The organism is Chryseobacterium sp. CBo1, assembly GCF_001693475.1.
Taxonomy (GTDB): Bacteria; Bacteroidota; Bacteroidia; order Flavobacteriales; family Weeksellaceae; genus Chryseobacterium; species Chryseobacterium formosense.
The window spans coordinates 57,672-115,342 of the sequence record NZ_MAUH01000012.1 but is presented as its reverse complement, the minus strand read 5'-3'; the positions used below and the strand labels follow the sequence as shown (position 1 = coordinate 115,342).

Sequence of the window (57,671 nt, the reverse complement as noted above, 5' to 3'; positions counted from 1 at the left end):
AATCATGATGATAAACTGTCCTAAAAACCCGTAGAAGAAGCGCAATTTTATTTTACTTTCGTTATCTGCCCAGACGTTATAACAGAAAGCGTCATTTTCGGGAGTGGGATGGAGGAGTTTTTCACAATATTTTTGATCAATAAGTTGTTTTCCTTCCCAGTTTCCGTTTTGTAGAATCAGCTGTCCGATTTTAGCAAAATCTCTTGGGATGGCATGAATGCAGCAGAAAGCTTTTTCCATACCTTTTTCATCAGTGCTCCATTTGGCAACTGATTCCATTCCTAAAGGCTGCCAAATTTTTTCTGAAAGATAATCGGCAAGACTTTTTCCGGTGACTTTTTTCAAAGCTAAACCTAAAAGTTGTGGAGCTACACTTTGATATTGGTATTTCTCACCGGGCATTTCTTTTATTTCTGTTTTAAAAGTTTGTTCTGCAAGATCATCCACAAAATATTGTTTTGAATTTTCGGCAAAAGGATGGTTGTATTCTTCTTCCCAGTCAAATCCTGCCTGCATCGTCATAAGATGTTTGAAAGTAAGATATTTACCATATTTGCTCTCGGAATATTGTGGAAATACGGATGAGAACAATTGATCTTCAGAATCCAGATAACCGTCATCAATGGCAAAGCCTGTAAGAACGGAAAGGATACCTTTTGCCATCGAGAAAGAGTTCATTAGTGATGATGGATCGTGATCTTTCCAATATTTTTCGTGGATAATTTTATTGTTTTTTATAACGACAAGTGAAGAAGTACTGGTTTTTTCAAGCTCCTCAAGCAGTGTTGAAGAAAGTTGCTTTTTATTATAATCACTATGTTTTTGCCAAGATTTTTGTTTAAAGTTTGAAACCGGATTAGAAGGAAATTTTTCTTCATCATCAGTAGAGGGTGTAAGAGATCCTTTTTTGAGATTAATGCGTAATGCTTTAAAAATATAGCCATATCCGCAAATGCAGATCGTTGCAGCGACTGCTGTTGTTCCCGCTAAAAATCCGATTAAAACTTTTTTAGTATTCAAATTATATTCTTTAAACCAAAGCTTTTATGTTGTCTGTAAGCTTCAGATTTTGTTTATATTAAATTTTTAACTTCAAATTTTATACCTGTATGACCAACTTGTGCAACTTGGATAATTTATTGTAGCTTTACAAAAAAATTAATGAACTTCAAACTGCGTTCTACAAAAGAAGGTCTCATTTACATAAGACAATCTATTATCCTTAATCTTAAACGACCCAATGCTCTGGAAGGAGCTAAAGTATTGGGAAAACCGGTCATCATCAATGTTAATCATATCGGGTTTTTGAGTCATAATATGGATGGAAATGTCACTTTCTTTATGGCAAACGGTTTCGAGATTTCCATGAATGTATTTCATAACGAGGCAGAAGAAGTCTTCAACTGTGCAAAAGCAGGTCTTGAGAAAGAGGTTCTGTAATATTTTCTTATTTATTCAGCTTTTTCAAGCTCAAAAAATGTTTTGCTGCCGTCAATATTGGTATATTCAAGTTTTACAAAGCCAAACTGTTCATTAAAGTATGAGGTAAGCTCCGTTTCACCAATTCTGCTTTTTGCTTTTCCATATACTATATAGCATTCTAAATTTCCAAGTTTGGTGTTGATATTTTTCTTTTCTCTAATTTCATATTCGTATTTATTTTCAATACCACCTTCCCATTTCAGCCATCTCTCATCCGACCAGTGATCGCCAATTTCAAGCCCCCATTTCCATTTTGTTCCGATTTTGTAAGGAGCTTTTATATAAGGAAAAGGATTTAGTTCTAATATTTCAAAATAGATATTTCTTGGCGGATGAATCCATACATTCATGTCATTTTCAATAGCACCTGTGGTTTCCATGGAAAAGAAATCATTGTTTTTCATTACATATTTATATTCTATGGCAGTTTGATTGTAGCCGGGATCAACACCTGCAAAAGCATTTCCCGGATGTGGCTCGATAGTAATGTAGTTTACGGTTTCATCATTCTGTTTTTCAAATTCCACAAATTCCCATCCTGCAACACTGAATCCTTCGGGCTGCATTTCCAGATTTCCTTTTTTTATCAGATACTTTTGATTGTTTTTGACAATAGAGTAAGAATAAGTAAGCTTTTTGCCGGGCTTATAAATCTTATTGTCTTCGTTGTAGTTGGCATCGTAAGATTTGTTTTTGTCCGGTTTTTCTACGGTAACATCCAGATCATCATAGATAAATTTGCTGTGATCTGTTTGTGAAAAATAAACAGTGGGAAGCAGTAGAAATACAAGATATTGGGTCGGTTTCATTTTGTGATCGTTTGGTTATCAAATATATTACAAATATTGAATATTCGAGTCGTAGCAAAGGCACAGATATTGATTAGCCTACATAAAAAATCACCATCATGAATATTAAACGAATCTTTGGAGCAGTGCTTACAATTTTGGGTATTATCGGTCTTATTTATACCGGAAGTCAGCTAATCAATAAAAGTGAAGGCTACACCACACTTATTGTAGTTGGAGTGATCGGGCTTATTTTCTTCTTTTCGGGAATAGGTCTTGTAAAAAATACAAAAGACGAAGCCTGATTCTTTTTTAGAAACAAAATTCTTATCAACAACTTATTTGTTCTAAAGTAAAAATTTAAAATCCACAGCAAAACTTGCTGTGGATTTTATTCATATTATATTTTGTAGTGATGGTACACATGTATATTCAAACGCTATGCCATGAATAAGAAAAGGGGCTGTTTTTTTATGAATTTTTGTTAAAATATCAGGTTATGAATTTTAGATTAAAATAAAGCTGGTTTTTCTTTCGGAAACACTTCCGTGGCACAAATTCTGTAATACAGAAACAAGCAAAATAAAGTCTATGGAAAAAATCAACATTATGGTAGCTTTTTGCCAAGAATGTGGCGGTTATCATTCAGCAGCTCCTGCTGATCCCAATCAGATCGATCATCCGGAAATAGTAGATCACTTTTTTTATCACGGTGAGCCTTGGTTTACATTAAATCAGGAAACTTTCAAAAAAGCTGCAATGCTTGAAGCTACGGAGGTAAGAACAGTATCTTTGAATCATCACCGAGAATACGATTATATGTATTGTAAATGCAGCAAAAAAGTAAAAACAGCAACCAAAACACCGGTTTATCAGTTTTCAGGTTCAAATGTTGCAGTGCCGGTTCAGCAAAAGGCAGAAGCAGAAACAGATATTTATTTCAGAGATGTTTACAGTTTGTGTTACAATTTTCATTAATTCTGTTCAATGATGTTCCACATACATTTTTACTTCAGCAATAAGTTCAGACTTAAAAAAACCGTAATCATTAAATTTGATTACGGTTTTTAGTTATATAATTCTTAATTAAATAATATTTATTCTAAGATCATTATTATTTTCTTCCACATTAAGATCAATAATGGGTGTGTTGGAATTGCTCAATGCTTCAGCGATCTTTTCTGCAGCAGTGTCGCAAAAATCTAATCCGGAATAATCCGGATTCAGCCCGCCAATGAAAGGAACGGCCATTATGAAAAGATTATCTGTAGCTTCACCATAAACATTCAGAGCCTGAAAATAATCGTTGATCCCGAGTCCGGGAACTTTCAGATAGTAATTGTTGTTGTGACCCTCAACTACATTTTCAGTATTCTTTTCGAACATTTCTTTTCCATTTTCGTATTCTTTAAAGCCAAGATATGCCGAACTTGTGATATTCTCATCTTTCAACCCTTCGAAAGGAAGATCCTGCAGATTCATCTGTTGCTGACCAATGGCATCAATATACATTTTGTAATGATCCTTTATTTCTTTTCCGTCTTCGGTTTTACAGCAATAAATTCCGCCTGATTCCGGATGAGGTTCTACCGTACTTTCTTTATCTACTTGAATCAGATCAATCAAACCTGCATCATGAAGCGCCATCATTTCCCGATAGGAAGATTGAGGAAGTGAAGCAATTATTACGGAGATCAAAGGCATTAAAACAGATTTCAGTCGAAGCATATCTTCAGCAGAAAAATGTTTGGCAGGATAATTCATTGAATAGCTGAATGCCGCAAGTTTCTCTTTCCAGGTGATTGATTGTCTTTTTTCTATCGATTTTTCGGCTTCCCTGTATTCGGCTTTAAAAAGATCGAAACTGTCAGATTTTTCTCTTAAGCTAAGCATTTTTTCAGCAAACTCTTCTAAACTTAAATCTTTTATAACATCATAAAATTCAGGATCTTTCTGTTTGATGGGAAGTTTAAAATTAATCTTAAAAACATAATCCAGATCTACAAAACCACCATTTTTCTTTTTGTAATCATAAATTTCCTGAAGCGACATCGTCCACTCCGATGAATAGGAGTCATCTTCCGAATGAAATCTTAGTGCAGGTAAAAAACCTCCCGTCGAAAACATATGAATTTTAAAGTTTTCTGAATTTTTGTTGAGTTGATATTCTATTTTTCCGCTTTCTGTTTCCACAAATTTACCGTTGAGCCTTGCAATGGTTTTCACTGCATCAATTGCGGTAAGGGATGTTCCGCGAACAGCAACAGGAAAATCACTGCCGTTTTTGAATTTTGAAGGCGGGTAAGGTGAATCGAACCAGCCATTTGTTTTTTCTTCGTGAATTTTAGGCCAGGTATGTCCGGTGCAGATAATAACTTTGTTGACAAGTATTTCTTCATCCCGATCTGTTTTTATTTTAAACTGATCTTCCTTATCGGCAGACTTTATAATATCAGTAACGGCTGTTTTATTTTTTGCAAAAACCTTGATACCTTCTTTTTTAGCCAGTTTAATATATTGTTTAAACTGATCTTCCAGAAAATCTCCCAACAGCAATCTGGGAATAACCTGATAAGGATTAAATTTTTCAGCATCGCTGAAATCAGGAAAATTTTTTGGCGGATTTTGTTGAAGATATTGTTGAAAAGTATCAGCAAGCTCAGGCAATTCGTTTGCCGAGACATTGGCAACGTGTTCTTTTAATGAACCCAAATTTCCATAAGGCATTCCGGCTCCAAAACGCTCGTTTTTTTCGAAAATATAGATGGTTTTGGGACAAACCGATTTTTTTAAAATATGCTTTAAAGTCATCAGCGCAGCGGGACCTCCGCCAACAATAGCAATGACATTTGGTGATTGATTATCCATAAAATATAAATGGTTTAGCTTTTTAGATTCAAAATATGTTCCTAATCTTATCGCTTATAGCCAAAAAATAATTAGTGGGGTTATGTTTTCGGTCATAAAATCACTTTCTTCTGAAAAAATAAGTCAAGCCCTTTTTCGTTTTCTATGCAATATAAAAAACTGATTTACTAAGATTTTTTCGACGTGTTTATGGTAACTCACAGCTAAAAAGTACCACATATGGGCAATTTCGCAAACGCAATGCCTTTGCTGGTATGGCAGTTGTAAGAAATATAGCACACTAAAAATATTATTATGAACAACGAAAGAACAGTATCAGTATTAAACGATTTGTTAAACATCACAAACGACAGAATTCAGGGATTTTCTAAAGTTGAAGACAAAGTTTGGGATACCTACACTCCTTTAAAGGCTGATTACGATCAGATGGTAAGTCAATCGCAGACAATGAAATCAGAATTGAATAATCTTATTCTTGAAAGAGGAGGAGAGCCTGATAATACAGGAAGTACAGCAGGAGCAATTCACAGAACATGGATTGATGTGAAAAATTCTTTTTCGGGAGATAAAGCAGAATCTACATTAGAAAATGTAGTATATGGAGAGGAAGCGGCAATTAATGCTTATCAGGATGCGCTGGACAGCGGAGATCTTTGTCCTGAAAGTTCCAGAGTGGTGAGTGATCAGCTACATCACCTCAAATCATCATACAATAAATTCAGTAACTTAAACGAAATGAAAAATTAAATCGTTTACCGGGATTAGTCTTTTATTTTGGAATATTTAATCCATCATAGTGTTACAATTTTCAATCCTAAGAAAGCAATTTTTTTAGGATTGTTTTTTAATATTAAAACTGAACAAAATATATATGGAAATTACAGCTGATCTGAAAAACGAATTTCTTACAAATTCCAAAGCTATCGAAAAGGTAGAAGTGCTCTACAAAAAGAAGCAAAAATTCAGTGGCGAACTTCAAATGGTAAGAGAAGATCCTTTCGAGATTAGAATTTTTGATCAAGATCAGGATGAAGATGAAGCCGAACATATTGTTTTTTTTGGAAGAGCTGTAGAGATTACCTTGAATTACTTTGACGGAACCGTAAAGGTTTTTAAAGATATGGTTTAAAACCCTGATAATACTCATTCTCTTCTAAACTCAGATTGTTGTAATCTGAGTTTTTTTGTTAAAATTATTCACTTTTTACCTCAATGAATAATGAAATTTGATTGCGTGGCATAGCGATTGATAAAGGGAAAGTGTATCAATCAGAAAATGAAAATGAATCTCAGTTTAAACAATAATTGGATGAAAAATGACGAGGTAACTGTAATGCTTGCTCTGTTGGATAAAGACCTACAAGAAATGATGCTGCACTGCGTAAAGCATAAGTGGAGATTTGAAATGATAAGTTCGAACAATCTTCAGTTATACATTCCGAAAGATTCTCTGCATCTGCTTTTTTATCTTGGTCATCAGGTTTTATCCGGAGGGAAATCATCGGATGTTGAAGCTTAAAAGTGATATGATTAATATTATTTCGTTTTATGGTGAAAAAACACTTTGTTGAAATTGTTTTTAATGAAATCATGTTATTTTATTAATTAAAAATAAAAAATTAGTGAAAATATTATTTCAAATTTTAATAATTTAATTTTCAGTGTTTTAGAATTAAAATAGAGGTCGGAAAAATAGAAAATCCTTTTTTGGTACAGTAATTGAATAAATTATGCCACATCGGAAAAATAAAGCAGTGATCAATGTTTTAATGATTCTGATGTCTTATATAAGTAGTACATATTATTGCTTAATATCTTTTAGAAATCAATTAATATATTTTATATGAAATCAAAACTAGCAGTCTTATCGCTTGCCATGGCGATGCCCATGTGTGTATTTGCACAAGATTCACTTCAGGTAATGAACAATGGAGAATATCCGAATACTTTTTCTTCGGGATCAGCTAATGTACAGCCATTTACACAATCTTCAAAAAGATTTAATGACTGGTCGATCTCTTTCGGGGGCGGGGTTCCGCTAATGCAGTCGGCAGATCTTACATCCATTAAGAACGGAGGTGGCAAAAACCTTATCGGATATTCGGCTTACTTCAGTGTTGATAAAGCAATAACACATGCTTTCGGTTTAAAATTGCAGTATGACCGTGGTGAAACAAGACAGGGTTGGTTTAATACAAAAGATGCCGCACCTGCAAATGCTGCTGCTAATATGCAAGTAGGAGCAAGAACACAATATGATGCGATCTCCATTTTAGGAGACATTAATTTCTCTAATCTGATGAGAAGGGTAGACAACAAATCTCCTTACAGATGGGCTCTTCACGGTTATGCCGGTGTAGGAACTCTGGCGTACAGAGCGTACCAGAAAGATGAGTTTGGGCAAAGATTAATGACAGAGGTAAAACCATTTAAATTTAATTCATTCTTTGGACAGGCAGGAGCTGGTCTGAAGTATAAATTATCAAACAGATTAGACCTGGAAGGTAGAGTAATGTATGTCGTAACAACCGATGATGAATTTGACGGAGGTGGAGCACATACAAGTGCCATCAACAATATATCTGAGCAGACTTCGGATAATTTCTTTAATACAACTTTAGGTCTTACCGTTAATTTAGGAAAGCACGAGTCACACTTAATGTGGCACGATCCGATGCAGGAGATTTATTACAGAACAGAAGTTTTGGAATCTAAAGTAAATGATATTGAAGTATGTAAAGCCGGTGATGTTGATAACGACGGCGTTTGTGATGACTGGGACAGACAGCTTGATACTCCTGCAGGAGCAAGAGTTGACGGAGCAGGTGTAGCTTTGGATGTAGATATGGATGGGGTAATCGATCTTTACGATAAATGTGTTACAGTTCCGGGACCTGTAGAAAACAACGGTTGTCCGGTAGAGAATCAAAACTCTGGAACTGTTGCCGAAACAGAAACAAAATTGGACGGAATTGAATTTGAACTTAATTCGGACAGAATTTTGCCTAATAATACACCGATATTAAATAATGCGGTAGGCTATATTAATTCTTCCAACGGTTCATATACCGTTGTAGGAGCTGCCGACACAAGAGGAAGTGAAGCCTACAACCAAAAACTCTCTGAAAAAAGAGCGAATAATGTGAAGGAATATTTGATCAAAAATGGAGTAGAATCTACCAAGCTTGATGCGCAAGGAAATGGTAAAAAAGATTTGAAATATCCGGAATGTGATCCTGCATCAAAATGTCCTGAATGGAAAAACAAAGCCAATAGAAGAGTGTATTTTAAAGCAAAATAAAAATAATAACTTCTAATGTAAAGTCTGTCTCAATCACGAGACAGACTTTTTTGTTTTACAAATAATCGATCGATTTTAAATGATATTTTAGAATATAGAATCTTTATTCAGAATCGTAGTTTTACGACAATTTTTTATTTAATGTGGAATTTAATTTTACATATCGTAAAAGTTATTTAATTTTACAAAGCATTCAAAACACAAATAAGATGAAAAGCATTTCCACAAATGCGGAAAAAATTTCGCAGAATCATATTGCAGGCGTACAGCGTGTAGTACATCTTGAGATCATCATTGATGGCAAAATCATCAGTCACTTCAAACATTTCCGGCTTCATCAAAGCGTCAGAAAACATCACAACTTTGAACTTACTTTAGCATACGATTCTTTAGCAGAAAGACAAAATCATGAGCTGCAGGATGCTCATCATTTTCTCGGTAAACGATTAACTGTTGTATTCAAATATAAAGATGCAATTGATGAAAGCCCGGAAAGAACATTTGTCGGAATTATTACAAAAGTAGCCTACAGCCAGGAAAAAATGAGCCTTGGTAATGTTATTCTGAAAGGTTTCAGCCCGACTATTTTGATGGATTCTGCTCCTCACACCCAAAGTTTCGGTGGCGATCAGTCCGTAAATACTTCAATCATTGCAGAGAGAATTTTCAAGGAAACCATAGATTCAGGAAAATTTGATTATAAAATTGATGCCCAGAACCAGAGCTATATCAATTACAGTGCTCAATATAAAGAAACGCATTACAACTATCTTTCTAGACTTGCAGAAGCGTATGGCGAACAGTTTTATTATGACGGAGAAATTTTATATTTCGGTAAACTGCCTCCCAATGAAAAAGCAATCCGTCTGATTTATGGAAGTAATGTCAATGACATTGGTGTAGAATTAAAAGCTGTTCATATCAAACCTCAGTTTTTTGGCTACAACAGCAGCGACCATGCAAAAATGCAAAGTTCTAGCGCTGAGATCAGACATTTAGGACAATTGGCGGAAAAAGCATATCAAATCAATCAGGATATTTACAAAACCGCTTCATTGGTTTCTTCACCTGTGAATGCCAATATGCCTTTAGATTTGGATGATGCTCAAAAAAGTGCAGCAGGAAGTGCAGCTGTGGAAGTGTTTTCGGTTTCGGGGGTAACATCAGTTCCATTTTTATATCCGGGTTGTGTTGCAGACATTGAAATGAGGAAACCGGACAGCAATCAGACTTCTTATTTTACAAAGCTGATGATTACTGAAGTTTCTCATGAAGTAGATACCAAAGGTTTTTACACAGGGTCATTTGAAGCAATTGCCGAAGGAACCGGTTTTTTGCCTAAACCTGAATTTACAATCCCGTCTGCAGAACCACAGATTGCAACCGTTATTTCCAATACTGATCCTCTGAATCAAGGACGTGTACAGGTGAGATTTGACTGGCAATTGAATGATACGACTCATTTTATTCGAATAATGAGTCCGGATGCGGGAGGAACTGATGCGGTTACACAAAACAGAGGTTTTGTCGCCGTTCCGGAAGTTGGAGATCAGGTTATGGTTGGTTTTGAATATCATCATCCCGATTTTCCGTTTGCCATGGGCGGAATGTTTCATGGGCAGGTTGCACTTGGAGGTGGCATTAACAATCACATGCGATCCATTCAGACAAAAAGCGGAATAAAAGTTTTGATGAATGATGATGAAAAAAGCGTCACCATCTCAGATCCGAGCGGCAATACCTATTTCATGGACGGAAATGGTAATATCTCCGTGACTGCGCCTAAAAATATTACTTTTACGGCTGGGGAAAACATCAATATGACGGCAAATATGAACATCACTTCTTCTGCAGGAATGAATATTTCTGAAAATGCAGGTTTAAATCACAGCAGTTTTGCCGGTGCAATGATGATACAAAATGCTGTTGCAGATTATTCCCTAATGGCTGCGAATATTATGGAAGTTGCACAAGGCGAAAGAAAATCTAAGGCAAAAGAAGTAACCGATCAATCTTCTAATAAAAAAATAATTTCCGCAAATAAAAATGAGATTCACACCAAAGGTACTTTTGATAATAATAGCGGAGAGAATTCAAAAATGCATTGATTATGGCAGGAGGAAAAATTACAAGAATTGTAGGGGGAAATAACAGTATAGAGTGCGAGCAATGGAGCGTTTATACTGAAAAATTTTCAGCCTATGCAGAGAATGGAAGCTATTTTACAGCAGATAAAGGAACAAATATCGGAGAGCCAAAAGATCCGCCTTCTTCAGGAAACTATTTCAAAAAAGCTTGGTGGAGTTCAGATTATGAAGGAACTAAACAAATTACAAAAGCTAAAGTTGGAGATGTTGTTTATTTTCAAGTGGAAATGACTGAGAAATTTCCACAAAACAATCTTTCTAAAAATCAACAAGAAAAAATCTCTTTTAAATTATATGAATTTAATGGTCATGATTATAGTTTGGGTTATATGTATATTTTTGCCCCCAGAATTTATTTGGATAAACAACCAAAAAAAGATAAGGAGGTAAAATATTTGATTTGGGAAGATGCGAACGAAAACAAAAAAGTAGATTTGGAAGAAGAGTATAGTAAGAAGTTTTATAATGAAGAAAAAGTTAATGGAAAAAAAGCGATTATAGCATTTCAATTGAGTGATGGTTTATCAGAGTATTTTAATGAATTTGCTGAACTAAAATTGTTTATGTCTCTTTCTTATGATTGGGAAACGATAGAGTTACCTGAAACAGAAAATTTATACTTAGATGTTGAACCTAAACCGCCATTAATAAAAGAAATTTATGTAAGATTGTTGAATTATCAAGTTTCTCAATCATCAATTAACCACTTGGATAAAGTTAATGGAAGTATACAATATTTAGAAGGTAATGATAATATTATGAGTGAAAAAGTAAACATGGATTACTTTTCTGTTAAAATTGATGAATTACCTAAGTTTGCTAATGACAATATTATACTTTTATATAAAAAAATTAGAGAAAACTTCTTAACTCTTTCTAAGGGTAATGTTTCATTTGATTCTCATTCTGAACCTTTTCACAGTAATGTCAATGGAAGATGGGAGTTTAAACCATATTCTATAGAACAAGATCCTAAGTTTGAAAAAGAACAATTAAGAAGATGGAGGAATGAGCTAGGTAGTACTATTCTTTTTATTGAAGCTGGTGGTGGGTTTATAGAAGACAAGATAGGTGATTCTGGTGCAGTCTTAGAGAGTGAAACTAATCCTTATGATATGTGTTGGATATTTACTACTATTGTTACCCAAAAAAGTGAGACTCAACCATTTTCAGGACATAGGCAATTTGGAATTCATAAAGATGAAGATGGATGTTATAGATTTTATGCGCGTGCAATTGATAGAATTTGGCCCACTCCCACAATAGTGAATTTAAGTATGGGTAGAAAAGATTTTGCAATAAAAGATTATTTAACTATAGCAGATTCAACTTGGAATAATTTAATAAATAATGTCTCAAAGTTTATTATTAAAAATGGAGGTAAAACTACTATAGTGAAACCAGAAATTGTAAGAACAGATTTTAATAAATTTAGAGATAAATATAAAAAAACTCCTGTTAATTTTATTGGAAATATTCCTCAATATAAAGAAATTCAAGAAGATGAAATCTAAATTAGTATAATATTATGAATAATATAAAAAATCATTCAACGTATTCGATTGCTATATATATATTAAAATTATGGCTGTTAACAAGTTTAGTATCAATAGTTATATTTAAGTTAATAGAAATATCAAGTATTGGTATCTCTCACTTTTGGGATAGATTAATAACGTATTTAATTTATGGATCAGTTCTTGGTTTAGTAAACTCACTTCCTGCATTTATTGTATTGGGATTAATAATAAAATTTTGGACGAAAAATAAACTAAAATTAATCATTATTGCAATTCCACTATCTTTTGTTTCTTTCTATTTTTTTCATTGGCCATTCGAAATTGATCAGCCTAAAATATTTGTATTTCCTATTACATACTCTATTGTTATTTCATTTTTGATTTTGATTTTAAAATTAAAAAACTCTACAAAAAACGAGATTAATTCTTGATGTAAATATGAACTTGCTTGAATTGAAACTATTTTCCTCTAATTGGAGAATTAGAGAATCTACATTCATTAGGTATTGCGGGTAATCCTCTAAAGTTTTTACCATGGCTCAATATTTCAGTCACTCAATTAACACAATTTTCACTTGAAATTTTAAACGCCTCAAAACTAGAAACTATTCATGCAAAAGATCTAAAACTCAAAAACTACAAAGAAATAAAATCTATTTGTGAAGAAACATTACTTTTTATTATGATGAATAGAAATATGTAAGTTAAAAAATCTCTTATAACAATAATTATATGAAATTCTTTTTTTTATTACTATTCTTTTTGGGAATATGTTTGTTAATTTTCATAGAAGAAAATATTAAAATTCTATATGTGATAGTCATATTGTTACTTCCTTATATTTTTATTGTTATTTACGGATATTTTAGAGATGAAGTCAAACAAAAGCAGAATAGTCATTATGACGAAATTTTTATTCAAAAACTTTTAAAAACAGGTGTTCCTCTAATCATTAATTTTGAAAGTGCAGTGAATAATATTGAAGAAAAAATTAAACCATGCAACGAAGATGTTGATTATCTAAAACAGTTTTTTTTATTTAATATGTTTTTAAATAATCAAATAGATGAAGTTTTTACTTTAGTAGAACTAAAATATAAAATAGGAAAAAAAGTATTTTTAAAAAAAATATTCTTCCCATTTTCGAAACAAAGCACAGAGTCCATATTGAAAATGCAAAAAAAAACTACTTTATATTACAATCCAAAATCGCCTCAAGAATCTATTGTTGATTTACAATTTATTAATAATTATATTTAACTCAATAAAATTTATTATAGCTGACCCAAATTATGATGTTTATTCAAAAAATATATAAGATTTGAGAGAGCTATTTGTGAGAAGAAGATAATTTAACAGATTTATTTTCATCCTATATCATCGATTGAGTCGATGCGACAACTCAACGATCAGAATTTAAATTTGTAGTGATTTAAAAATGAAAAAGGTGAACCCAAATAGATTCACCTCTTCATCATATATATTCGTCTGTTACGACTGTATAAACTCCAAGAGATCTTTATTAATCGTTTCGTGCTCCGTAGTCGGCATTCCGTGAGGAAAACCAGGGTACGTAATCAATTTTCCGTTTTTCAGTAATTTTGCAGATTTTATTGCAGAATTTTCGATAGGAACAATCTGATCATCCTCACCGTGAAGAACCAAAACAGGAATTTCAACTGCCTTCAGATCTTCTGTAAAATCAGTCTCAGAAAACGCTTTGATTCCGTCATAGTGAGCGACAATTCCACCCATCATTCCCTGTCTCCACCAATTTCTTTGTACACCTTCTTTTATTTTAGCACCTTCTCTGTTGTAACCGTAGAAAGGGAAAGTCAAATCGATATAAAACTGGTTTCTGTTATTCAGAGTCTGTTCTCTGATTCCATCAAAAACTTCCATTGGAACACCGTCAGGATTGTTTTCACTTTTCACCATTATCGGCGGAACTGCACTGATTAAAACGGCTTTTTTTGCTCTTCCGTTAGCATATTTGTTAACGTAACGGATCACTTCACCACCACCTGTAGAGTGACCAATGTGAACTACGTCTTTCAAGTCAAGGAATTCTACCAATTCCGCTGCATCAGAAGCATATTGTTCAATCGTGTGATTATAAATATTTTGGCTGGAACGACCGTGACCTCTTCTGTCGTGCGAAATCACTCTGTAACCTCTTTGTAAGAAGAAAATTACCTGTGCATCCCAATCATCAGAAGATAAAGGCCATCCGTGGTGAAACATCAAGACTGGTCCTTCTCCTTGGTCTTTGTAAAAAATCTCTGTTCCGTCTTTTAATTTAAGTGTGCTCATAATACTTGTTTTTTAATGTTAATTTATTATTTGAATCTTGTTGTCTTAATTCTTTAGCAAATGTAGGGTGGCTAAATTCAATTCATCTTAACCTAAGTTAAAATCGTTCATTTGAAATAATTTTTTTCCAGTTTAAAACTTCGTTAGCAAGTATTGTAAGTTCTCCAATTTTTAGTCGCTTCAATCTTTTTTCTTTATCGAATTATTTTTATTCATTAAAACAGATAGCTCATGTTATAAAAATTCACATCACTTTATTAAAATTATTGATAAATAAATATTTTTAAAAATTTAATAATAATATTTATTTATTTTTAAATAATTTAGTCGCTATTATGTTAAAGTATATCATCCCTGACAATGAGATCGGAAGATTGAAAAAATTAGAATTTTTTGATCTTTTAAATATAGGCAAAGACCCTCAATTTGATGTTTTTGCAGAAACGGCATGCTTAATTGCAGATTGCCCTTCCTCTTTAATAGCGATCATGGAAAGCGAAACGCAGACCATCCAAAGCTGTATAGGTCTTGAGATCGATTCTGTAGACCGCGAAAATACGGTTTGCCAATATTCAATTGCGAGCGGGGAAGTTGTTATTATTAATGATACGCTTTTAGACGACAGATCGCGTCACAATCCGTTGATTTTAGCAGGCGGCATTCGTTTTTACGTTGGTGTACCCTTTGTAGATGATGAAGGTTTTGCACTGGGAACGATCTGTTTGATCGATTACAAACCCCGAACGATTACAGAAAGTCAGATTACTGCTCTCAAAAAACTTGCAGATGTTATCTCTAAGCTACTTACCTCAAAGAGAAAAACAATTTATGCAGAATATTTTCAGCAGATTTTTAATATTTCGAATAATCTGATCTGTGTATTGGATGAAAAATTAGAGTTTAAAGATTTCAACCCTGTCTTTGAAAAAATATTCTCTTTAAAAAAAGAAGAAGCTGTCGGCCTTAATTTTATCCAAGTTTTAGGGAAAGATAATCATTCGCTTTCGAAGCTTAATAATTTTCCGGAGAACGTAGATGAGGTATCTTTTACTACGTCTACAATTACTAACGATGGCAGTTCTGTCATCATTGAGTGGCTGTTGAAACCCAATCAGGATCTCTCTGAGATTTTCTGTTTCGGAATCAATATTACCGCACAAACCGAGGAAAAACGTCAGCTTGAAAGCTCAGAAAGACGTTTCAGAAGCTTTTTTGAAAATGCAATCGGTTTGATGAGTATGCACGATATGGAAGGAAACATTCTTGCTGTGAATGAAAAAGGAAGAGAAACCTTGCATTATTCTGTGGATGAAGTGAAAGATCTTAATCTGAGAGATCTTGTTCCTGAACAGAATTGGATGGCTCTGAAACAATATCTTGAGCGCATTAATCAAAATGAAGAAGATTTCGGAACGATGATTCTGAAAACTAAGGAAGGTGAAGAATTGATCTGGATGTATCATAATCTTGTTGAAATTAATGAAGAAGGAAAACCTTATGTAGTAAGTACAGCTCTGAACGTCACTGAAAGAATGAGTTTGGAGAAAGATCTCATTTATACAAAAAAAATGCTGGAACAGACCAGCTCGGTAGCCCAGGTAGGTGGATGGGAAGTAAATCTTGTGACCAATACCGTATTTTGGTCTCAGAGTACCAAAGAAATTCATAAAATAAAAAATAATTTTCAGCCTGACTTCGAAAACGCCATAGGTTTTTATAAAGAAGACAGCAGGGAAAGAGTAAAATTCTTATTCAACAGAGCAGTGACAGAAGGAATTCCTTATGATGAAGAATTTCAGCTTGTCCGTAACGATGGTGTTACAATCTGGGTGAGGGTAAAAGGAATTCCCGAGTTTGAAAATGGAGTTTGCAACAGGGTATTCGGAATTATTCAGGATATTGATGTCTTCAAAAAAATGTTCCTTGAAATTACCAGAAAAGAGGCCATGATGCAGTCGTTTGTTACCTATGCTCCCGTTGCAGTAGCTATGTTTGATAAAGATCTTAATTTTATTTCTGTGAGCAGCGTATGGAGAGATGAGTTTAATATGCATGATGCCGAAATTATAGGTAAGAATCTTTTTTCTGTTTCGCCAAATGTTCCTGAAGAAAGAAAAGAAATCTACCGTGCTGCATTACGGGGGAAAACCTACATCAACGAAGATTTTGCAGTTAATGTTGATGGTAAAGAAGAAACGCAGCATTATGATCTCAAAGTAGGACCTTGGTATCTTTCAGATAATGAAATAGGAGGTGTTATTGTATCTGTACAGAATATTACAAATGCTGTTCAGATCAACGAAGAGCTGAAAAATGCAAAAAAAATGGCTGAAATTGCAAGCAAGGCAAAATCAGAATTTCTGGCAAATATGAGTCATGAGATCCGTACTCCTTTGAACGGGGTGATCGGATTTTCCGATTTGCTTTTAAGAACCCCACTCAATGAGATTCAGACACAATACCTTAATTATATTAATGAATCCGGGGAAAATCTCCTGAACATTATTAATGATATTCTTGATTTTTCTAAAATAGAATCCGGAAAAATGGAACTTCTGATAGAGAAAAGTGATGTGTATGATATGGTAAGCCAGGTGATTAATGTCATTCTGTATCAGTCTCAAAAGAAAAATATTGAGCTTCTTCTGAATATTGAACCGGGACTTCCAAAAACACTCTTACTTGATGAATCGAGGTTAAAGCAAATTTTGATTAATCTTTTAGGAAATGCCGTAAAGTTTACCGAGCAGGGTGAAATCGAGCTGAAGGTAGAAAAATTACGCATGGACGATACAAATATTGTTTTACGCTTTTCTGTACGAGACACCGGTATCGGTATTCCTATCGGAAAGCAGAAGCATATTTTTGATGCATTTACCCAGGAAAACAGTTCCATCAGCAAGCGTTATGGCGGAACCGGTCTTGGGCTTACCATTTCAAACAATATTTTGGGGTATATGGGAAGCCATTTATCATTGATCAGCACGCCGGAAAAAGGCTCTGTGTTTTTCTTCGATATTGCAATTCCTTATGAAATGACTGATTTGAAAGAAGATGAAGATTTGACTATACAGAAAGTGCTTGTTGTAGATGATAATGAAGCCAACAGAATCATTCTGCAGCATATGCTTGCTTATAAAAACATAGAATCCACATTGGCAGCCAACGGAATGGAAGCCCTGCAAATATTACTGAAAGGTGAACGTTTTGATGTGATATTGATGGATTATCACATGCCCGTAATTTCAGGTTTGGAAACAATTGATAAAATCAGAGAATTGTTTAATCAGCGAAAAGAGATTTCACCATTGGTTGTTCTTCATACTTCTTCAGAAGAACACGATGTTATCAACAATTTCCGTAAAGAAGATAATTCTTATTTCCTTTTGAAACCTATTAAATCCGATGATCTTTACAAAACGCTCAGACGTGTGGCTCAAAATAATGTGATTGAAATCTCAGGTCAGGAAAATTCACAAAAAGATCAGTTTTCCTTCATGAAAGAGCTTGAAGTTCTTTTGGTAGACGATAATCCGGTGAATATGGTTCTGAACAATAAGATGATGAAATCACTTACACCCGATGCAAAATTAACAGAAGCGGTGAACGGTCTTGAGGCTTTGGAAGAATGTAAGAAAAAGAACTTTTCACTTATTCTCATGGATGTACAAATGCCGGTAATGAACGGTATTGAAGCTACACAACAAATCCGTCTTTTACAAGGATATGAAAATGTACCTATCATCGGTGTAACAGCCGGAAACGTTTTGGGAGAAAAAGAAAAATGTCTGGAATCCGGGATGAACGATTTCCTGCCAAAACCTTTAAGACAAGCAGATCTTCTTGAAATGCTCAAAAAATATATTGCCATTAAAAATGATGATGATAATGATGTGGATAATCATACAAATGTTGAAATATTGACTGAAAAATACATCAATATGGATATGCTGAATGAGCAGATCGGTGGCGATGATGATTTTAAAGAAATATTTTTAAATCTTGTGATCAACGAGCTTACCCAGACAGAGAATAATATTGATACTGCTGCAGCCGTGAAAAATACGGGCGATGCTAAAATGATTCTTCATAAGCTTAAAGGAACTGCGGGAACTGCAGGTCTTTTCAGTCTTTCAGAATGTGCTTTGAAATGGGAGAAGAAAGCAGACGACAACATGGATTTTTCTGCCATGAAAAAAGAGATCATTGAAGAGATAACAATAGGATTAGATATCATAAAAAGTTTAATAAAATAAAATCAAAAGCTATGTTAATTTTGATCGCCGAAGACGACGAACTGATTCTCAAAACAATTGAGCATAAATTATTAAAAGAAGGACACGAAGTTATTTTAACCCGAAACGGTAAAGAAGCCATCGAAACCTTAAAAGAAAATAATGTAGATCTGGCAATCACCGATATTATGATGCCATTTGCTTCAGGAATAGAAATACTTTCAGCAATACAATCGATGGGAAAACAGATTCCGGTAATCATGCTTTCCAGTATGGGGCAGGAAGAAGTGGTGCTGAATGCTTTTGATCTCGGAGCTTCGGATTTTATCGTAAAACCGTTCAGCCCCAGTGAATTGATGTTGAGAATTAAAAGATATATCCCAAAATAGAATATGCTAATTGCATCTGTACATTTTCTTTTTATCAATTTTATTGTGATGTTGTCACTGATAATTACTCAATACATCTGCTGTTGAGGTGTATAAAAGTAAATGCCGCCCAGGCTCTTTATTCATTAGAATACCACAAAATTTATCAGAGCTTTCCGAAAGAGAAGATTTGTCTGGAGAATCAGTTCAAATAATAAAATACGCATTGCAGGAAAAAGTATGCTCAGTTATCCTGCCTGTTATTTCTTTTAAGTTCTCTTTCAACCTCATCAATTTCCTGAAGCGGAAGATGATAGCTTTCATCGATATAATCAAGCAGACTTTGAGTGGTTTTCTGACTTACTTTCCTGATAAAAAGATGGTTGCCGGATTTCAGAGCTGTTATTAGGGTATTTATGTTCTGATCTTTGTTAAAAAAGTTTTTTTCAATAACCGCTCTTTTATCATCGTTGACGATAATATCACTAAAAGTAGTGTTCATCAAAACTGTCTGGAAAAAAGATTCAGCAGGTAAAAATGTATGAAGATAATAATCTTCAAAATTCATAACGTCCTTATTGTTTGTTAAAAAACTACAGGTTTCCCTAGTGAGAATAAACCATTTTCCACCAATGTAAGGAATTACGCCTTCCATAAATTCTCTTTTATAGATGTAAGATGATATTTTGTGGGTCAGTTCTGTAAAGTGGTTTTGTATTCTTTTGAGTGTATCAGGTCGAAAAAATTTTTGGTCGTAATAAAAAAGATAGTTTCTGCCATTCTGGGCTGTAAGAAACCGGCGAATGATCTCCTGAGATTTCAGCGGAAAGTCTTCTCCGCTTAAATTAATGAAGTAATCCCAGTCGTGATTCACATTTAAAAGGTATTCCATCGCATTAAGCTCAGCCTGAATCATGCTAAATCCTCCGGAAACAATATTCATGCTTTCTAAAAGGTATACGTTGGGAAACTGAATGATATACATTTGTATCTCTTCTATTACCTCTGGCTTAGCTTTGCGGTCTAAATGAATGAGGTAAAACTGATCTCTTGTATAAATTTTCTGAAACATTTCCCTGAAAACATCAGGTTTATGATGCGCCATAATAAAGTATGCGATTCGTACCTGTTTAGAAGAATTAGAAGATAAGGTTTGAGATTGCGTGCGCTCGGCTGTCAGGTAAGGTTGCATAAAATTGAGGATTAAAAAATTATCCGCCTTTGCAAACAATTCTGTTTATGTGCGAAATTTACGAATAAATTTTTGATAATCAATCAATTAAATAAATTAATGTTCATTTGTTTTGTTGTATGTTTGCAAAAGCATTTATAAAACAGGTTTCTGCCTTTGCTATTCTGTAACAGTTTAAGATCACAATTTTTCTTTCAGTTTTGCTTTTCAGCTCCCCGTTTCGAAATAATTTCTTTATAATGTATTTGTCGCAATATTGTCAAATACAAAAAATATGATAAGTTTCCGAAAATTAAAATTAATCAATCCCATAATTCGCGCCGTAACGGAAGCAGGATATTCAAAACCGACTGAAATACAGAGTAGGGTCATCCCAATGATACTGGCCGGGAAAGACATCATTGCATCCGCACCAACCGGAAGTGGTAAAAAAGCAGCATTCGTATTGCCAACATTGCAGATACTTAAAAAAAGCTCTCCGGAACACAAAAAGATCCGGGCTTTAATTGTAGCTCCTACTATTGAAACAGCTGCAAATATTGAAGAGAATTTCAGACTTTGTTGTAAATATTCTTCTGTTGTGGTAGTTAATATTTCGGATAATGTTTCAATTGATAACGGATTTAATACTTTGCAGACAAGGGTTGATGTTTTAATTACGACGCCGGAAAAACTGCTTGAAAGGCTAAACAGGAAGCTTACAGATCTTTCAAAATTAGAAATATTGGCTTTGTATGAAGCAGATAAATTATATGTAAAGAACTTGTTACAAGACATAAAAAACATTTTTAAGCTTTTTCCGAAAAATGTTCAGACTCTTTTTTTAGGTACAGAGATTCCGGATTATCTGAAAAAAATATCGGCAAAATTTCAGAATAATCCTTGCGAAATTATATTAAATGCAGGATCTGAATTACTCAATACCATAGAACAGTCTGTATATTTTGTTGAAACAAGGGACAAACCAGAGCTCTTGATTGATCTTTTCAACAATAATTCTATCAAACGCTTACTGGTCTTTACAGATACAAAGCATATTGCAAACCATTTGGTAGAACATTTGGAAATTGCCGGCATACGTACAGCTGCAATCCATGCAAAACTATCTCAGACAGAAAGATCTGATAACCTGGAAGGTTTCATAAACAATAGTATAAAAATACTTGTTACAACAGACATTGCATCGAAAGATTTCGATATTGAAGAACTTTTTGATGTGGTGCAGTATGATCTTCCTGAAATTCCTGAAACATATATCCGGAGGATTGAAAGAGCAGGAAAAACTGGTAACAAGGGGACTTCAGTTTCATTTTGCACTGCAGATGAACATTCGAGTCTTCATAATATTCAGAATTTATTAGGGTTTACAATACCCGTTACAATATTTAAAAATAAGCTGTAAAGATTACAGATTACATTATACAATTTTAATAACAATTACAATGCAAGAAGGCACCGTAAAATTTTTCAATGAAGCAAAAGGCTTCGGTTTTATTTCTCCAATTGATGGGAGTAAAGATATATTCGTACACTCTTCAGGATTAGTTACACGAGAAATTCGTGAAAATGACAAAGTTTCATTTGATGTTCAAAAAGGTGATAGAGGCTTAAATGCTGTCAATGTAAAATTGGCATAATTTGAAAGTGCTCTATTTGTATCACTAGAATATCGGGCAAAAATCATTTCGTGGAAAAAATCCATGTAAAAAACGAATTGTTCATATAAGTTTTGATATAAATCACATTTAACGTGCGGAGGTTGTTTCATTTTTGAGACAACCTCTTTTTTATGTAAAAAGGCTCTCTCTTTTTATATAGCCTCGTAACTAAAGAAATATCGAAACATTTGATGGAAGATTTGGAAAGAATTTTAGAAATTAATAATCCTCTTGTGCTCTATAATTATAGTTCTAACCAATTTTTAGACTTAATACAAGATAATCAGCTCAAAATATTGGTTTTGACGTAGACAATATAAACCTTACATCTTCACAAATACTTATATGCATATTACTTTTTAGGTTGAACAATCTTGGTATTTATTTTGAAAGCTTATTATAAAATCTTTACAGCCAACTGTAAAAATAAATTTAAATACTAAAACGAATGGCTAAAAATGTATCAGACCACTTGGTCGAAATGTTAAAAAATGCAGGAATAAAAAGGGTATATGCGATTACAGGTGACAGCCTAAACCCTGTAAATGACGCAATCAGGAGAGATGGCACCATTGAATGGATTCATGTAAGGCATGAAGAAACAGCAGCATATGCCGCATCCATGGACGCTGAACTTAATGGTATAGGCTGTTGTATGGGTAGTTCCGGGCCAGGCCATGTACATTTGGTAAACGGTCTTTATGACGCAAACAGAGCAGGTAATCCGGTTATTGCTATTGCAAGCACTTGCACTACAGACAGATTTGGAACCGAATACTTTCAGGAAACCAATCCTGAATTTCTATTTAAAGACTGCAGTAAAAAAGTTTTTATGGCAAATACTCCACAGCAGTTTTCAACAATGATTCAAAGAGCTATACAAACTGCGTTTAATGAAAAGGGAGTAGCTGTATTAGGTTTGCCAGGTGACATTGCATCAGCAGACTATGAAGAAGTGACAACCGGTTTTAAAAATTTTAATACAAATCCGATTTTCAGACCTTCAGAATCTGAAATGTCAACATTAATAGAACTACTGAATTCAAACAAAAAAATCACTCTTTTTTGCGGCCATGGTTGTAAAGGAGCAGTGAAAGAAATCGAAGAGCTTGCCGAAAAAATCAAGTCTCCTATCGCATATTCATTCAGAGGAAAAATATTCTTCGATAGGGAAGATAGCCCGTATGCAGTGGGAATGAATGGTCTTTTGGGAAACAAAGCAGGGTACGATGCCTGTAATGAAACAGAATTATTGGTGTTGTTAGGAACTGATTTTCCTTATTCGGAATTTCTGCCAGAAAAAACAACGATCATTCAAATTGATGAGAAACCGGAAAGGATTGGAAGGAGAGCACATGTTGATTACGGTTTTGCAGGCGATATTAAAAATACGATTTCGGCACTATTGCCATATATCAATGAGCATGAAGATGATTCTTTTTTGATCAAGATGAAGAAAATCTATAAAGATGATGAGAAAAAGTTTTCTGATTATTCTGCTAAAAAAGGAACGCCATCTAAAATAAACCCCGAATATATAGCAACACTTATTGACCATTATTCCTCTGATAATACAATATATACGGTTGACACAGGAATGACCGCTGTTTGGGCAGCCAGATTTATCAGAGCAAAAGGCAATCGTTATCTCACAGGATCTTTTAATCACGGATCGATGGCAAACGCACTTCCAATGGCGATTGGTGCATCAGCCTCCCAACCAAAAAGGCAGGTTATTGCCATGAGTGGCGATGGTGGTCTTTCGATGTTGTTAGGAGATTTAGCTGTTATTATGCAATACCAATACCCGGTAAAAATATTCGTGTTCAATAATCATTCTTTAGGGATGGTAAAACTTGAGATGGAAGTTGCCGGATATGTCGATTGGCAGACGGACATGGTAAATCCACCGTTTGAAAAAATTGCAGAACTAATGAACATCAAAGGTCTGGAACTTAAAGATCCTGAAATGGCTGAAAGTGTAATTAAAGAAGCTCTTGAATATAATGGACCTGTATTAGTTAATATTTATACAGATCCTGATACTTTAGCAATGCCACCTCACATTACTTTGGAACAAATGAAGGGATTCGCAACATCAATCGTCAAAAAAATCGGAATGGGGAAATTCGAAGAGGTTAAGAATTCAGTGAAAGCAGGATTTAATCAAATAAGTTAAGAGTATTCTTAAAAACAGATGATTCAGCAAGAAGCGAAAGGTTTCCCAAGTCCTTTGGAAATGTTTTGCTTCTTTCGAATTCTGCCATTTCAATTTACTTGAAAGCAATTTTGTCATGCTACAGAAGAAAATATCCGTAATCGTTATACTGACAATTAGTTAAATAAAATAAAAGCTTTGGTGATGTCAGATAATGTTATTATTTTTGAATAAATTTATCCAAATCATGAAAAAGCAAATCTACATTGCTGCGCTGTCTATGGGAGCAATCGCCTTAGGAACCAACCAGATTCTGGCTCAAAATTCTGAGCAGGTTAGTAAATCAGTAAATATTATTTTATCAGACGTTATTGCAATGGACATAAGCTCTGTTGCTTCACAAGGGACTGTAGATTTTAATTACGGGAGTACAGCAGATTATAATTCATCGAAAAATGTGACTGTTCCCAATAGTTTAGTCATCATTTCTTCCAAAAATTTTGATGTAAAAGTAAAATCTGAAGGCACACACTTTGTAAGTGGCGCAAACGCAATTCCTGTAGATATCTTACAGGTAAAAGCAATACCGGGCGGAAGTTTAGCGGGAACCCTGAACGAGGTCACCTTATCTACAACTGATCAGGTGCTGGTAAGTAATGCAAGTTTAGGTGCCAAACAATCTTTAAATATTGACTATTCTATTTCGGCAGAAAAAGCATCGAAGGTACTTCTAGGGAAACCACAGGGTACTTATACCCAAAAAATAACTTATACTGCCACTGCATTGTAAGTAAACAATAATTTTTTTAAATAAGAAAAGCCCTCAACACTTTCAAGTGTTGAGGGCTTTTCTTATTTAAACCAAATGAATAATCCGTGTAGTTATTTTACTACATGAACTTCCATATTCAACTACAAAGAAACATTTATCGTCGCTGTAGATTTGCAGTGTACAAAGAGAACAATTAAACAAAAATAAAAATTAAATACAACTATCATGACAAAACTAATCGCAATCGCAGCCTTAACTATCGGAGCAACCATATTAGGAACTAACAATGTTCAGGCTCAAAACACAACTGCAACAACCACCGTAAATATTACCCTGAATGATGTGATCTCTATCGACGCCGGAAGTACTGCCATCGGTAATACGGTTGACTTCAACTATGCTACTGCAGCAGACTACAACTCTGATCAAACCATTACTAAAGCCAACTCTCTGAAAGTTACATCAACGAAGAACTTTAACGTAAAAGTAAAAGCAGGAGGAACTAATTCTTGAACGGAACAAACACAATTCCAGTAAATGTTTTGACGATCAAAGCAGCCGCCGCTGCCGGAACAATGGGCGGAACAAAAAACGCTGTCATTTTATCTGCAACTGATCAGACTTTAGTGTCTAATGCTCCACTAGGAAGTGCATTGACATTGAATTTGGATTACATGATTCCAGCTTCGAAATCATCATCTGCTGACATCTTAGGTAAACCAGCCGGAACATACACGCAAACGGTTACGTATACTGCAACTGCTTTATAATAAGACGAGCAACAATTTCTACAATACGCCCTCATACTTTCAAGTGTTGAGGGCTTTTTTATTTAAACAAATGAATAATCTGTGTAGTTATTTTACTACATGAACTTCCATTTTCAACTACAAAGAAAGCTTCATCGTCGCTGTAGATTTGTAGTGTTCAAAAGATAATAATTAAACAAAAAAAATAAATATAACTACCATGACAAAACAATTCGCAATCGCAGCCTTCACTATCGGAGCAATCGTATTAGGAGCTAACAATGTTCAAGCTCAAAATACAACTGCAACAACAACAGTGAAAATTACCCTGAATGATGTAATTTCCATCGACGCCGGAAGTACTGCAATCGGTAATACGGTTGACTTCAATTATGCTACTGCAGCAGACTATAACTCTGATCAGACCATTACCAAAGCCAACTCTTTGAAAGTGACTTCAACAAAGAACTTTAATGTAAAAGTAAAAGCAGGAGGTGCTAATTTTATGAATGGAACGAACTTAATCCCTGTAAATGTTTTGACGATCAAAGCAGCCGCCGCTGCCGGAACAATGGGCGGAACAAAAAACGCTGTCATTTTATCTGCAACTGATCAAACTTTAGTGTCTAATGCTCCACTAGGAAGTGCATTGACATTGAATTTGGATTACATGATTCCAGCTTCGAAATCATCATCTGCTGACATCTTAGGTAAACCAGCCGGAACTTATACGCAGACAGTAACTTATACTGCGACCGCTTTGTAATAAACATTATTTATATTATTAAAGAATTAATTTTAATGAATTTAAAAGTGATATAATTCTGAATATCTTATGAAATTAATGTTAAAATGGCCTATTTAGTATAATAAGTAAAACTCATGTAATAATCAAATAATTAAAGATAATATGCCGAATCTAATAAAAAAGCTATTGTTTTTACTTGAAATTGGTAATCATCAATTTGATAGCATCCTTTGGAAAACCCGTCCAGAAAAAAGAAAAACTCTTGTTAATGATATTTTCAAATTTAAAATTCCTATTGGGAAAAGCAAAAAAGAAATACGTGAACTTTTTGGACATGAGCCACATATTTATACTTCCATGAAATGGTCTTATCCTATTGAATCAGATAAATTTGGAAACACCCTTACATCATTATCACTATACTTTAAAGACGAAATTGTAACAAGTGTAAGGTTAAAAATAAGAGAGTAATATTTAAAATATAAAGAAGCATCTATTCTCAAAAATACTTTTTTATAGCATTTAATTAATGCTTTTATAGAATTGGAAAAAATTTTTGTTTTACAAATTATTCAAAAACCGCCATTGCATTGTAAGTAAAATCAATTTTAAATAAGCTCTCAGCATTTTCAAGTGTTGAGGGCTTTTTTTATTTAAACCAAATGAATAAACCGTGTAGTTATTTTACTACATGAACTTCCATATTCAACTACAAAGAAACATTTACCGCCGCTGTAGATTTGTAGTGTTGAAAAGATAATAATTAAATAAAAATAAAAATTAAATACAACTATTATGACAAAACTAATTGCAATCGCAGCCTTAACTATCGGAGCAACCATATTAGGAACTAACAATGTTCAAGCTCAAAATACAACTGCAACAACTACAGTAAACATTACTCTGAATGATGTGATCTCTATCGACGCCGGAAGTACTGCAATCGGCAATACAGTTGACTTCAACTATGCTACTGCAGCAGACTACAACTCTGATCAAACCATTACTAAAGCCAACTCTTTGAAAGTTACTTCAACGAAGAATTTCAACGTTAAAGTAAAAGCAGGAGGAGCTAATTTCTTGAACGGAACAAACACAATTCCAGTAAATGTTTTGACGATCAAAGCAGCCGCTGCTGCCGGAACAATGGGCGGAACAAAAAACGCTGTCATTTTATCTGCAACTGATCAGACTTTAGTGTCTAATGCTCCACTAGGAAGTGCATTGACATTGAATTTGGATTACATGATTCCAGCTTCGAAATCATCATCTGCTGACATCTTAGGTAAACCAGCCGGAACTTATACGCAGACAGTAACTTATACTGCAACAGCTTTATAATAATTTTTTTCATATTAATATTTTGTGATTTGGTGTTTCGAAGGCTTCCTACAGGAGGCCTTTGATTTTGTTTGTATTGATACAGATATAGAGAAAATTCAAACAGCTTTATAAAAAAACACAGCAATTATATAAGTCCTTGACACTTTCAAAATGTGGAGGGCTTTTGTATTTAAACCAAATGAATAAACCGTGTAGTTATTTTACTACATGAACTTCCGTTTTCCACTACAAAGAAACTTTTACCGCCGCCGTAGATTTGTAGTGTTCAAAAGAGAACAATTAAACAAGAATAAAAATAAATACAACTATCATGACAAAACTAATCGCAATCGCAGCCTTAACTATCGGAGCAACCATATTAGGAACTAACAATGTTCAGGCTCAAAATACAACCGCAACAACTACAGTAAACATTACTCTGAATGATGTGATCTCTATCGACGCCGGAAGTACTGCAATCGGCAATACAGTTGACTTCAACTATGCTACTGCAGCAGACTACAACTCTGATCAAACCATTACTAAAGCCAACTCTTTGAAAGTTACTTCAACGAAGAATTTCAACGTAAAAGTAAAAGCAGGAGGTGCTAATTTTATGAATGGAACGAACTTAATCCCAGTAAATGTTTTGACGATCAAAGCAGCAGCAGCTTCCGGAACGATGGGGGGAACAAAAACGGCTGTCGTTTTATCTGCAGCAGATCAAACTTTAGTATCAAATGCTCCACTTGGAAGTGCATTAACATTGAACTTGGATTATACGATTCCAGCTTCGAAATCATCATCTTCGGATATTTTAGGTAAACCAGCCGGAACTTATACGCAGACAGTAACTTATACTGCAACAGCTTTATAATAATTTTTTTAGTTTGTAGAGCTTTCTTTTGTTACGTTTTCAGTAGTTTTGGGAATCTTTTATTATAAACAATTACACCATGCGCAAGTTTATTCACCTTTTTATTTTCATTATCCTTACTGGTTCTTCTTCAATTCTGGCACAAAGTATTTCTATGTCGCCTACGCGGCTGTTCTTTACAGGTAATCCGGGAGAAAAAGTGGCACAAACAGTAACGCTTCAAAACAGCTCGGATAAGGATTATGTTTTTAATCTCAACTATAAAGATTGGGCTAGAGAAGAAGATGGAAATAAAGTGTATCTTGAGGCAGGCAGTTCAAAAACTTCGAATGCTGCTTGGGTATCTACCTTAGAAAACGCTATTACAGTTCCTGCGAAAAGTACAAAGGAGATTGTAGTAACCATGCACATTCCTGCAAACGCTTCAAAATTCGACGTTACAAATAGTATGTTGTTTTTCACGCAGCTTCCTCAGCAGGCAGATCAGGCACGTATTCAAAATGGAATTGGTATTATTACCTTATTTGAGGTTGGTCTTCACATCTTTTATACACCACCTGGGAACCATACAAAAAGTTTGGATATTACCAATATATCAGAGTTGAATAATGAGAATGCAGCGAACCGAAAAGTAGCAGTAAGCATCCACAACGATGGAAATACCATCAATGATGCTACGGTTGAATTTGAACTGACCAATACAGACAGTGGTAAGGAAATAAAATTACCCGCAATTTCGATCTCTATGTTTCCCAATACGAATCAAGTTGTTCAATTTTCTTTACCGGAGAATATTTCAGGGAACTATCTTGGCGTGGCTATTATCAAAATGGCAGGATCCAATGATTTACGCGTAGGAGAAAAAAACTTTAAATTTTAATAATTAAGTCTTGAAACCACAAAAAAGTATATCGATATCATTAAGAAAAGCAATCTTGTTTTTTGCATTTGTTCTTCTTAATTTTTCGTTTGCCTTTGCGCAGGAAAAAAAGGATATCGAAATCCGTTTTCAAAATGAAAGAGTAGCCGTTGAAAAGGGTTCTACTTTTACTAATTTTCTGATCATTGAAAATAAAAGTTCTGAAGAAATTACGATTCAGAATATTATGCCTTCGGAAAATTATCCGGGTTTACTTTTTTATCCTAAAAATGACTTTATCTTAGGTGCGGGTCAGTCTAAAAATCTTCCTATAAAGCTGATCGCCAACGTGGATTTTATGAAATTGATATCCAATGAGATCAAGTTTCAGGTTTCATATACTACATCATCGGTTAATAAAACTGATAATGCCTCGTTCTTTGTTGATAAAGAGGAGAACAAAAACATTGCAATTTATACGACAGCTTACGAAAATTTCATTAATCCTTCCGCTCCAGACTCCTCAATTCTGCTGACTGTAGAAAACCAAGGCTATAGTAAAAGAACCGTTAAGATTGATTTGCAATCTATTCCTGATGGGTTGGAAATGATGCCAAAACAACAAACCGTATCTCTGGAAGGTTTAGAAAAACAAACGGTTGAGATCAAAATTGTGGTCAGAAAACAGAATACGCTTTTTCCGGAATTTAATATTAATGCAACTGCCACAGACCTGCTTAATAACGAAATAGTGGGAAGCAACACGCTCCACCTAGTCATTTTGTCGAACAACAGACAAATTGCCCGCGGAAACGAAGCCGTAAACGGAAGTAATTATGCGGAACTTAGCTATAACGAAAACAGTTCAGGCTTCAATTTTCTACAATTAAGAGGAAACGCAGCATTTCGAGTGGCTGAGAATTTGAAATCGCGTATCAATTTAGGTGCAGATTACTATCATGAGGATGGTCTTTATAATTTATATGATACCTGGTTGGAACTTGAGAGAAAAAACACAGTATTAAGGTTAGGAAATGTTAATAGTAACGATTACGATTACCCGGTTTTCGGGAGAGGTGGGAAAGTTTCTACGAAATTTGGCAATAATAATCAGGTTGAAATTCTTGCGCTAGAAAATAATTACAACCTGGCAAGTACTTATTTCCAACAAACAGAAGGATCTACCATGGTAGGTGCAAAATATGGTTTCGGAAATTCTAAATCTTTTAATGGAAAAGTGTCATACTTATTCGATCATGATCCGCGTTTGAATGTAGATACACAGGTAACGAATGCAGTATCATCATTTTCAATTAATGATAAACATACAATCCGCACAGAAGCAGGTCTGAGCCACGAAAAAGGTCTTTCGAATAAAGATGAAAACGTAGGCGCTACAATGGGAGCCAACTACGACGGAAAAATAGGGACATGGGATATTCAATCTCTTAATACCTTTGCCACCAGTAGTTATGCAGGGATCAAAAGGGGGTCTTTTTTCTCAAATCAACGTATCGGTCGTCAATTTTCTGCTTCTCAGCGTGCTTTTATACAGTATCAAAATTCGCAGGTAGATCCTGAGTTCCTGAGTTTCCAGAATGCGCCTATCCAAACGGGAAATGCTAATTTGCGTTATTATTTCAATAGTACAGAATCTTTAGGAGCTGGTTACCAGTTTTCTTCAAAGAAGTGGAATTTCTTATTGTCTCCAAAGGTTGAAAGGCAAAAAACAGCCAATTTTTACACATCGCAGGAACTTTTTTCTTACCGGATGGAAGCTAACATAAGCACTACGTTGGGTTCTCACGGATTGAATTGGTCGGCGGAATATTCTTATTCAAAAGACGAAAACAAAGCCGATTGGTTCAACAGTCTGAAAACAACACTATCTTATAGGTATAAATCTTTCTCCCTCAACGGAACAGCTCAATGGAATGCGATCACTGTCTTTGATCTGAATTCTTATTACAATGTAGACCGTAATTTCGCCAACTACAATGTATTTGCTTCGTACAATTTCCAGATGCTTGGTAATAATCTGATTGGATCTTTTTCAGCAGGAACTTTCTATTCGGAACTTTACAAAAACTTAAATACCAATGTAAGTGGTAATCTGGAATATAAGATTTCACCTTCCTGGTCGAGCACAGGTTATTTTAATATTTCTGGTTATAAATCTACGGCCGAATATGCAAGCAGTGGGAGTTATTACCAGTTCAGAATCGGGATTAGAAAATATTTTGCCGCAGCTACGGCTCTTGGAAATCATAAAGTAACTTTCCAGTTATTTGAAGATAAAAATTTCAATGGACTTTTGGAATCAGGTGAATTGGTTCTTGCAAATGAAATCGTGAAACTTGATAATTTTGTTGCAATGACCGATAAAAACGGAAAAGTAGTTTTTCAGAATGTACCTGAAGGTATTTATACACTTAAAGTTAATGAAAATGCAGGGGCAAGATTGATGATGGATCCAGTAATTATGGTAGATAAAAATATCAACCGTAAAGTAGGCTTGGTAAAAAATATCAAGGTAAGCGGAAAATTAACGGAGATTAAACAAGCTTACGATGTTTTGGAGACAGATGTAACCGGAATAGTAGTGTATGCAAAAGGTGAAGATGGCGTGATCCACACCGCTGTGGTTAACCAAAAAAATGAGTTTGAGTTTTTCCTGAAAGATGGAAAATACGACCTCTATATTGAAAATGACAAATACAATTATACTCAGCCGAACCAAACTATTCAGGTGACAAAAGAAGGTTTCTCAGGAACCGTGGTTTTTGAATATAAGAAGAAAGACACAACCATAAAGGTGAAAAAGTTTTAAATTTAGAGGATATGAAAACGATGAAAGGTTTTTTAATAGGAATTTTTACCGTGTTCTGCGGATCAACAGTCGCGAAAGCTCAGGACATTTACCTGTCTGTTCCTGAAAATAATATTTTAAACAGGGTTGAATTTACCTCAGTACCTACAAGAGTAATGGTGAATCCCAACAGAACAAACTGGGATTATACCTTTTTTGGATTAGCGCCGATAGCTCCTACATTTACCTCTGTTTCGGGACCAGTTTTTACTCAGTCGTCTTCTTCATTTACTTTACCCAGCTCTACTCTTCTGTGGCAATTAGAAAGTATGGGCGGGCAGTTGCCATCTACCGGATTTTCAGGTTCTTTACCAGGTTTTCAGTCTTTCAGTACAAGTGCTCTGAGATGGTTTGATCCGCCCGGGTCTATTATTTTCGGAGGAGGATTCAATAAGGGAAATATCAATTTTACCTTTAAAATACCAGCTGCTCAGTTTGCAGCTAATGCATACCGAGCCGGGAATTATTCCATGGATATCAGTCAAAATTATAATGATTTCACACCACGTAATTTTAAAACGATTTTAGTCATTCCTTCATCCATCAGATGGCTCACATCATCTTTAACAAAATACATAGAAATATCTTCTTTGAATGACTACCGAATTACAGGCACTAAGGTTTTCAGTTTAGACAATGCAGAAATTGCACATACAGCCGATTTTAATTTATGGGCTAAAGCTGCTGCCGCAAATATTCAGTTTACTTCTTCTAAAGGTGTTCCGGGAACCCGAAATGTAGGAAGCATTAAATTGGGTAGTAACGGATCTGCACTTACCACCAAAGCTTTATCTGCCAATTTTCAGAATTTTTCGGCTGCTAATTTCAGTGTTGTAGCAGGAAACAGAAACAGCTTCGCCCCGGAGCTTTATGTGTCTGCGGAAGATTTTAAAAACAATTTTTTTGAAGCCGGAACTTATACTTTTGAATTGAACTTCAATGCCACAAGTACTGATAATTCAATTAACAGCCTGCAGAATACAGCGGTTCAATTAAAGGTGCTTCCTCGGTCGGAGATTACCATACCAAGTTCCGGGAGAAATGTAAACTTTAATTTTAATACAGCTGCACACTACACCGACGGTCAGTCACAAGTGGTTCCAAACCAAATTATATTGTCCAACAATGAAAGTTTTGAACTGTATGTAAAATCGGACGAAAATTATTTTAAGAAAGGCGGTTTGCAGACCGACATCAATTCCAACATATTGCAAATTGGTGTGGATGGAAGTTCTGTAAATGCTCCCTTATCCAAAACTCCGCAAAAAATACTCTTTAACGGAACACCAGTTTTAGACAGACAGCTGAACGTCAGATACACCATACCAGCTGCGGGTGCCCAAGGTTTGGTAGGGAAGGAAAATACCACTTATTCTATTAATGTTTATTATAGTTTTACGGCAATTTAAGTAAAAATACTTTTTCAAATCACGGAAAAAAAAGTCTGAATCAATGCGATCGTTATAGATTACCTATGATGGATGGTCTTGAAAACATTAAAAAGATATTATTCACGACGCTACTTATGTGGCGTCGTTGTAGTTTTGTACAATTCGTCGATCACAATAATTGACAGGATTGGGAATAGAAAAGCGCTCCATCTCAATGATATTGAAGAAATCCATGCACAATAGCCTTGCGAAAAACTATTGAAATACGTATTATTGCATTGACGGCAAGGTCTCTTCTTTGCGAGAAAGAAAAGGGGCTGTAAGCTTTAAGAAAAGACATTTTAATTGACCGTTACTTTAACAAATACTGTCTGATGAGTAAACTATGTTTAAAAAAATAAAGAAATAGTTTTTTTAAGCATTAATACTAAATCTATGAAAGACCAAATTAACGAACTGCAATTAAAAATCGAAAGACTGGAAAACGAAATCAGTTTTAAGAATGGACTGATCTCGATATTGTCTCACGATTCAAAAGAAATGTTTGGAAATTTTCTGTGGCTTATAGAAGCGCTGGAAGATAAGATCATAGTTGAGGCAGATTTTTTTAAGTTGTTGCCGCAGGTAAAAAGCGATGCACAGAAGAATCTGCAAACCATTCAGGACAGCACGACTTGGTTGAAAACTCAATACGGGGACTTTCAGATTAAACCTGTGAAAATCATGGTGACTGATCTTTTTCACCATTTTGAAGAAAAATATGCGGTAAAATTAAAAGAAAAAAATATTAAATTCCATTTTAAAGGAGATCCCGATGCATTTCTTCTAACCGATCGCTTTCTGCTCGAAAATGTTTTAGACAAAATTTTTAACAATGCAATAAAATATTCATCAGCCGAACAAGATATTTATTTCCAGCAGGTTACAGAAGATAATAAGATCATACTTTCTGTGATAGATTTCGGAATGGGAATGAGCGAAAAATCTTTATCAATGATCTATACTTATGGTAATCCAATATTCCAAGGAACTGCTGGAGAAAAAGGAGTTGGATTAAGTTTGAAAATTGTAAAAAATTTTGTATCCTTGATGCGCGGAAACATCGACATCATTTCGTCTGAAAATAAAGGAACTACTGTTTCCATTTTTTTACCTAAACTTTAATGAATGAAGGATTTAAAATCAAATGTTCGTATTGTTGTAGCAGATGATCATGGTATTGTCCGGATGGGTTTGATACAAACGATTAAACGACTAAGACCCAGTGCCATAATTTCAGAAGTAGAGGATTATAAATCGCTGTTCAAAGTAATTCAGAAAGAAGAATTAGATCTGGCTATTATGGACGTTAATATGCCTAATGGTTCTGTTCAGGAAGCGATTGATTACATAAAAATACATCAACCCAGCTTGAGAATTCTCATATTCTCTTCTCAAGATGAAGAGTTGTATGCTATGCGTTATCTAAAGATGGGAGCAGGTGGTTATCTAAGCAAACAAAGCTCTAATGCAGTAATTGAAACTGCATTGACGGCGATGCTTAGTACTGGCCGATACGTAAGTGATGAGGTAAAAGAAGCGATGTTTTTAGAATCATTAAATGGAACGACAAAAAATTCACCTTTTGAAGCACTCTCAGACCGCGAGTTACAAATTGCCAATAAGCTTGCAGAAGGTCTTCCTCTCAAAGAAATTTCTAATCAGCTTAATCTTCATCCATCGACAATCAGTACTTACAAGATCAGGTTGTTTGAGAAGCTGAAAGTACGATCCTTACCAGAATTGGTGGAGATTCTTAGGCTTTATAATCAGTAAATATTCTATTGTTTTGCGTTTTGACATCTTGAGAAATCGTGGAATCTTTTAAAATGCAATAAACAAAACCTTTGTTTTCTGATGAAGATTCTTTGTAGACTACTTTTTTACTATTTTTATTGATGATTAAAAAATTCAAGCATTGTGAAAAGAGCATTTTTTGATGCATCTTTTCCCAATTATCAAGAGATTCTTTTGCAATTATTGAAGCTCTTGCTCTCATATTCTGAAATAGCTCCCAAAGTAGAGGAGTATTTATTATTTGTAATACTTTCACTTAATTCTAAAGCATATTTCCTTAATAAAATGGTTTTATATCCGTCAAATAAGGCATTGTTTTCGACTTTGCTCCGTCTGCAGCGATAAATCTTTTCTATTTTTAAAGTGTAAAATCCAGCCTTCATTTTCTTTCTCTATTGATAAAAAATGACTGTTCCAAACAACTGTTTCTGATTCCAATGATTCCAACAGTATTTTCTTAAAGCACAACGGTCGATTTCAAGAGTTTTTTATGGGTATAAAAAAAGAGACAACTATCAAATAGTTGTCTCCTAAAGTACCCATAACCGAAGAGATATCGAAACATTTGGTGGAAGATTTAGAAAGAATTTTGGAAAATTTGAACTATAACCATTCCTGTCTTATAAACATAAAAAGTCACTAATCAAACCCATTCTATAATTTAGTAAGTATGGCTTAAAACGGTGAAAAATGTTTATGCGAGTAATGTAATTATGTGAAAATTTCTGTAAATGACGGTGAAGTCGTGCCATTTTCAAAGAAGCAATACTAGTGCAGAACCTTCATAAGAATCGTATCCTGTACAAAGATAACAACTACATTATTATTTTTTGTAGAAACTGTAAGAAATAAAATAATGTTATAAATTTAATATAAATTCAATGTATCGTTAAAAAGTTTATTTATTTTTGTAAAAATTTGCATATGTATTGAGGATTATTCACTGCTTATTACTTGGTTTAATATTATGAATTTCGGGTTAAAATGAACTTTATTGGGCAATTAAACTCAATGATGGTAATGAGGACAAACAGAATTATAGTCCTTTTTAAAATGATCGAAGAAAAATGGAAACTAGCTCTTCCTAAAATTCAGGAAATGTAGGAATGATAAAAAAAATTAAAAATATAGGGTGTTATTTAAAGAAATTAGGAATCTTTTTTTTGTTTTTTCTAATGAACATATTCACCGCGCAAACATTAACAGTTGAGCAGATCGATAGCCAGCAGCAAATAGAATATGACAGATTAATCAAGAACGGGGATATTAATAAAGCTGTGTTACAGGAATTAAAGTTGATTAAAAATGCTGAAGCAATACATTATACCAAAGGTGAAATAAGAGGACACATCAATCTGGCTAATGCTTTCTTTATTTTAAATAGAAATAAGGAAAGTTTACACTTTCTTGAAATTGCAGAAAAGAAACTTAAGAATTTTAATGATGACCTATTAAAGTCAAGGATGTACTATTTGTATGGAGTACATTACTATTCATTGAGTTTACATAAACTGGCAATAAAATATTTTGATACATCTCTGAAATTTGCCTATAAGATTCCGGACAGACAAGAAAGAGAAAGAAGAAAGCAATTTGTTTATGACTGGAAAAGATCGAGCTTCAGCTATTTAGGTATGATGGACTCTGTATATAGTAATGAGCGCAAATGTATGTCGGCTCCAAAGCCTATGCTATATATTTCAATATCAAACAGGCATTTAAAGGCTATGAATACAGATTCAGCAGAATATTATATTAATAAAGCAAATGAATTAGTACTAGCTAAAAAAATACCTTTAGAAGGAAAGATTAATGTACTTAGAGCATATGGAGCATTATATTGTGAGAAGAAGGAGTATGAAAAAGCATTAAAGTATCTTTTTGAATCATTAGAACTTTCACAAAAAATGGGTTCCAAAGAAAGGTGCTTAGAAGCCTGTAAACTCATTGCTAAGGTATATAAAAAAATGAATAATATTCAGAAGGAAAATGAATATCTCGCAAAATATTCTCTACTAAGAGACAATATCGCTTTAGAAGAAGAAAGAACAATAAATATTCCGGTAGAAAAATTTCTTAATGATGAAATGGAGAAAGAAAAAGAGGAAAAAGGAACTCTTTATTATAGTATTATCATTATTATTCTGGCCAGTTTGGGAATAGTTATATTTATTCTTTATAAGTATAAACGAAAACAAAGACACAAAGATTTATTATTCAGTCAGAAGGAAGAGGAAGCAGATATGCTTAAAAATAGACTGAATACAACACTTGATGAGGTAATTGAATTGGCAAAAAAAAATGATCCGTCTCTTTTAGTGAGGTTTAAGATGGTATATCCCGACTTCTGTGATAGTGTTTTAAAAATAAATCCTAAGATAATTAATTCTGAGCTCATTTTTTGTGCATATCTCAAACTTAATTTTTCCACAAAAGAAATCGCAACCTATACTCATGTAGGTTCCAAAGCCGTACAAAATCGCAAGAACAGAATAAGAAAGAAATTGAATATTCCTTCTGATGAAGATATTAATATTTGGTTAAATAAGATTGGGTGAATATTATGCCCAACATTAGATTTAGTAATTTTTACGGAACCTTATTCAACCTGTAAAGTATAAATGCCTTATAAAAAATTAAATATAAAACAGCAAAGAAATGTTATTGCTTCCTAAAATATTTTCTTAAAAATTAGTGCTGATTCCTAAAGATAAACCTGCACTTTCGGGAACAAACCTACAAACTCCGCCTACACATAACAACCCCCCACGCTGTCTTCCATATGACGCCTGCACTCTTGAACTATTTTTTCTGAAGACTATTCCAGACGTATAATAGTGCAACTTATTTTTTCCATCAGAATTACCATAATTGTAAAGATCATTTATAAAAAAAGACCAATTCTTTCTAAAATTATATTCAGCAAGACCTGCAACCCAATTACCATGATAACTATTTGCCCATTGATGCTGTAACTCAACTTTTAAAGAACTTTTTGAAAATCTGTAGATATTGTCGACAACTATTGTTTGCGCTTTTACATTACCTAATGTTTCTTCTGTACGATAGGTATTGTAATATTGATTGATCAACACCAAAGCAATCTTCCAGTTTTCTTTTAGTCTCGTTCTGATATCAAAACTTTGATCTGAATAGTATTTTTCACCTAATGTAAAAAAATCTGTTTTGTAATCATTATAATCATTTATATATGAGCGATATGTACCTCTTAAGCTATACCAATTAGATATATTAAAAGCTATGTCTGTACCGTACTTTCCTCCAAGCACGGTTCCTTTTTTTATTTTATAAAAAATGTCAAACTGTGATCCTATTTCTCCGGCTTTTTTTTGAGGAGAAAAGGTAAGCTGTGGTTGTGCCTGATATACGTAGATATTTGCCAGGCTATAATCAAATTGCTTCGTAAGGGCAGGAACATAGTTGAGAACAGCATTGTTATAGATATTCCCAATCTGATCCCGTTGAGAGTAGAAATTGAAATTTTCCAGCCTTCTTATGTTAGCAATTATTCCAAATCTTTCTGTGGCATAAGAAAGATTAAGATAAAAAGCATTTCCTGAAAACAAATTGTTAGAATCTAAAACAGATATTTGTTTTATATTATCCTTCGTTTTGTAGAGATATTCAAATTCCAGATTAAATTTTGAATATTCCATTTTTACTCTGGAGGAATAAACTTCAACACTTTTAGGATAAAAAGTATTGTCTTTATTATCTTCATATTTATTAACATAGCTAAAACCTATGGTTGTATGTACTTTGTTTGCTCTTGCTAAAGAATCAAGTTTTATTTCCGCATCCAGACCACTAATGAGTCCTTTGGTTAACTCAAAACCTGTTCTTTGTTTTCCCATAAGAGCTTTAATAGTAATTATCTGATCCGGGTCTGTATATTTTATTCTTCCTCCAAGCAGGGAATTTGCTATTCCCAACTGTTTATCTTCCCACAAACGCAACGCAAGACCACTTCCAAACTCTTCATAGAAATGCCCTAATGTAACGTCAATTCCAGCTTTTTCATTATTGTAATTAATAAAGTATGTTCCAACGTTTGTCTCCTTGAAAGCAGGGGAGTAATTGAGTAAAGCTTTGGGCGCATATGACTCTAGCTGTGCTCCGAAAGTAAAATCATTTAATTTATAGTTTAAATTCAAATAATTGTTAGACCTAAAACGTTGGGAAGATTCTACTTCAGAAAGCTTGATTTTCTTATCATCAATATAATACTGTGCATTAGATTCTAAATTTGCGGTTAGCTGGCAAAAATAATTGACACTGAAAACAAGTAACAATAAGGTTATTAATTTATTTTGCATTCTAAAAAAATTAATACCTATAACATTCTTTAATTTTGGCAATCAGTTCATCTTCATCACCGGGAGAATATCCTACATGAGAATACACAATTTTTCCTTTATGAATCAAAACTGTATGAGGAATCGTATTAATATTCAACGCTCTTTTCAAATTTTGATTTGGATCAAATAAAATTTCATAAGCCCAACCCTTACTTTTTACTATAGTTTTTACTTTTGAGCTAGTTCTTGCGTCATCAGTTGAAATAGCATACATAGAAAAGTTTGCTTCTTTTTTCCAATCATCATATTTTTCACTGATTGCATTGAGCTCTTCCAAACATGGTAAACACCAAGTTGCCCAAAAGCTCAAAACAACAGGTTGAGAAGAATCTATTTTAGAAATATTTAACTTATTTCCGCTTAAATCATTGATAGAAATGTTTGGAACTTGCTGGCATGAAAAAAAATTTAAGGTAAAAACCCAAAAAGTCAATAGTGATATTTTTAAGATCAATTTCATTTTTAATATCAATTATTTCTTAATCAATTTTTCAGACTTCATTTCCCCCTGAGAATTTTTCATAGTTAAAATGTATACTCCAGAATTCTGTGAAGAAATATCAATAGATTTTTTTCCTTTGTTCATCGTACCATTCAATAAAACACTTCCATCCATAGAATATAATTTGTAAGCTATATTTTCTGAAGTAACAATGTTGATATTATCAATGATTAACGTTGAAGTAACATTTGCAAAGGAAAATTTATCACTAGTTTCGTTTACAGCTAAAGCAGTTGGATCATATTTGTAAGTAATCGTAATAGGAATTCCCGTTTCTTGATTACTGCCATCAACCTGATAAAATTTTATTACATAACTAATAGGTGTTGTTCCGTTTCCTATATTTGTATTCCACATATTATATCCCAAAGCGGGAGTTTCTGAATTCGCTGCAATAGGAATAGCTGCGTTTGAATTAGAAGGATAAACGGCATTCACCGACACAGAAGGAATACAAGTTGTTAAATAGCAGAACTGAAATCCGCTTCCTGTGCCGTTCTGAATACTCATAATTTTTATACGTACATTAATAGCACTCGTTGAAATATTTTTTATCTTATATTTTAAAGTAGCAACAGATTCATCAGTTGTGTTAAATGTAAAAATCTGTCCATTTGTAATAGGGGTATTATCATCTTTTGTTAAAGAAAGCTGTGCATTGCTCAAAGTAGATGATAATAAACAAAGTAATATAAATGTTAATTTTTTCATAGTTGAAAGTGTTTAAAGAAATCATAGGAAACCTAGAAAAATTAGATTTTACTGATTGATTTTTGATTAGTTATTTAATAATTAATTTTTTAGTTTTTGGTGCAGAATCTTTTTCTTTAATAGAAACAATGTAAATTCCTTTCGTCAATCCCGAAACAGAAACAGTGGTATCTGGTGAAACATTCGTTTTTTCTAAAACTAATTTCCCTGAAGCGTCATAAAATTTAAGATCAACATTTTTTTCTGCCTGAATTTTAATATACTCCGAAGCTGGGTTTGGATATACAGTAAGATAATTTTTATTGGTTTCAACAGAGCTTGTTCCTAACGTATTCAGTAGGAAAGAGCGGGAATTGACTACTTCTCCGGTGGAAGCATCCAACAAAAGCAAAACAACTTTCAGATTATTAGTATTGTAGGTTGAAGGAATCGTAACATTAAAAAGATAATTTACAACCTGTCCATCTGTAATCACAGAAGGAATTGATCCGGCTTGACCATAATAACCTCCTATCAACATTCTTCCCACATGATTATACACCATTTGTGATGCGGGAACTGAGCCTGGTAGACTCTCATAACCACCCATTGGTCCGTTGTAACCTCCTGCATAATAATTTTTCTGATTATAACCGGATGTGGTACCCTGAACCCCGTCTTCCACTAAAATTGCTGCAAATCTGAAATTAGCATTACTGAAATTAGTTCTGAATGTTGCAGAAGCATTGAATGAAAGAGAATTTCCTGATAAAGCAGAAGATGCATTGAGCATTACAGGAACCAACATATTCTTTCTGGCATTTACAGCAGATTCCATAAATGTTTGATTTACATAATAATCTAAAACCACACGGTCAATATTCATACCTGGAAATGCTGAAATCTGTGCACCAGCATTATATTCAGTCACTGTCATAGGATCGTTATTATGTACGGCAATTCCAATGTAATTATTAGCATAATTATTATCCATATAAGCCATTGCAACAGCACCCTCGGGACACCATCCGCACCAGGTTCCTGTTCCTTCTTCTATTAATACCTTTTTAGGAGAATTCTGACTTATAAAATTAGTTTTGGTATTTTTACTGTTGTTTGTAAGATCAGTTTCAACAACCCCGTTCATATGAGTAAGACTTACCGTTATATTTTTTTCTAATCCTGAAGAATAATTTACAGCAACAGGATGAGTAAATGAAACTTCTTGCCCGGTTGTAATTGTAGGAATTGATATTGTTGCAGGATGATTTGTTATTCCGTCACTCCAATTGACTGTAATATTATTTACGGGCTGTGTTCCCAGATTCTTTACTTTTGTCACAATAAAGTTATCTGTATTTATTAGGCTGTAACGGTCAAGGGTAAAATTACCTGAAAGCATTCCGTTATAATTAAGTAAGCTCTCTACCACAATATTATCTAAATCAATAGAATTCATGTTACAGTCATAGTGTCTAAAAGAAATATAAACCTGTTGTCCTATATAAGAGGTGAGATCAATAATTCGTGATTGAAATCCTCCTGTAGCAACTATTTCTGTATAAACTGGTGTAGAAGCAATTATAACTGAGGGATTACTGGAAGTTGTAATATATACTGAGTATTTTTCATTGGGATAAGACGTTGAAGTTTTTAAATCGTACGTAAGTCTAAGATTTGAAGCTATAATTCCGGTCAGATTAATGAGTGGTGACGTGATAAGATTATTAGGAACATCGAAAAATGAAGAAGAAGCCAGAAATCCACTTCCAAAATTCGGGTCTGTAGGGTAGCTTCCGTTTATAATATACCAGCTATAGGAATCACCGTCAAGATCAGTACTTGTCCATCCATTCAAACCTCCGGTATTAAAATTTTGGAAATAATAAGTCTGCGAATGATGTATTCCAAAAAAGAGAATACAAAGAAATAATAGTGTTTTTTTCATAAGTTTAGTTATTAAATTTTGTTGTGTTTCTATGTTATAAAAACTCATAATTGCTATTTATTCCGGCTTTTTCTTCTCTTACGTTGAGTACATTTCCATTAGCATTTAAAATCATTACAATCACCTTAAGATTATTAGTATGATAGCCTGAAGGAATTGTATATTGAAAATTCTTTGAATATTCGTTCGAGATGACTGTTTGTGATCCGGGAATTATATCGCCCACTACGGAAGATGTCAATCTGCTTCGTAAAACATTATGATGCACATAATTGTAGATATAGCTTCCTCCTCCGTACAATGTACTTTTCCCACTATAAATTACCAATAAGGAGTATTTTTCTTTCTGTTTTTCCCTTTTATAATAAGCTCTGATTTCGGCATTGTGCCTTATGGAAGCGTGAAGGATGGATTTCATTTTTTATCTGCAAAATAATTTACTAAGCTTATTCTCTGATAGAAGCCCTGATGACTATTTAAAAGGAACAATACCACAATAACAGGCAAATTTCTTCAGTTTTTAAAATTCTTAAATTCTTTTTTAGCGAACAAGAGAAACAATGCAGTAACATTTTCGCTCCAAAGAACTGACATCAGTGAGTGTTTCGATTCTGGTCATACAACAAAACTATTAAAATCGAACCATTTATTAATTATTGTGCAAGGTTTCGATTTTTAAAATATTTGTTACTTGGAAAGCCAAAATCCCAATAATAACATGATTAATTATAAGTTTCTGATTATGAGAGTGTATCAAATAAAATGGCACCAACTGTCTTTAGTTGGCGCCATTTTGCTTTGTACCCATAACCGAAGAGATATCGAAACATTTGGTGGAAGATTTAGAAAGGATTTCACAGCTATAGAAATGAAGTGTAACCACTACCAACACCATATTTGATTTATTAGCTAATTTTTATAACAACTTATTTCTAGTATTAATTAAAAAATATATTTCATAGCGGACTTTTATTAAATATAAATGTAAAGCGTCAAGATTTGACGCTTTACTGATTTACATTTGTCACGGTGATATGATTATATTCACATTAAATCTCAATAAAGAGATTAGGAAATTCGTTAAAAAAAGTTAAATTAGCAACAATAAAATTATTAACCAAGTCATGAAACAACTCTACATGAGTGCAGTATTCCTTTATACTGCCGCAGGCTTTACTGCACAGGAAGTGGTATGGCAGAAAGACCTTAAGTCCTCCACGCAGGATTTTCTTTCGCAGGTCACCACAACCATCGATCAGCAATACTTAATTACGGGAAGTTCGATTCAGTCGAAAAAGATCACTACCGAAAACAAACAAAACAGCGGCTACGATTTCCATTTGGTTAAGCTTAATCAGCAAGGTGAGGAAGTCTGGGAAAAATACTTCTCGGGACAAAACCATGATTTTCTGTCGGCAACAATCTCCACACAGGAAGGCGGATTTTTGCTGGCCGGAACTTCTTATTCCTCAAAAGGTTTAGACAAAAAAGACGATTCGAAAGGCGGATCTGATATCTGGCTGATCAGAATTAATGAGTTTGGAGACGAACTCTGGCAGAAAACGATAGGTACTTCGCAGGATGAGGAAGCAAGATCGGTGATTCAGACGGCAGATTTAGGCTTTATGGTGGCTGGAAATATTCAGAATGCTTCAAATGGTTTCGGTTCGAAAGATGTGATCGTTTCAAGATTAGACAAAAACGGAAAATTGTTATCGGAATCAATTTTGGGAGGAAAAGGTCTTGATGAAGTTGAAAAGATGATTCCTACACCTGATGGCGGAGCTTTGCTTGGGATTTATTCAAGGAGTTCCGAGATCCGTGGTACGGGTTCCGGAGCGACAGCTAAAAATTCATCATCAGAAAACCCGAATCCCGTATCCCGTTATCCCAAAGCTACCGAGAATTATGGCGAAGGTGATTACTGGATTGTAAAGTTGAACAAAGACGGAAAGGTGGAATGGGAAAAGAATTTTGGAGGTAAAGGAGATGATCATGTAAGAACAATGGCGTTTACGTCTTCAGGATATATTATCGGCGGAGAATCGAGATCTGAAAGATCAGGAAATAAAACAGTAGGGATCGAAGAGGGTACAGATCTGTGGTTAATTTCACTAAATACCAAAGGTGATGAGCAGTGGCAGAAATCCTACAATTTCAAAAACCGCGATATTCTGATGGGAATGAATGTGATCACCGGAAAATCATCAACAGACAACCGACAACCATCAACCAAGGGCATTTTACTGGGTGGATACACTCAGGCGGAAGGAAGGGTAGAAGCAGATGACGAGACATTTTGGATGCTTTATATCGATAATGAAGGCAATGAGCAGTGGCGAAAGCATGTGAAGGGAGAATCGAGGAAGAAGGAGGAAAGATTGTCTGACTTGAAGATGAACAAGGATGGCTCGATTGTATTGGCTGGAACGAGTGCTGAGGAATTAGGAAAAGAAAACTGGAAGATTGTGAAATTGGGAGACAGTCAGATTGACCAGTTAATAGAGAAGCAGGATATGAAGATTTACCCGAACCCGGTGAGTGATTATTGTTATGTGGAGATAGGTTTTGAATTTAAGGAAGCGGATATCACGCTGTATGATATGGGTGGAAGACAGTTACAAAGTCTAAAAACGAAGAACAAGGTAACGAAGATCAATACCCAGAACCTGATTCAGGGAGCGTATCTGATTGTTGTGAAAACGGATACTGAGAAAACTGCGAATGCTAAATTGATTAAGAGATAAAACACATGAGAAAAATAATTCTATTTAAATTTATAACTCTTGTCTCATTTATTTATGGACAGGATATTAGAACTGAAATAAAGGAAATTGTTCCTCCTTCTCCTTCTGTATCTTCTTTAATGAAGTTTGAAGAGATACCAGTTAGTAACTATACTGGAATTCCTGATGTATCCATACCAATGATGACTTTACCTACAATTTCTAAAGACCTTACTATCAACTTAAGCTTAAAATACCATCCTTCAAGTATTGCAGCAGACGAAGTTTCAAGTGATGTAGGGCTAGGTTGGAATTTTATTCATGGCGGAAGTGTTGCGAGAACCGTTAGGGGGCATGTCGATGAACTGAGAGATATTAATTACTCTACAGAAAGTAAAAAAAAGATTGGTATATATCATACGGATCTTAACACTTACTATCAGTTTAGTGATAATGTCCTTAATACACATAAAACTTACTATAATCCAAATTTAAACTCCTCTCTTTATAATTTAGGAAACAAGTTTATATGGACAGCGAGCAGAACCGGGATTTTTGATACTGAGCATGATGTTTGGCAGTTTAATTTTATGGGGAATTCAGGGAGATTTTATATAAAGAAGAATCAGAGTCAAAATACACTTGAAGTAGTGCCATTAGATAATTATATTGTAAAAATCATCAATAACTATAATCCGACAACGTATGCCCCAGAAGGATTTGTGATATACGATGATAAGGGATTTAAATATGTTTTTAATGTTACTGAAACTTCCCATCATTTCGGAAACAGCAGAACCACCACATATAAAAACGATGGAAATGGGATTCCAATACTTGCTGATCATGATAGTTTTTATGATAATAAGGAATTTACGAGTGCTTTTCATCTTTCACAAATTTTTGACAACAATAATCAGGAGGTTGTAAATTTTCAATATCAGGACAGACCTTTAGCAACTGGTCCTGATTCTTATATTGAATCCCGGATAATTTCAAATATTACTAGACATGAGTATACAGTTGGTGGTATAGCTGAATATTACAGGGATTTTAATTATTGTAATGACTTACCACCAGTACAAGTAATCAGTAATTTACATACTAATGTGCAGGTGAAAAAAATTAAAACCATTAATGTCATTAACCACGCGAAGATAGAATTTCAATTTCTTCAAGGAAGAGAAGATTCTAATATCCAACTAAAAAACAGGGCTCCCTATCTTAAATCTGTGATTATAAAAGACTGGTATGGAAAGCAACTAAAGAAGTTTAGTTTTACACAGGACTATTCGGAGGTTCTTCATAAACGGATGTTTTTAAAGAAAATCGAAGAGTTTGACTCGCAGGATAATTTAGTTGGAAATTATCAGCTAGATTATAAAGAGTTTACAAATACAGGAGGGTATACTGCTGGAAAGGATCGGTGGGGTTTTTTTAATTTACAAGGTTGTGATGCTCAGGCAGACAAGCGAACAACAACACCAAACTTTTGTGATACCAATGTTTTGCAAAAGATTAAATATCCTACCGGAGGCTCCGCTATTTTTGAATATGAATCTAATCAGTTTTCGTTTATTGGAGATCAACTTATACCTAGTACTCCCGAAAATATAAGTTATAGTTTTAGAAATTCCAGAACTCTATATTTTACGCCTACAAATAATTCATACAATTTTCCTGTAAGTACTGTAAACCGAAAAGTGACATTCTATCCCAATATTGTAGATTCCCAAGGGGTGAATATTGCTCTAAATCTCGCTAAGCAGGATAGTAATGGCATTTGGATCCCGGTAGGTAACATATCTTGTCCTTTGGTTGACCCATACTGTTGTATAAATATTATTTTAGAAAAAGGTGTATTGTATAAGCTTCTCTGGAATGATTTTAATTATCCAAACCACAATAGTACGGGATCAATAAACTTTGATATTTTTGATGAAGCAGGCGATTCTAAATTCATGTATGGCGGAGGAATAAGAATAAAAAAAATAAACTATTTTGACCAAAATATTGCTCTGTCTGATTATTTCTCAAATCCAAATTTGTCTCCTGCTAAACAAAAAGAATTTTCTTATCAGTTAAGTAGTTCTACAGACTATAGCAGTGGCTCTTTAGTTGGACCGATACCTCAATTTGATTATCAGCTCCCTTTTAGCACCCAAATTCTTTTTGCTCCGTATGGTGGCAGTGCGGTTTGTAACGGAACTGGAAATGAAATGTCTCATTCCGCAACATTAGTATCTTCCGACAGCAACTTTACTATTTTACAAACTCATGGAGGGAATGTAGGTTACAAAAACGTGACAGTTAAGGAAAAAGAAAAAGGAAAAATTTTATATACTTACACCAATCCTACAGATTATTTTGCAGACTTTTCTAATTTTGGCGGACCTCCTTTTGTAAAACCGAAAGACTATGATTTTAAAAGAGGGTTACTTATCAATGAAATTGCTTTAAACAATATTGGAGACAAATTATATGAAATTAATAACTTATATAATTTTGAAGAGAAAGAGGAGTATTTAGGAATAAGGTTTTCTAAACCTTCTAATGTATACAATGGATCTAGCCCTAATTATGCATCAGATTACACAGAATACCTTACTCTTTTGACAAATACTTGTTTGTCATGTGATTCAAATCACACTACACCCATAAACTTTTTAGGCGGATTACCACTTGATATAACCACTCCAAACTACATTCCTGTTCCTGTTTTTGAGACCTATGGCTGGGCAAAGTTAGCATCAAAGCAAACTAAGGATTATTTTTACAAGAATGGAATTCAGACCGTTGTACAAAAAAATGAATTGTTTGAATATAATCCGATTAATAAAAAAATATCTTCATATACTACAAATACCGAAGATGGAACAGAATTAAAATCTCTATATTTTTATCATACTGGAAATTCTGCTTACTCCCAAAATAGAATTTCTGAAATAGAGAAGATTGAAAGTTTTAAAGATGGCAAATTAATAGAAACTAAGAAAATCAATTATACAAATAATTGGAACGGTAATATATCCTATCTTCCGAATCAGATACAATCTTCTCTAGGGAACGCAGCTTTAGAAACTAAGGTGACTTACAACCAGTATGATAGCAAGGGTAACCTGTTGCAGTATACGACGAAGGATGGAATAGTGGTCTCAATAATCTGGGGATATAACGGTACCCAGCCCATTGCGAAGGTGGCTAATTATCCCTATTCTGCGGTGATTGCTTTGGCATCATCGATAGTGAGTGCTTCGGATCAGGATGCTGTTAACCCTTCAAATGAAGCAAACCTGATTGCTCAGCTTAACGCTTTCAGACAGCTTTCGGATTTATCTGAAGCTCAGATCACGACATATACGTATGATCCTTTGATCGGGGTAACAAGTATCACTCCGCCCTCCGGTATCCGAGAGGTTTACCTTTATGATGCGGCGAACCGCTTAAAGGAGATCAGGGAGAATAGTGCATCGGGTAAGATCTTAAAAGAGTTCAAGTACAACTACAAGCAATAAAACCAAACCATGAAAAAAATAATCATACCTATCAGTGCTTTGTTTGTAGCCGGGTTTTCCCATGCACAGACCTTGAACTTAAGCACGAATGAAAACTACGTTTATACGAAAACATATTTGACCGACCCTACAGGGCCTACGCCCAAAAGCGTGGAAAGCGTACAGTACCTTGACGGCCTGGGCAGACCCAAGCAGGCAGTAAACATCAAGGCTTCCCCGCTGGGGCGGGATGTTGTTCTGCATTTTACCTATGACCAGTACGGAAGGCAGGCTATGGATTACCTTCCTGTACCCCAAAGCGGGACAGGGAACGGGGCTATTGTAACGAGCCCTTTGACCAATGCCACTCAGGCAGATATTTACGGCTCAGAGATAATATTTTCCAAGAAAGAGTTTGAATCTTCGCCCCTGGACAGGGTGCTTGAGCAAAGACAGGTTGGTACGGCCTGGAGCAGCAAACCTGTAAAGTTCGACTATGAAGCCAATGAAAACGGAGAAGTTAAAAAATATGTGGCAACATTTGATTACGCCAGCTTCAGTTCTGTAATAACATTGTCTCCGACTCCTTATGGAGCGGGTCAGCTGTATAAGAATACGGTAACTGACGAAGACGGCAATAAGACGATAGAGTTCAAGAACGGCCAGGGGCAGGTTGTCCTGGTAAGGAAAATGCTTGATGCAACGACGGAAGCAGATACGTATTATGTTTATAACGACTACAACCAATTGGCATATGTCATCCCGCCATTGGCAGTGGCAGCGAACGCTGTCGATACAACGACTTTGAACAACCTGTGCTACCAGTACAAATACGACAGCCGTAACCGCTTGGTTGAGAAGAAGCTTCCGGGCAAGGGCTGGGAGTTTATGGTTTACGATAAGCAGGATCGTCTGGTTGGATCACAAGATTCCAACCTTGCAGGAAAAGGGCAGTGGCTTTTCACAAAGTATGACCGTTTCGGGCGGGTTGCCTTCACAGGGATCAGCACGGGTGGAGACCGCCTGACAGAGCAGGCGGATGCTGATTTGAAGGGTAGCAACAATATGAACCGTATTGAGAGCTCAGGTTTTATGCATGAGGGGATGGAGGTTTTTTACTCGGGCAGGGCTTACCCATCGGATTCCAAGTACGTAAAGATTTTGAGCATCAACTACTATGATACGTATGCATCCTACAGCTTCAATCCGGCTTTCCCTTCCACGGTTTTCGGTGTGGCTGTGATCAGTGACAACAGCACGGGCAACAGCGTAAGCACCAAAAGCCTGCCTGTCATGACGCTGATCAAAAACATTGAGGATGACAACTGGACGAAGAACTACACGTGGTACGATTCCAGGGGGAGGGCTTTAGCCACGCATTCGGTCAACTATATGGGAGGCTATACGAAGACAGAATCTGAGCTTGATTTTTCGGGTACTCCACAAACGGTAGTCACCAGGCACAAGAGGTTGAATACCGATACGGAAAGAGTAATTATGGAGAACTTTACGTATGACCACCAGAACAGGTTATTGACCCATACGCACCAGGTTGACGGCAATGCTGTGGAATATTTGGCCCAGAACAAATACAATGAGCTTTCCCAGCTTGAAAGCAAGAAAGTGGGAGGGATCAGTGCAGGCTCCCCGTTGCAGACGGTCGACTATACGTATAACATCAGGGGCTGGATGACTAAGATCAACAACCCTAACGATCTAAGCGGAGGGGACCTTTTCGGGTATGAGATCAAATACAACAATCCTGAGAACACAGGTATTACCACAGGAAGGTTTAACGGCAATATTGCAGAGATTGACTGGAAGACATCAACAGTGGTTAACGACAGCAAAAGAAGGTATTCATACGTTTATGACGGGTTGAACCGATTGTCGCAGGGCATTTATACAGAGCCGGGCTCTTCGATACTTAACAATAATAACTATAATGAGTACCTGACGTACGACCTTAATGGAAACATTAAGACGCTTCAAAGGTATTCCAAGCCTACAACAGGAATTACAGCCGAGCAGATTGACGATTTGGTTTATAACTACACGGGCAACAGGTTGAACCAGATCACACTTCCACCGGGGGTGTCGAACAACTATTCGGGTTATAATGCAGCGGGCGGTACTTTTGGATATGATTCGAATGGGAATATGACAGCTCATGGAGACAAGGGACTCGGATCAATAGGGTATAACCACCTGAGTCTTCCTAATACTTTAACTGTTGGCTCTGGAATTAAAAAATCTCAGGTAAACTATGTGTATAGAGCTGATGGAACTAAGCTGATGAAAACTACTGGCGGTGGAGCTTCTCTTTCGGGTTCAACGACAGATTATCTTGACGGATTTCAATATTTGTTTAACAATGATTTTATCATATGTATAGGTTGTCCGGCTCCTACTATAGGCCCTGAATTACAATTTGTACCCACTTCAGAAGGCTATTATGATTTTGTAAAAAATAAGTATATTTACAATTACGCAGACCATTTGGGAAATACAAGATTGAGTTATTTCCACAATGGCAGCAGCATAGAGGTTCTTGAGGAAAACAACTATTATCCTTTCGGGTTGAAGCATGAAGGATATAACCAATTGTCAGGAAACCCGGGTTACCAGTACAAGTACAATGGTAAGGAGCTTCAGAATGAGACAGGGATGTATGACTACGGAGCAAGGTTTTATATGCCGGATATTGGTAGATGGGGCGTTGTAGATCAGTTGGCGGAGAAGATGACAAGACACAGTCCTTACAACTATGCATTTAATAATCCAATCAGGTTTATTGATCCTGATGGAAGACAGGGAACAGATTGGGTTGGAAAAACAGATGCTACTGGAAGTACACAATGGCATTGGGAAGATAAGATAAAGAGTGCTTCGCAAGCTTCTGCCGCTGGTTATGACAGTTATTCTGACGGAAAAACAAATAATACATATACTTCTACTTCCGGATCTGAAGTAACATTAAAAACTGAAGGAAATTGGTCTGAAGATTTTACTAATGTTAATAGAGAAAGGTTAGGTGCTGCTGAAGCAAAAATGTTTGGTAAGTACGCTTCTGGAATTTCAATTACTGGAAGTTATGGAAATACTAATCAAACAATATCTCTTGCTGCTAATTGGGGTACTGGACAATTTAAAATATTTCATACTGCTGGACTAAAAATAGGACCAGAAAGTCCTGGAGATATTGGATTTTCAGTGTTTCAAATGAGTGCATACGGAGAAAAGGATGGAGCAAAGTATACTAATGTTTTTGAGGGAGCCACAGGTTACTCTACAGAATTTTCTGGGTCTTATGTCTTTGGGGGTTCTCACGGTTTTAGTGCAAGCGATAATAGTATTAGTCGTGCTGACTATGGAACTCAGGCTACAAGTTTTAATATTGGAACAGGTTATGACGCAGGGGTTTCAAGGACATACACAACTGATATAACACAAAAAGTTAATAATGCTCCATCAGTAATAGGTAATTGGCTTCGTAAAAACATTAGACATTCTCCTCAATTTGATTAAATATGAAACCTAAAATAAGTTTAATTATATGTTTAATATTTGTTGCCGTTATCTTTATTTTTACAAATCGTATAGATTATGAAGGTAATTCAAAAAGGCTTTCTGAAGAAGAATGTATTTTAGTTGTGGAAACACCTCCTTCGTCTTATACTTCCGACATGTTTAAAGCGAAAGGTTATGATCCTCTAACAAAAAAACCTTGCGAGTGCAATCACTATAATAGGTGGTGGAGTTCATATAAGAATGAAATAGAAGTTGGTGATACTATTGTGAAGAAAAAAGGCGAATTAATTTTCAGTATCCACAAAAAAGATAGTATTATTAGCCATAAGTATAAGCTCTGATAGCAAAAAAATAAAGCGGAAATTTTCCGCTTTATTTTTTTTGTATAATGTCAAAATCAACTCGATAAGAGATTATTTTAATAGTATCATTTTCTTTCTGCATCCTAAAATACTCTTTTGTTTGGGTGGAATCTCTTGTAACTAGATATGAGAGTTCATATTTGGATATAGGATTGGATCCTTTAATTATTTGTGTCCAACTGTTTGTAAGTTCATAGTCTTTTACTTTTCCAAAATCATTATCTGTTTTATCTAGAATTTTTTCAAATCTTTCTTTTCCTACTTCTTGAAAAAACCGATTACTAAATAATTTAAAAACTTTTTCTTTGTTGTTTTGTTGTATTAAAAAATAAAATTTATTAATAACCTTTTGGGCATCCTGTTTATCCGACTCTCTGTTTTCATAAATTTTATCATAACTACAGCCTATAAAAAGAAAAGAAATCAATATTAAAATATACTTTTTCATAACGCAGCAATATTTTTAAATTTTAGAGCCTTTATAAAGCCATCAACTACAGAAAGCAGATGTTCTTTATTTTCGGGATCAAGTTTTTCGATGTCGTTAAAACGGTTGAGCATTGCAGGATCTTTAAAAATGTTCACTTCTTCTGTTTCTCCCAAAAGATAACCCACTGTAGTTCCTAAAATTTTAGCAATATTTTTAGCAACTTCAATAGAAGGAATCATCTCATCACGTTCATACTTCCCGATATCAGAATAAGAAGTATTTAAAATCCCTGCCAAATCTTTTTGGGAAAGGTTTTTAGCTTCTCTGCACTCCCTTAATTTTTTACCGAACGAATTCATTGTTTATGTCTTTTAAGGTATTAAACCACTGTATTTTACTAATAATAAGCAAATATAAATACTTTATAAGGTAAATAAAAATCTAATAATTTTTGCTAAATAGATTTTATAATATATCTTTATACTCAATAAGGTATATGAAACTTTTTTCAAAAAATTTTATTTTATGGAAATCTCCGCAATCAAAGAACGTTTAAGTTTATCCGAAGTCCTGAAGCATTACAATCTTGAGCTTAAAAATAAAATGCTTCATTGTTTTTATCACGATGATAAAACGGCGAGTTTACAGGTAAACCTGGAAAAGAACTTTTATAAATGTCATGCTTGCGGAAAAACCGGAGACCTCGCTCCCGCACGATTTTATCGTGTGGCAGATAAATGAAAAATCCACAGCAATTGCTGTGGATTTTGTGTTATATGATGGATGTTCTGGTTGTATTAGGAAACAGAACTAAAGTGCAGCAATATTTTTAAGTTTAGAAGGTTTTTATAAAAGCATCAATGGTTGCAAATATGTGAACTTTGGTATCGCTCAAGTTCCTGAATGGCTTTCAATTATAAATAAAAGGCGCCAACTGTCTTTAGTTGGAGCCTTTTGGCAGTTGTACCCAGGACCGGGATCGAACCGGTACTCCTAAGAACTGGTGTTTGAGACCAGCGCGTCTACCAATTCCGCCACCTGGGCAAGTGTGTTACCATGTTTGAATCGGTGTGCAAATATAGAAACTTTTTTTAATCTTCAAAAACTTTTTATCAACTTTTCTTTAAAAATTTATTTCCAAACCATCGTAGGCAAGGTGAATTCCGGCTGGAAGTTGTTTATCTTCAATATCATGCAGTCCGAAATGATGACTGATGTGAGTCAGAAATAATTTTTTAGGTTTTAGCTCTTGGTGTAGCTTTATCACATCTGCCAAAATAAAATGGGCAGGATGAGGATCGAATTTACGGATGCAGTTAAGGATTAATACATCTAAATTTTGAAGTTTTTCTTTCTCTGTTTCAGAAATAAAGCCGGCATCAGTGATGTAGGCAAGATTTTTAAACCTGTATCCTAAAGCTGTTATTTTATAATGAATAACCTCGATAGGTGAAATTTCGGTGTTTAATACTTCAAATTTTTCATTTCCGATTTCATGGAGATCAAAGGCTGGAGCTCCCGGATATTTTTCATCTGCAAATGCATAAGGAAAACGTTTTTTTACTTCGTCGGCAACTCTGGGAAGACTGTATAAAGGAATATTTTTTCCGCTTTTGAAAATTAAAGGTCGCATGTCATCTAAACCAATGACATGATCATTATGCTCATGCGTAAGAAGAGTAATGTCAACGCGATTTTCTTTATTGATTAGCATTTGCTGTCTGAAATCCGGTCCGCAGTCGATCAGAATTTTTTTGTGTTCATCGGTAGTAACCATCACCGAAGATCTGAAACGCTGATCCTTGGGATTGGGTGAAGTGCAGACCTCACAAGTGCAACCAATCACGGGAACACCCTGTGAAGTTCCGGTTCCTAAAAATTTCAACTTCATTTTCTTTTGAGGTTGTTTTAATTTTGGTAAATTTACGAAAAATTTAATGTCCTAATGTATCAGAAATTAACTCCTAAACAAAAAGCATTAACAATTAATCTAGATCCTACTATTTATGGTACTTTCGCAGAAATTGGAGCAGGGCAGGAAACTGTTCGACACTTTTTTAGAGCAGGAGGAGCTTCCGGTACAATTGCTAAGGCAATGTCGGCTTACGACAAAGATTTTAGTGATGCCATCTACGGAAAAGAAGTAAAAAACAGGTATGTTACCCAAAACCGACTTCGAAAAATGCTTCGCTATGAAGTTGCCTTGATTGAAGAAAGAATTTCCAGAGACAACAGTCCCGGCAGAAAATATTTCTCTTATGCCAATACGGTTACAACAATCAATTTTGATAAAACGATAAAAGGGCACGGCTGGGTAGGAATTCGTTTTCAAGTGAATGAAAATGAAGATTACAACGAAATCGTTATCCACGTTAAATTTAAGGAAAATGATGCGACCCTACAGCAGGAAACTCTTGGGAATCTAGGGGTAAACCTAATTTTCGGAGCTTATCATTATTATGACAATCCGAGAAGACTGATCGAATCTCTTTACGATGATATTGCAAAAGATAATCTTGAGATCGATATGATTGATTTCAACGGACCAGCTTTTGCTTATGTTGATAACAGACTGATGTCTTTACAGTTGGTGAAAAACGGAATGACAGAAGCGGTAATCTTTAACTCTGAAGGTAACAATATGCTTCCCGCTGATGTTCTTTACAAAAAGAATATTTTTGCGGTAAGAGGAAGTTTCAGACCAGTAACCAAGGTCAATATCGATATGCTTAAAAACGGGATGGATTTGTTCCTGAAAGATGCGATCTGTACTCAGGAAGAAACCGAAGTTTTGATCGAAATTACCATTTCAAATCTTCGTGCAGACGGTGATATTGATGAAAGAGATTTCCTGGATAGAGTAGACGTTCTTGGTAAATTGGGCTACACCGTTATTATTTCAAATTTCTCAGAATATTACAGACTGATCGATTATTTTTCTCATTATACAAACGGCGATATCGGTGTTGCAATGGGGGTAAACAATATGTTGATGGTATTCGATGAGAAATATTATCAGGATCTTTCAGGCGGAATTCTGGAAGCATTCGGTAAATTTTTCAGAAACGGAATGAGGGTTTATCTTTATCCTTACAAAGATCCTGAAACTCACGAGCTTTTAGATTCATCAAACTTAAAAGTAGAAGAAAACCTGAAAGAATTGTATAAATATTTCAAGCTGAACAACCGTATTGTAGATATTACCAACTACAATCCTGAATTTTTGGAAATTTATTCAAGAGAAATTCTAAGAAAAATTGCATGCAACATGAGTGGTTGGGAAAGCCAGCTTCCTGATGGTGTTGGCGAAATGATAAAAGAAAGAGCAATGTTCGGCTTCAAAAACGAACTTTCTCTAAAACAGTTTTCATAAAAATTATTACAATGTCTGAATTAAAAAAAAGACTTTCATCTATTCTCGAAAGTCCCAAACATAATACCGAAGAGAAACTTCAAAAAGTCTGCGCTTTGCTTGATCAGGAGATCTCGTATTTCAACTGGACGGGTTTTTACTTTAAAAACGGAGATAAAGATGAGCTGAAACTGGGTCCTTACGTAGGTGCAGAAACCGATCATACCATTATTCCTTACGGAAAAGGGATTTGTGGTCAGGTTGCAGTTTCCAATGAAACATTTGTTGTTCCGGATGTAAAAGAAGAAAGCAATTATTTAAGCTGTTCAATCGATACGAAAGCAGAAATCGTAGTTCCTATTTTCAAAGACGGACAAAACATTGGTCAGATCGATATTGATTCTCATACCATCAATCCTTTTACGGATGAAGACAGAGAGTTGCTGGAATGGCTTTGTAATGAAGTTTCAAAGATTTTGTAGTCTTATTTAAATTAAAATATAAACTCCGATTTTTTTAGTCGGAGTTTTTTTGTTTAAACTATCAATAGGAACGGGCTTTAGCCCGTTTAATAATTAAAAAATCATCTGGCTTTAGCCAAAACTTAATTACTGAACTCTGAAATCAATTCTTTAAAATAATTTTCACACTTCGCGATATGCGTTCCGTACCAGGAAAATGCTTCTCCGTCAACGATTATTATTTTTTTATCAGGATAAATTGCTTTAAGTTCTGCAATATGTTTTTCTCTAAACGGAAAAGGCTCCGAAGAAAGCATGATGGCATCAGCTTCGGCTAAATCT

48 protein-coding genes, 1 tRNA gene and 2 pseudogenes (2 of these 51 cut by a window edge) are annotated in these 57,671 nt (G+C 34.7%); 35 read left to right on the top strand and 16 right to left on the bottom strand.

Translation table 11 applies throughout. From position 1 onward, the window contains the following. Positions 1-1,020: the 5' portion of a serine hydrolase domain-containing protein gene (locus BA768_RS09185; RefSeq protein WP_083206618.1), read on the bottom strand. 123 nt of this gene lie to the left of the window's left edge; 1,020 of the gene's 1,143 nt are visible here — the first part of the coding sequence; its start codon is at positions 1,018-1,020; its stop codon lies off the left edge, out of view. Positions 1,021-1,161: 141 nt separating this feature from the next. Here BA768_RS09185 and BA768_RS09180 point away from each other — a divergent pair, with 141 nt between their 5' ends. After that, on the top strand, positions 1,162-1,440 hold the full coding sequence (locus BA768_RS09180; RefSeq protein ID WP_034672358.1) for a hypothetical protein: 279 nt from the start codon (positions 1,162-1,164) through the stop codon (positions 1,438-1,440). 11 nt (positions 1,441-1,451) lie between these two features. On the opposite strand, the gene BA768_RS09175 is transcribed toward BA768_RS09180, so the two are convergent. Next, entirely contained in the window at positions 1,452-2,291 is an 840-nt protein-coding gene (locus BA768_RS09175; protein WP_065720486.1) for a hypothetical protein, read from the bottom strand. 98 nt (positions 2,292-2,389) lie between these two features. Here BA768_RS09175 and BA768_RS09170 point away from each other — a divergent pair, with 98 nt between their 5' ends. Next, complete coding sequence (locus BA768_RS09170; protein ID WP_034672360.1) at positions 2,390-2,575, top strand: hypothetical protein; 186 nt, start codon at positions 2,390-2,392, stop codon at positions 2,573-2,575. 286 nt (positions 2,576-2,861) lie between these two features. Further along, positions 2,862-3,248 carry a hypothetical protein gene (locus BA768_RS09165; protein WP_034672362.1) on the top strand — a complete coding sequence of 129 codons (387 nt, stop codon included), beginning with the start codon at positions 2,862-2,864 and terminating at the stop codon, positions 3,246-3,248. 108 nt (positions 3,249-3,356) lie between these two features. On the opposite strand, the gene BA768_RS09160 is transcribed toward BA768_RS09165, so the two are convergent. Continuing rightward, positions 3,357-5,138 (bottom strand): FAD/NAD(P)-binding protein, encoded by a 1,782-nt coding sequence (locus BA768_RS09160; protein WP_083206617.1) that lies wholly within the window; start codon positions 5,136-5,138, stop codon positions 3,357-3,359. A gap of 294 nt (positions 5,139-5,432) precedes the next feature. Between BA768_RS09160 and BA768_RS09155 the strand changes: the two genes are divergently transcribed. From BA768_RS09155 to BA768_RS09120, 7 genes are all read left to right on the top strand, one after another. After that, the gene (locus BA768_RS09155; RefSeq protein WP_051882481.1) at positions 5,433-5,885 is read left to right on the top strand and encodes a ferritin-like domain-containing protein; all 453 of its coding nucleotides are present in this window, start codon (positions 5,433-5,435) and stop codon (positions 5,883-5,885) included. Positions 5,886-6,009: 124 nt separating this feature from the next. Beyond that, positions 6,010-6,267, top strand: a complete 258-nt coding sequence (locus BA768_RS09150; protein ID WP_034672363.1) for a hypothetical protein — start codon at positions 6,010-6,012, stop codon at positions 6,265-6,267. Positions 6,268-6,447: 180 nt separating this feature from the next. Then, the gene (locus tag BA768_RS09145; RefSeq protein ID WP_123947090.1) at positions 6,448-6,657 is read left to right on the top strand and encodes a hypothetical protein; all 210 of its coding nucleotides are present in this window, start codon (positions 6,448-6,450) and stop codon (positions 6,655-6,657) included. A 324-nt stretch (positions 6,658-6,981) separates the two neighbouring features. Beyond that, positions 6,982-8,439: an OmpA family protein gene (locus tag BA768_RS09140; protein WP_065720484.1), complete on the top strand. Its 1,458-nt coding sequence runs from the start codon at positions 6,982-6,984 to the stop codon at positions 8,437-8,439. 209 nt (positions 8,440-8,648) lie between these two features. Next, complete coding sequence (locus BA768_RS09135) at positions 8,649-10,547, top strand: type VI secretion system Vgr family protein (protein ID WP_065720483.1); 1,899 nt, start codon at positions 8,649-8,651, stop codon at positions 10,545-10,547. A gap of 2 nt (positions 10,548-10,549) precedes the next feature. After that, positions 10,550-12,100, top strand: a complete 1,551-nt coding sequence (locus tag BA768_RS09130) for a hypothetical protein (protein WP_123947089.1) — start codon at positions 10,550-10,552, stop codon at positions 12,098-12,100. Positions 12,101-12,838: 738 nt separating this feature from the next. After that, positions 12,839-13,366: a hypothetical protein gene (locus BA768_RS09120; protein ID WP_123947088.1), complete on the top strand. Its 528-nt coding sequence runs from the start codon at positions 12,839-12,841 to the stop codon at positions 13,364-13,366. Positions 13,367-13,597: 231 nt separating this feature from the next. Here the strand turns inward: BA768_RS09120 and BA768_RS09115 are convergent, their stop codons facing one another. Continuing rightward, complete coding sequence (locus BA768_RS09115; RefSeq protein WP_065720479.1) at positions 13,598-14,419, bottom strand: alpha/beta fold hydrolase; 822 nt, start codon at positions 14,417-14,419, stop codon at positions 13,598-13,600. A gap of 335 nt (positions 14,420-14,754) precedes the next feature. Between BA768_RS09115 and BA768_RS09110 the strand changes: the two genes are divergently transcribed. After that, on the top strand, positions 14,755-18,675 hold the full coding sequence (locus BA768_RS09110) for a response regulator (RefSeq protein ID WP_065720478.1): 3,921 nt from the start codon (positions 14,755-14,757) through the stop codon (positions 18,673-18,675). An 11-nt stretch (positions 18,676-18,686) separates the two neighbouring features. Further along, positions 18,687-19,043 (top strand): response regulator transcription factor, encoded by a 357-nt coding sequence (locus tag BA768_RS09105; RefSeq protein ID WP_034672387.1) that lies wholly within the window; start codon positions 18,687-18,689, stop codon positions 19,041-19,043. Positions 19,044-19,266: 223 nt separating this feature from the next. Here the strand turns inward: BA768_RS09105 and BA768_RS09100 are convergent, their stop codons facing one another. Beyond that, a complete protein-coding gene (locus BA768_RS09100; protein WP_034672391.1) occupies positions 19,267-20,214 on the bottom strand; it encodes a beta-1,6-N-acetylglucosaminyltransferase in 948 nt (315 codons plus the stop codon). Between the two features lie 274 nt (positions 20,215-20,488). Between BA768_RS09100 and BA768_RS09095 the strand changes: the two genes are divergently transcribed. From BA768_RS09095 to BA768_RS09030, 14 genes and pseudogenes are all read left to right on the top strand, one after another. Further along, positions 20,489-21,616, top strand: coding sequence for a DEAD/DEAH box helicase (locus BA768_RS09095; RefSeq protein WP_083206616.1), 1,128 nt, complete (start codon positions 20,489-20,491; stop codon positions 21,614-21,616). A 40-nt stretch (positions 21,617-21,656) separates the two neighbouring features. Continuing rightward, positions 21,657-21,851, top strand: a complete 195-nt coding sequence (locus BA768_RS09090) for a cold-shock protein (protein ID WP_034672393.1) — start codon at positions 21,657-21,659, stop codon at positions 21,849-21,851. A gap of 469 nt (positions 21,852-22,320) precedes the next feature. Further along, positions 22,321-24,051 carry a thiamine pyrophosphate-dependent enzyme gene (locus BA768_RS09085; protein ID WP_065720477.1) on the top strand — a complete coding sequence of 577 codons (1,731 nt, stop codon included), beginning with the start codon at positions 22,321-22,323 and terminating at the stop codon, positions 24,049-24,051. A gap of 226 nt (positions 24,052-24,277) precedes the next feature. Then, positions 24,278-24,820 carry a peptidoglycan-binding protein LysM gene (locus tag BA768_RS09080; RefSeq protein ID WP_065720476.1) on the top strand — a complete coding sequence of 181 codons (543 nt, stop codon included), beginning with the start codon at positions 24,278-24,280 and terminating at the stop codon, positions 24,818-24,820. A 207-nt stretch (positions 24,821-25,027) separates the two neighbouring features. Next, positions 25,028-25,572, top strand: a pseudogene (locus tag BA768_RS09075) (peptidoglycan-binding protein LysM). Between the two features lie 199 nt (positions 25,573-25,771). Continuing rightward, on the top strand, positions 25,772-26,317 hold the full coding sequence (locus BA768_RS09070) for a peptidoglycan-binding protein LysM (protein ID WP_065720475.1): 546 nt from the start codon (positions 25,772-25,774) through the stop codon (positions 26,315-26,317). Between the two features lie 144 nt (positions 26,318-26,461). After that, positions 26,462-26,770, top strand: a complete 309-nt coding sequence (locus BA768_RS09065) for a hypothetical protein (RefSeq protein ID WP_034679967.1) — start codon at positions 26,462-26,464, stop codon at positions 26,768-26,770. Between the two features lie 324 nt (positions 26,771-27,094). Further along, positions 27,095-27,640, top strand: a complete 546-nt coding sequence (locus tag BA768_RS09060; protein WP_065720474.1) for a peptidoglycan-binding protein LysM — start codon at positions 27,095-27,097, stop codon at positions 27,638-27,640. 313 nt (positions 27,641-27,953) lie between these two features. Further along, positions 27,954-28,499: a peptidoglycan-binding protein LysM gene (locus BA768_RS09055; protein ID WP_065720473.1), complete on the top strand. Its 546-nt coding sequence runs from the start codon at positions 27,954-27,956 to the stop codon at positions 28,497-28,499. Positions 28,500-28,578: 79 nt separating this feature from the next. After that, a complete protein-coding gene (locus tag BA768_RS09050; protein ID WP_228388355.1) occupies positions 28,579-29,379 on the top strand; it encodes an Fn3-like domain-containing protein in 801 nt (266 codons plus the stop codon). A gap of 10 nt (positions 29,380-29,389) precedes the next feature. Then, positions 29,390-32,188: a hypothetical protein gene (locus BA768_RS09045; protein WP_065720472.1), complete on the top strand. Its 2,799-nt coding sequence runs from the start codon at positions 29,390-29,392 to the stop codon at positions 32,186-32,188. Between the two features lie 11 nt (positions 32,189-32,199). Continuing rightward, on the top strand, positions 32,200-33,636 hold the full coding sequence (locus BA768_RS09040; protein WP_065720471.1) for a hypothetical protein: 1,437 nt from the start codon (positions 32,200-32,202) through the stop codon (positions 33,634-33,636). A 417-nt stretch (positions 33,637-34,053) separates the two neighbouring features. After that, positions 34,054-34,782, top strand: a complete 729-nt coding sequence (locus tag BA768_RS09035) for a sensor histidine kinase (RefSeq protein WP_065720470.1) — start codon at positions 34,054-34,056, stop codon at positions 34,780-34,782. 3 nt (positions 34,783-34,785) lie between these two features. Beyond that, entirely contained in the window at positions 34,786-35,433 is a 648-nt protein-coding gene (locus BA768_RS09030) for a response regulator transcription factor (protein ID WP_034679910.1), read from the top strand. On the opposite strand, the gene BA768_RS09025 is transcribed toward BA768_RS09030, so the two are convergent. Next, positions 35,414-35,656 (bottom strand): hypothetical protein, encoded by a 243-nt coding sequence (locus BA768_RS09025; protein ID WP_065720469.1) that lies wholly within the window; start codon positions 35,654-35,656, stop codon positions 35,414-35,416. The genes BA768_RS09030 and BA768_RS09025 overlap by 20 nt on opposite strands. A 904-nt stretch (positions 35,657-36,560) precedes the next feature. On the opposite strand from BA768_RS09025, the gene BA768_RS09020 reads away from it, so the two are divergent. Then, the gene (locus tag BA768_RS09020) at positions 36,561-38,012 is read left to right on the top strand and encodes a helix-turn-helix transcriptional regulator (protein ID WP_065720468.1); all 1,452 of its coding nucleotides are present in this window, start codon (positions 36,561-36,563) and stop codon (positions 38,010-38,012) included. Between the two features lie 126 nt (positions 38,013-38,138). On the opposite strand, the gene BA768_RS09015 is transcribed toward BA768_RS09020, so the two are convergent. From BA768_RS09015 to BA768_RS08995, 5 genes are all read right to left on the bottom strand, one after another. Beyond that, the gene (locus tag BA768_RS09015) at positions 38,139-39,791 is read right to left on the bottom strand and encodes a DUF6029 family protein (protein WP_065720467.1); all 1,653 of its coding nucleotides are present in this window, start codon (positions 39,789-39,791) and stop codon (positions 38,139-38,141) included. A 10-nt stretch (positions 39,792-39,801) separates the two neighbouring features. Further along, on the bottom strand, positions 39,802-40,293 hold the full coding sequence (locus BA768_RS09010; RefSeq protein WP_034679900.1) for a TlpA family protein disulfide reductase: 492 nt from the start codon (positions 40,291-40,293) through the stop codon (positions 39,802-39,804). Positions 40,294-40,305: 12 nt separating this feature from the next. Then, a complete protein-coding gene (locus BA768_RS09005; protein ID WP_065720466.1) occupies positions 40,306-41,046 on the bottom strand; it encodes a T9SS type A sorting domain-containing protein in 741 nt (246 codons plus the stop codon). A 70-nt stretch (positions 41,047-41,116) separates the two neighbouring features. Next, complete coding sequence (locus BA768_RS09000; RefSeq protein ID WP_165601780.1) at positions 41,117-42,973, bottom strand: Omp28-related outer membrane protein; 1,857 nt, start codon at positions 42,971-42,973, stop codon at positions 41,117-41,119. Positions 42,974-43,007: 34 nt separating this feature from the next. Further along, complete coding sequence (locus BA768_RS08995; RefSeq protein ID WP_065720464.1) at positions 43,008-43,391, bottom strand: Omp28-related outer membrane protein; 384 nt, start codon at positions 43,389-43,391, stop codon at positions 43,008-43,010. 706 nt (positions 43,392-44,097) lie between these two features. On the opposite strand from BA768_RS08995, the gene BA768_RS08990 reads away from it, so the two are divergent. The 5 genes and pseudogenes from BA768_RS08990 to BA768_RS08975 all read left to right on the top strand — a co-directional run bounded on the left by BA768_RS08990 (position 44,098) and on the right by BA768_RS08975 (position 53,065). After that, positions 44,098-45,720, top strand: a complete 1,623-nt coding sequence (locus BA768_RS08990; protein ID WP_065720463.1) for a T9SS type A sorting domain-containing protein — start codon at positions 44,098-44,100, stop codon at positions 45,718-45,720. A gap of 5 nt (positions 45,721-45,725) precedes the next feature. Beyond that, positions 45,726-49,214 (top strand): hypothetical protein, encoded by a 3,489-nt coding sequence (locus BA768_RS08985; protein WP_065720462.1) that lies wholly within the window; start codon positions 45,726-45,728, stop codon positions 49,212-49,214. 9 nt (positions 49,215-49,223) lie between these two features. Then, a pseudogene (locus BA768_RS21460) lies at positions 49,224-49,652 on the top strand (DUF6443 domain-containing protein); the annotation flags it as partial. A 933-nt stretch (positions 49,653-50,585) separates the two neighbouring features. After that, positions 50,586-52,721 carry an RHS repeat-associated core domain-containing protein gene (locus BA768_RS21455; RefSeq protein ID WP_228388360.1) on the top strand — a complete coding sequence of 712 codons (2,136 nt, stop codon included), beginning with the start codon at positions 50,586-50,588 and terminating at the stop codon, positions 52,719-52,721. 2 nt (positions 52,722-52,723) lie between these two features. Then, the gene (locus BA768_RS08975; RefSeq protein WP_065720460.1) at positions 52,724-53,065 is read left to right on the top strand and encodes a hypothetical protein; all 342 of its coding nucleotides are present in this window, start codon (positions 52,724-52,726) and stop codon (positions 53,063-53,065) included. 31 nt (positions 53,066-53,096) lie between these two features. Here the strand turns inward: BA768_RS08975 and BA768_RS08970 are convergent, their stop codons facing one another. Continuing rightward, positions 53,097-53,534, bottom strand: a complete 438-nt coding sequence (locus BA768_RS08970; RefSeq protein WP_065720459.1) for a hypothetical protein — start codon at positions 53,532-53,534, stop codon at positions 53,097-53,099. Continuing rightward, on the bottom strand, positions 53,531-53,875 hold the full coding sequence (locus tag BA768_RS08965) for a helix-turn-helix domain-containing protein (RefSeq protein ID WP_065720458.1): 345 nt from the start codon (positions 53,873-53,875) through the stop codon (positions 53,531-53,533). Before BA768_RS08965 ends, BA768_RS08970 begins: the two co-directional genes overlap by 4 nt. A gap of 166 nt (positions 53,876-54,041) precedes the next feature. Here BA768_RS08965 and BA768_RS08960 point away from each other — a divergent pair, with 166 nt between their 5' ends. Beyond that, complete coding sequence (locus BA768_RS08960) at positions 54,042-54,257, top strand: CHC2 zinc finger domain-containing protein (RefSeq protein ID WP_065720457.1); 216 nt, start codon at positions 54,042-54,044, stop codon at positions 54,255-54,257. 223 nt (positions 54,258-54,480) lie between these two features. Here the strand turns inward: BA768_RS08960 and BA768_RS08955 are convergent. Next, positions 54,481-54,560, bottom strand: a tRNA-Leu gene (locus tag BA768_RS08955). A 79-nt stretch (positions 54,561-54,639) separates the two neighbouring features. Further along, positions 54,640-55,407 (bottom strand): MBL fold metallo-hydrolase, encoded by a 768-nt coding sequence (locus tag BA768_RS08950; RefSeq protein ID WP_034679323.1) that lies wholly within the window; start codon positions 55,405-55,407, stop codon positions 54,640-54,642. 54 nt (positions 55,408-55,461) lie between these two features. On the opposite strand from BA768_RS08950, the gene BA768_RS08945 reads away from it, so the two are divergent. Both BA768_RS08945 and BA768_RS08940 read left to right on the top strand, forming a co-directional pair. Then, on the top strand, positions 55,462-56,889 hold the full coding sequence (locus BA768_RS08945; RefSeq protein ID WP_034679325.1) for a hypothetical protein: 1,428 nt from the start codon (positions 55,462-55,464) through the stop codon (positions 56,887-56,889). An 11-nt stretch (positions 56,890-56,900) separates the two neighbouring features. Beyond that, a complete protein-coding gene (locus BA768_RS08940) occupies positions 56,901-57,350 on the top strand; it encodes a GAF domain-containing protein (protein ID WP_034679326.1) in 450 nt (149 codons plus the stop codon). 122 nt (positions 57,351-57,472) lie between these two features. Here BA768_RS08940 and BA768_RS08935 read toward each other — a convergent pair whose 3' ends face one another. Further along, positions 57,473-57,671 carry the end of an ABC transporter substrate-binding protein gene (locus BA768_RS08935; protein WP_065720456.1) on the bottom strand. Its footprint extends 530 nt past the window's final position, so 199 of the gene's 729 nt are visible here — the last part of the coding sequence; the start codon falls outside the window, past its right edge — the gene reads right to left on this strand; it ends in the stop codon at positions 57,473-57,475.

Bases quoted from the DNA above. Each gene is read 5' to 3' on its own strand.
- BA768_RS09180 (WP_034672358.1), top strand. From the start codon at position 1,162: ATGAACTTCAAACTGCGTTCTACAAAAGAAGGTCTCATTTACATAAGA.
- BA768_RS09175 (WP_065720486.1), bottom strand. From the start codon at position 2,291: ATGAAACCGACCCAATATCTTGTATTTCTACTGCTTCCCACTGTTTAT.
- BA768_RS09170 (WP_034672360.1), top strand. From the start codon at position 2,390: ATGAATATTAAACGAATCTTTGGAGCAGTGCTTACAATTTTGGGTATT.
- BA768_RS09165 (WP_034672362.1), top strand. From the start codon at position 2,862: ATGGAAAAAATCAACATTATGGTAGCTTTTTGCCAAGAATGTGGCGGT.
- BA768_RS09160 (WP_083206617.1), bottom strand. From the start codon at position 5,138: ATGGATAATCAATCACCAAATGTCATTGCTATTGTTGGCGGAGGTCCC.
- BA768_RS09155 (WP_051882481.1), top strand. From the start codon at position 5,433: ATGAACAACGAAAGAACAGTATCAGTATTAAACGATTTGTTAAACATC.
- BA768_RS09150 (WP_034672363.1), top strand. From the start codon at position 6,010: ATGGAAATTACAGCTGATCTGAAAAACGAATTTCTTACAAATTCCAAA.
- BA768_RS09145 (WP_123947090.1), top strand. From the start codon at position 6,448: ATGAAAAATGACGAGGTAACTGTAATGCTTGCTCTGTTGGATAAAGAC.
- BA768_RS09140 (WP_065720484.1), top strand. From the start codon at position 6,982: ATGAAATCAAAACTAGCAGTCTTATCGCTTGCCATGGCGATGCCCATG.
- BA768_RS09135 (WP_065720483.1), top strand. From the start codon at position 8,649: ATGAAAAGCATTTCCACAAATGCGGAAAAAATTTCGCAGAATCATATT.
- BA768_RS09130 (WP_123947089.1), top strand. From the start codon at position 10,550: ATGGCAGGAGGAAAAATTACAAGAATTGTAGGGGGAAATAACAGTATA.
- BA768_RS09120 (WP_123947088.1), top strand. From the start codon at position 12,839: ATGAAATTCTTTTTTTTATTACTATTCTTTTTGGGAATATGTTTGTTA.
- BA768_RS09115 (WP_065720479.1), bottom strand. From the start codon at position 14,419: ATGAGCACACTTAAATTAAAAGACGGAACAGAGATTTTTTACAAAGAC.
- BA768_RS09110 (WP_065720478.1), top strand. From the start codon at position 14,755: ATGTTAAAGTATATCATCCCTGACAATGAGATCGGAAGATTGAAAAAA.
- BA768_RS09105 (WP_034672387.1), top strand. From the start codon at position 18,687: ATGTTAATTTTGATCGCCGAAGACGACGAACTGATTCTCAAAACAATT.
- BA768_RS09100 (WP_034672391.1), bottom strand. From the start codon at position 20,214: ATGCAACCTTACCTGACAGCCGAGCGCACGCAATCTCAAACCTTATCT.
- BA768_RS09095 (WP_083206616.1), top strand. From the start codon at position 20,489: ATGATAAGTTTCCGAAAATTAAAATTAATCAATCCCATAATTCGCGCC.
- BA768_RS09090 (WP_034672393.1), top strand. From the start codon at position 21,657: ATGCAAGAAGGCACCGTAAAATTTTTCAATGAAGCAAAAGGCTTCGGT.
- BA768_RS09085 (WP_065720477.1), top strand. From the start codon at position 22,321: ATGGCTAAAAATGTATCAGACCACTTGGTCGAAATGTTAAAAAATGCA.
- BA768_RS09080 (WP_065720476.1), top strand. From the start codon at position 24,278: ATGAAAAAGCAAATCTACATTGCTGCGCTGTCTATGGGAGCAATCGCC.
- BA768_RS09070 (WP_065720475.1), top strand. From the start codon at position 25,772: ATGACAAAACAATTCGCAATCGCAGCCTTCACTATCGGAGCAATCGTA.
- BA768_RS09065 (WP_034679967.1), top strand. From the start codon at position 26,462: ATGCCGAATCTAATAAAAAAGCTATTGTTTTTACTTGAAATTGGTAAT.
- BA768_RS09060 (WP_065720474.1), top strand. From the start codon at position 27,095: ATGACAAAACTAATTGCAATCGCAGCCTTAACTATCGGAGCAACCATA.
- BA768_RS09055 (WP_065720473.1), top strand. From the start codon at position 27,954: ATGACAAAACTAATCGCAATCGCAGCCTTAACTATCGGAGCAACCATA.
- BA768_RS09050 (WP_228388355.1), top strand. From the start codon at position 28,579: ATGCGCAAGTTTATTCACCTTTTTATTTTCATTATCCTTACTGGTTCT.
- BA768_RS09040 (WP_065720471.1), top strand. From the start codon at position 32,200: ATGAAAACGATGAAAGGTTTTTTAATAGGAATTTTTACCGTGTTCTGC.
- BA768_RS09035 (WP_065720470.1), top strand. From the start codon at position 34,054: ATGAAAGACCAAATTAACGAACTGCAATTAAAAATCGAAAGACTGGAA.
- BA768_RS09030 (WP_034679910.1), top strand. From the start codon at position 34,786: ATGAAGGATTTAAAATCAAATGTTCGTATTGTTGTAGCAGATGATCAT.
- BA768_RS09025 (WP_065720469.1), bottom strand. From the start codon at position 35,656: ATGAGAGCAAGAGCTTCAATAATTGCAAAAGAATCTCTTGATAATTGG.
- BA768_RS09020 (WP_065720468.1), top strand. From the start codon at position 36,561: ATGATAAAAAAAATTAAAAATATAGGGTGTTATTTAAAGAAATTAGGA.
- BA768_RS09015 (WP_065720467.1), bottom strand. From the start codon at position 39,791: ATGCAAAATAAATTAATAACCTTATTGTTACTTGTTTTCAGTGTCAAT.
- BA768_RS09010 (WP_034679900.1), bottom strand. From the start codon at position 40,293: ATGAAATTGATCTTAAAAATATCACTATTGACTTTTTGGGTTTTTACC.
- BA768_RS09005 (WP_065720466.1), bottom strand. From the start codon at position 41,046: ATGAAAAAATTAACATTTATATTACTTTGTTTATTATCATCTACTTTG.
- BA768_RS09000 (WP_165601780.1), bottom strand. From the start codon at position 42,973: ATGAAAAAAACACTATTATTTCTTTGTATTCTCTTTTTTGGAATACAT.
- BA768_RS08995 (WP_065720464.1), bottom strand. From the start codon at position 43,391: ATGAAATCCATCCTTCACGCTTCCATAAGGCACAATGCCGAAATCAGA.
- BA768_RS08990 (WP_065720463.1), top strand. From the start codon at position 44,098: ATGAAACAACTCTACATGAGTGCAGTATTCCTTTATACTGCCGCAGGC.
- BA768_RS08985 (WP_065720462.1), top strand. From the start codon at position 45,726: ATGAGAAAAATAATTCTATTTAAATTTATAACTCTTGTCTCATTTATT.
- BA768_RS21455 (WP_228388360.1), top strand. From the start codon at position 50,586: ATGGGAGGCTATACGAAGACAGAATCTGAGCTTGATTTTTCGGGTACT.
- BA768_RS08975 (WP_065720460.1), top strand. From the start codon at position 52,724: ATGAAACCTAAAATAAGTTTAATTATATGTTTAATATTTGTTGCCGTT.
- BA768_RS08970 (WP_065720459.1), bottom strand. From the start codon at position 53,534: ATGAAAAAGTATATTTTAATATTGATTTCTTTTCTTTTTATAGGCTGT.
- BA768_RS08965 (WP_065720458.1), bottom strand. From the start codon at position 53,875: ATGAATTCGTTCGGTAAAAAATTAAGGGAGTGCAGAGAAGCTAAAAAC.
- BA768_RS08960 (WP_065720457.1), top strand. From the start codon at position 54,042: ATGGAAATCTCCGCAATCAAAGAACGTTTAAGTTTATCCGAAGTCCTG.
- BA768_RS08950 (WP_034679323.1), bottom strand. From the start codon at position 55,407: ATGAAGTTGAAATTTTTAGGAACCGGAACTTCACAGGGTGTTCCCGTG.
- BA768_RS08945 (WP_034679325.1), top strand. From the start codon at position 55,462: ATGTATCAGAAATTAACTCCTAAACAAAAAGCATTAACAATTAATCTA.
- BA768_RS08940 (WP_034679326.1), top strand. From the start codon at position 56,901: ATGTCTGAATTAAAAAAAAGACTTTCATCTATTCTCGAAAGTCCCAAA.